Here is a 57,671-nt window from a genome sequence, read left to right on the forward strand (position 1 = left end):
GGCGCAAAACGAGTTTTTACTTTCATATATTCCTTAAACTAAAAATTTTTACTTAACTTATTCATATATTTTATATATATTTTTTTGAATTTTATAAATTAATTTTATAAATGTTAAATTATAGATACTTATTTCATCATAACGATTAAATTTACAACAAACAAATACTCTTTTAAAAAAAAAGATTGACTCTAATTTTCTTACCTTTACAATAAAGCTATAAATATCATTAAAAAGGGTGATTAGCTCAGTTGGTAGAGCTCCTCCTTTACACGGAGGAGGTCGGCGGTTCGAGTCCGTCATCACCCATCAAAAAATATTGGGGTCGTTAGCTCAGTTGGTAGAGCAGTTGACTTTTAATCAATTGGTCGCAGGTTCAAATCCTGCACGACCCATAAAAAAATTTTATTTAATCAATAAATTAAGTTCAGTTTCATTAATAGTTTTTATTTTTAATTCAGTCGCTTTAAAAATTTTACTGCTACCCGATTTTTTTCCATAAATTAATAAATCTGTATTTTTAGATATACTATTAGACAATTTAGCACCTAATTCAATCAATATTTCTGCTAATTCACTACGTGAAAAAGAAACAAATTTACCTGTTAAAACAATTCTTTTATTAAAGAAATTTTTATTTTTTAAATTCATTTCATTACTTTCAAAAAAATATATCTTATCAGAAAAACGAGTTACTAATTCTCGATTTGAAAAAATCGAAAAATAATTAAATATATTAGTAGCAATTTCTTTTCCTATGCCATTTACAGATTCTAAATCTAATATTGTTGCGTTTATTATTCTATCTAATGTTTTAAAATTTATAACTATTTTCCTTGCTATTACTTCGCCTACAGAAGGAATTCCTAAAGCAAAAATTAAACGTTTTAAACTAATTTTTTTTGTTTTTAAAATAGCATTGATAATATTTAAACTTTTTTTTTCTTTAATTTTGTCTAATTGTTGTAATTGAGATTTTGTAAGATAAAAAATATCTATAGGATTTGTAACGATTTTTTTTTTTATTAATTCACTAATAATTTTTGGTCCTAAACCAGTTATATTTAATGCATTCTTTGAAAAAAAATGATGTAATGCTTTTTTTTTCTGAGCATTACATGTTAATCCATTATGACAACGTATTATTTTGTCTTCTTTGTTTTCTATTAAACGTGAATTACAAACTGGACAAAAAATAGGAAAAAGTATTTTTTTTTGATTTTTAAAACAGTTTTCTTTAATCACACTAATAATTTTAGGTATAACATCACCAGAACGACGAATTAAAATAGAATCGTTAATATGTAAATTTAATTTTTCGATTGAATTTTTATTATATAAAGAAGCTTTTCTAATAATTGCTCCTGATATACAAACAGGATCAAAATATGCTACCGGTGTAATTATACCTGTCCTACCAACTTGAAATTTTACATCACGTAGTTTGGTAATTTCTTCTTTAGAAATAAATTTAAATGCAATAGCCCATCTAGGAAATTTATTATTAGAACCTAATTTATTTTGTAATTCGACTGAATCTATTTTTATAACAATACCATCTATATTAAAATTAAAAAAATAGCGTCTTTCTTCAATTTTTTTATAAAAATTAAATATTTCCACATGATTTTTACAAATTAACATTTCGTGATTAATTGGTAAACCCCATTTTGAAAATTGCATTAACCTTTCATAATGGCTTTTAAAACATTCCATTCCTTTAAATAAACCGTATCCGTGACAAACAAAAATTAATTTTCTTTTAGCAGTTATTTTTGAATTAATTTGACGTAAAGATCCTGCTGCTGCATTTCTAGGATTAGAAAAAGATTTTTTTTTACTAATATAAAGTTTTTTATTTAATTCTAAAAAATCAGACTTTAACATAAAAACTTCACCTCTTACTTCTAATCTTTTAGGTATAGAAACTCCTTTTAATTCTAAGGGAACAGATTTTATAGTACGTATATTATCTGTTATATTTTCTCCTATATAACCATCTCCACGAGTTGCTGCACGAACTAGAATGCCTTTTTCATAAATCAAACTAACAGCTATACCATCAATTTTTAACTCGCAACAAAAGTTTATTAACTGATTTTTATCAAAAAATTTTTTAACTCTGTTTTCAAAATCTAAAAAACCATTTAAATCAAATGTATTTTCTAAAGACAACATAGGAGAAAAATGTACTATTTTTTTAAATTTTTCAATTAAGTTAGAACCCACTCTTTGAGTCGGAGAATCTACAGTAATAAATTCTTTATTTTTTAATTCTAAATTATACAATTGACTTAATAAATAATCGTATTCTGCATCAGAAACAATAGGCTGATCTAAACTGTGATAAAAATAGTCATATTTTAAAATTTTTTTGCGTAACTTATCAATTTTTTCTTTAATCAGTTTCATAAGTATATTAGGTTTCTATTAATAGAAATTAATATTTAATTATTACAAATTTTTTAAATTAATAATATTAATATTTTTTTATGTAATTTTTTATCATAATATAAAAAAATGACCTTCATAAATAACTATTTAAATTATTAAAAACACTTTTTTTTAAATACATGTTTAAATTTAAAAAAATTATTTCTTAATATATTAAAAAATAATTTTTATAAAAATTATTATTTAAAATAAAATATAATAATAAAAAATATAAATTTTATCAAAAATTAACTAAAAATCAGCATCAAGGCATTGAAAAAATGAATAAAATATATACAGATAACTCTTTAACTATCGGGAATACACCACTTGTTCGTTTAAATAATATAGGAAATGGAAAAATTTTAGCAAAAATAGAATCTAGAAATCCAAGTTTTAGTGTGAAATGTAGAATTGGTGCTAATATGATATGGAATGCAGAAAAAAAAGGATATCTAAATAAAAATATAGAATTAATTGAAGCAACTAGCGGTAATACAGGAATAGCTTTAGCGTATGTTGCAGCAGCAAGAAATTATTCATTAACTCTTATAATGCCTGATTCTATGTCTATAGAAAGAAGAAAATTACTACAATCTTTAGGTGCAAATTTGATACTAACAAATGGAAAATATGGTATGAAAGGTGCTATATCTAAAGCAAATGAAATTGTATCTTTAAATAAAAAAAGATATCTTTTATTAAAACAATTTGAAAATCCAGCTAATCCAGAAATACATCAAAAAACTACTGGCCCAGAAATTTGGAGAGATACTAATGAAAATATAGATGTGTTAATTTCAGGTGTAGGTACAGGCGGAACAATTACAGGAATTACAAGATATATAAAAATAGAAAAAGGAAAAAAAGATTTAATTAGCATTGCTGTTGAACCTTTAGAATCACCTGTAATTACACAGTTTTTATCAGGAAAAGAAATAAAACCTGGATTACATAAAATACAAGGAATAGGAGCTGGTTTTATTCCTAAAAATTTAGATTTATCATTAGTTGATAGAGTAATTACAGTATCAAGTAAAGAAGCAATACTTAACGCTCAAAAAATAATGAAAAAAGAAGGAATATTGTCAGGAATTTCTTCAGGTGCAGCTATAGCAGCAGCTTTAAAAATACAAAAAGAAAAGAATTTTGAAAATAAAACTATAGTAGTTATATTACCTTCTTCTGGAGAACGTTATTTAAGTACAGAACTATTTTCCACATCATTCTAAAATGGAAACCATTATCAAAAATACAACTTCTTTAATAAAAAGAAATAAATTAATTTTATTATAGAAGTTGTATTTTAATATTTTAAATTAAAAATTTATTTTAAAATATATTAAAATTATTTCATAAACTTAATATTACCTAAGGAAAAAAAATGTTTCAAAAAGAAATTAAAATCAATGCTTTACATGGTTTACATACTCGACCTGCAGCCGAATTTGTAAAAGAAGCAAAAAATTTTCTCTCCGATATTCATATTATTTATAATGGAAAATCTATTAATGCAAAAAGTTTATTTAAAATTCAAACGTTAGGTTTAGTTAAAGACAGCGTTATTACATTGTCTGCAGAAGGTAAAGATGAAAAAAAAGCTATTGAACATTTATCTAAAATAATGACAGAACTAGAATAAATTATAATTGAAAATAATTTATACACTTTGTAAAAATACCGGAGGTTTTATATTGCTTCCGGATTTATTTTATAAAAAATAATATATTCGCCTGACATTCTATGTTTTCCCCCTCTAAAATAAATAAACTTTATAATTAAGGTAATGTTATGATTTCAGGCATTTTAGCATCACCGGGTATAGCTTTTGGCAATGTACTTTTATTAAAAAACGAAGAAATTGTCATTAACCGGAAAATTATTTCTACTGAAAATATCAAAACAGAAATAAATAAATTCTTTGACGGTAGAAAAAAATCAGTAAAACAACTAACAGAAATAAAAATAGCCACAGGCGAAAAATTTGGAAAGAAAAAAGAAGGTATCTTCGAAGGTCATATAATGCTTCTTGAAGATGAAGAACTAGAAAAAGAAATAATTGATTTAATCAAAGAAAAAAAAATATCAGCTGCAGAAGCCACTAAATTTATTATTGAAGGACAAGCCAAAGCATTAGAAGAAATAAAAGATGAATATTTGAAAAACAGAGCGATTGATGTAAGAGATATTGGTGCTCGTTTACTAAAAAATATACTTAATATTAGTATTGTTGATTTAAACAATATAAAAAACCAAGTTATTTTAATCTCAAAAGACCTTACTCCTTCAGAAACAGCACAAATCAATTTAAAATATATTTTAGGGTTTATTACAGATTTAGGTGGTCCAACATCACATACATCGATCATGGCTAGATCACTTGAAATACCAGCTATTGTAGGTACTGTGAATATAACTAAAAAAGTAAAAAATAACGATTTCATTATTTTAGATTCTATTAATAATGAAATTATTATTAATCCATCTAATCAACAAATCAATGAAAAAAAACAAGTAGAAAAAAAATATTTTTTTAAGAAAGAAAATTTAAAAAAGTTAAAAAACTTATATGCCACTACTACCGATGGACATAATATTAAAATCGGATCTAATATTGGAAATATTCAAGACATTGATTCGGCAAAAAAAAATGGTGCTGAATGCATAGGTTTATATAGAACAGAATTTTTATTTATGGGAAGAAGTACACTTCCTACTGAAAACGAACAATTTCAAGCATATAAAGAAATTGTAGAATCAATGGAAAATAAGTCAGTTATTGTCAGAACCATGGATATTGGTGGCGATAAAGATCTTCCATACATGAATTTACCAAAAGAAGAAAACCCTTTTCTAGGATGGAGAGCTATACGTATTTCAATGGATCGTAAAGAAATTTTACATGCACAATTAAGAGCAATTCTTAGAGCTTCTGCATTTGGTAAAATTTGTATTTTATTTCCTATGATTATATCAGTAGAAGAAATTAGAACGTTAAAAATTGAAATTCAAAAACTTCAAATTGAATTAAAAAAAGAACATTTGATATTTGATAAAAATATTAAAATTGGAATTATGATAGAAACTCCTGCATCAGCCATAATAGCAGAACATCTAATAAAAGAAGTTGATTTTTTTAGTATCGGTACTAATGATTTAACACAATATACTTTAGCAGTAGATAGAGGAAATGATTTAATTTCACATCTTTATAATCCTATAAATCCCGCTGTTTTAAAATTAATTAAAAAAGTTATTGATATATCACATTTACATGGAAAGTGGACAGGTATGTGTGGAGAATTGGCAGGAGATGAACGCGTTACTGCACTTTTATTAGGTATGGGTTTAGATGAATTTAGTATGAGTTCAACAAGCATTCCTAAAATTAAAAAAATTATTCGTAAAACATCTTTTTCAAAATCTCAAGAATTGGCTAAAAAGGTATTAAACGCAGCAACTACAAAAGAAATTTTAGATCTATTAAATAAATTTATTATTTAAGGAAAAATAAAAATTTAATTTATAAAAAGACTTAGGAGAAAAAAAATGAGTTTCTTGTCTAATTTTTTTAATAAAAAAAAACCTAAATATTCAAAAAAAATAGATATTTTAGCACCTTTATCAGGTGATATAATAAATATTGAAGATGTACCAGACGTTGTTTTTTCTAAAAAAATTGTCGGTGATGGAATAGCTATTAATCCCTCAGGAAATAAAATGCTTTCACCAATGAACGGTACAATTGGGAAAATACTAAATAGTATGCATGCCTTTTCAATTATTTCAGAAGATGGAGTAGAATTATTCGTACATTTTGGAATTGATACAGTAAAATTAAAAGGAGAAGGTTTTACAAAAATAGCAAAAGATAATCAAAAAGTAAAAATAGGAGATACTATTATCTTATTTGATTTAAATTTATTAAAAGAGAAAGCTCATTCTATTTTAACACCAGTTGTAATATCTAATATAGAAAAATTTAAAAAAATAGAAAAATCATCAGGTACAATTATTGCTGGAAAAACAGTTATTATGTCTTTATATAATTGATTTTTAATATAAAAACGGTGCTATTATTTAGTACCGTTTTAACATAAAGATAAGGAAAAGACATGTTTTGTCTTCATAATATAATTATTTCTACTACTATAGGAATAGTACAAGGAATAGCTGAATTTTTTCCTATTTCATCTACAGGACATATGATTATTTTTGTTCATTGGTTAAATATAGAAAACAAAGATACTAAAATATTAGAAATATTTGTTCAACTTGGATCTACTTTGGCAGTTTTTTTATTTTTTTACAAAAAAATTCTAAAAATATTACGATTGCCAATGAAAAAAGAAAACAAAAAAACAAAAAACACACATATTCTTATTTCTATTTTACCGACAATTTTTTTAGGATTAATGTTTTATAATAAAATTAAATTGCTATTTAATCCTATTAACGTGATGTATGCATTAGTATTAGGTGGATTTTTTCTAATAATTGCTGAAATGTTTAAACCAAAAAAATTAAAAACTAATTCTATCAACGATATAAATTTAGTACAATCATTAATTATTGGATGTTTTCAAACTCTATGTTTATATCCAGGATTTTCAAGATCTGGAGCCAGTATCGCAATAGCAATATTATTAGGTTTAAAACGTTCAGTTGCAATAAATTTTTCTTTTATTATTTCAATTCCATTGATAACAGGAGCATCAGTTTTAGATTTGATAAAAAACATTCATAATATTAATATGTTAAATATTTCATATTTCTTTAGTGGATTCGCTGTATCCTTTCTTGTTTCTTTTATCTTCATAAAAAAACTAATTAAGATACTTAATAAAGTATCGTTAACATTTTTTGGAATTTATCGTTTTTTAATAGCAGGATTGATTTATTTTTTAAAATAAATAATAGAATTTATTTTTTTAAAAAAAAATATTTTTTTTTCATACGCCATAATTCAAGTTTTTTAACTCTTAATTTATTTAGTTCATTTCTAATATTATAGCCTTTAAAACCTTGATTCAAAATTTTTTTAACAGAAACATCTTTGACAATAAAAAAACATTTTTTTAAAAAACCAGTTTTTAATTTAAAATTAAATATTTTGTTTTGATTATGATGGAATAAATTAAAATCAGATAAAAACGATAATTTATAGATTCGATCTGGTTTTCTCCAAGCATCTATTTTTGAGAACATATCAACAATATTTTTAGAAGACTGATAGTGAATTGAATTTAAAAAAACATAAAAACCAGCATTTAAAACTGCTAATTCTCGGATATTTAATGGAACGTCAAAACGATTACATAAACGTTTTACAAATGTAGCAGCATACTCATCATAATTTTTTTTTGTAGAAGAAAATTCTATTTTTTGAGGTAAAAATTGGCATAAATAAGAAAATTGTATGGAAATATCTTTAGTTAAAATACGTATCTTAGATAAACCCATTGATAAAAAACAGCTATTATATAAATTTTGAAAAAGTGGAGAAGAAAATCTTTTTCTTTCATATAGAAAATAAATTTCTGGAAAAACAGAATATAATGCTTTACAAGAATATAAAACTTGAAAATAAACATGAGGATTAGAGGTTTTAAAAGCTTTTTCAGTTTCATTCCAAATTCTATTTTTAGTCAAATATAAAAGTTCATTTTTTTTTACCATCTTAGACATTAAAATCATTGTTTTCTTATCGATATAGAAACCTAAATGAGCCAAACTAGCTGCGAATCTTGCTGTACGTAAAACACGCAATGGATCTTCTATAAAGGAGTCTGAAACATGACGCAATAATCGAAGTTCTAAATCTTTTTTACCTTGAAAAGGATCAATATAATTACCGTATTCATCTTTAGCAATAGCATTAATAGTCAAATCACGTCTAATCAAATCTTCTTCTAGTGTAACATCAGAATTAAATTCAGTATAAAAACCAGTATATCCTTTACCAGATTTTCTTTCTTTTCTTGCTAAAGCATATTCTTCGTGTGTTTCTGGATGTAAAAAAACAGGAAAATCTTTTCCTACTTGTTGAAATTTTTTTTTTAATAATATTTCCTTTGTACCTCCTACTACTACCCAATCTCTATCTTTAATTGGTAAATTTAATAAACTATCACGAACAGCTCCTCCTACTAAATATATTTTCATAAAAATTTTCCCATACTAAAAAATAGAATTCTATTCTATAATAGAAAGAATAAAATATATTAAATAATTATCTAAATTTTATAAAAATAAAATCTTGTAATAATTTTTTATATAATATATAAAAAAATTAATTAACTTTTAGGATTAAAAACCTAAAAAACACTCATTTATTTTTACTGAATTATTTTAATTTAAAAGTAGCAATTAACAATTTTATATAATTTAAAGAGATTACCATGAAAAAAAAATTAATTAATTTTAAAAATGCACTTGTTCTTGTCGTTGGAGACCTTATATTAGATTGCTATTGGTATAGTAAAAATTACTATGTATTATTAGAAGAATCACTACCAATTGCGCCAATTAATAAAATAAAAAAACAACCAGGTGGCGCTGCAAATGTTGCCAAAAATATCGCAGAAATTGGTGGTAACTCTAAAATAATTGGTTTTATTGGTACAGATTATGAAGGTTTAATATTAAAAAAACTACTTAATCATATCAGAATTTATCCTGATTTGATTAGTATAAAAAAAAATAAAACAATCACAAAAATCAGAATTTTATCAGAAGATAAACAGTTAATTAGATTAGATTTTCAAGAAAAATATATTTCAAAAAAATTTAATTTATTATATGAAAAAATTATTAACTCATTAACATATTATAAAGTTTTAGTACTTTCGGATTATGCAAAAGGTACATTAGTTAATGTAAAAAAAATTATTAATTTAGCAAAAAAAATGTCCGTTCCTATACTTATAGATCCAAAAGGATTAGATTTTAAAAAATATTCTGGTGCTACTTTATTAACACCAAATCTTTCTGAATTTGAACAAATAGTGGGAAAATGTTACGAAGAAAAAGAAATATTACAACGAGGAATAAAGTTAGTATCTGAATTAAATTTATCAGCATTATTAGTTACTCGTGCGAAAAATGGTATGACTCTGTTTCAACCTGAAAAACAACCTATACATTTTCCAGCTATATCTAAAATAGCATTAGACGTAACAGGTGCAGGAGATACTGTGATTTCAATAATAGCTTCTTCTTTAGCTACAGGATATTCGTTAGAAGAAGCTTGTTTTTACGCAAATGTTGGGGCTAGTATAGTAGTACAAAAAATAGGTACTGAAACACTAACAATTAATCAATTAAATACAGCTTTAAACATCTAGTATTATACTTTAAAATTAATAAAAATTTTTTTGCGTTTTTTATAAAAACAAAAATTTTTTCAAAAATAATTTTATATCTAAATATTATTAGTAATACTTAGGTATAAAAAAAGATACATAAATATAGTTAAAAACTATATGTTTCCACATTGCTCTTAAATTTTATTCAATATATAATAAAAATATTTAATTTTTAATTATTCCTGATTTTTTAAAATTTTTTATTTAATAAATATAAGAAGGTTTTCAAAATGAACCAAACACTGCTTTCTGAATTTGGAAACCCTATAGAACGTGTTGAAAACGCTATATATTCCTTACAATTAGGTGAAGGTATTATTATATTAGATGATGAAAAACGTGAAAATGAAGGAGATCTGGTTTTTTCATCCGAAAAGATGACAGTCGAGCAAATGGCGCTAACAATTAGATATGGTAGTGGTATTGTATGTTTATGTATAACAGAATCTAAACGTAAAAAGCTAGATTTACCTATGATGGTTAAAAACAATACCAGTACTTACCGTACTGGATTTACAGTCACAATAGAAGCTTCAAAAGGTGTTTCTACTGGTGTATCAGCAAAAGATCGATTAACTACTATAAAAACAGCTACAGCAGATGATGCCAAGCCTAGTGATTTAAACAGACCAGGACATGTATTTCCTCTCAGAGCAAATAGCGGAGGAATATTAGCAAGAGCAGGACATACAGAGGCAGCTGTCGAAATGGTTTCACTTGCTGGTTTTAAACCATATGGAGTAATTTGTGAATTAACCAACAAAGATGGATCTATGTCTCGAACACCTGAAATTATAAAATTTTCGAAATCTAAAAAAATGAAAATATTAACTATTAAAGATTTGATTTGCTACATTAAAAATAAAAAATAAAAATTTATATCAAAAAAACCATTCTTACATATAAGAATAATACTTATTAAATATGAGATAAATTATCTATAGGCCATTTTGGTTTAACAAGTATTTCTAATGAAGAAATTATGCTCGCCTCTTTATAACGCAATGATCCAAGATAAGCAATCATTGCACCATTATCTGTACAGAATTTTAATTGAGAACAAAAAAGTTTTCCATTAAAAACTTTTTTCATCATATCTTTCGATCTTTTTCGTAATGAAGAATTTGCACTGACACCACCTGCTATAACTAGACGTTTCCATCCTTTCTTATATAATGCTTTTTTAGTTTTAATTAACAATACATCGATTACTGCATCTTCAAAAGCTCTTGCAATATTAGCTTTTTGTTGAATATTTAAAATTTTATTGTTGATAACTTTAGAAGTAAAAGTTTTTAAACCTGAAAAACTAAAATTTAAACTTGAATGATGTATCATAGGTCGAGGAAAATAAAAGTAATTTTTTATTCCCTTAGCTGCTAAATTAGATAATTCACGTCCATTTGGATATTTTAATCCCAGCATTTTTGATGTTTTATCAAAAGCTTCACCTGCAGCATCATCTAAAGAATTTCCTAATATTTCATATTTTCCTAATTTATAAGCAGCAATTATTTGTGTATGCTTTCCAGAAACTAATAATGCAATAAATGGAAATTCAATTGACTTATACTCTAACATTGGTGATAATAAATGCGCTTCCATATGATTGACAGGTAAAACAGGAATATTTAAAGCAAAACCCAAAGAACATGCAAATGTAGCACCGACTAATAAAGAACCAACTAAACCAGGTCCCGCAGTATATGCAATAAGATCAATTTCCTTCATAATATTTTTTTTTTTAAAAATTTTATCTAACAAAAAAATTATTTTCCTTGTATGTTCACGCGCTGCTAATTCTGGAATAATACCACCGTAATTAGCATGTATTTTTTTCTGACTATGCAATTCATTAATTAATAAACCTTTAGAAACATCATAAATAGCTATACCAGTATCATCGCAAGATGTTTCAATACCTAAAACTTTCATTTTTTATACACCTATAAAATTAATTTAAAATAAAATAATTAATATTGATAAAATGGATATTATTGAAAATAATTTACTTAATAAGTTTTTTAAAAAAGTGAAAAAATCAAAATAAATAAAAGATAATGCTACTTTACAAAATAATCTTAATTGAGATAGGATCTATTCTATATTTAAAAAAATATTAATTATTAATTTTTTATACCTATCAAGTAAAAACAATAGAGGTAAAATTTGAATGCCAATAATAAAAGTACGTGAAAATGAGCCTTTTGATGTAGCACTTCGTCGTTTTAAAAGATCTTGTGAAAAAGCTGGTATTTTAGCTGAAATTCGAAGAAGAGAATTTTACGAAAAACCCACTACTGAACGAAAACGTGCCAAAGCTTCTGCTGTCAAACGTCTCGCAAAAAAGCTGACAAGAGAAAATGCAAGACGTATTCGTATGTATTAATATATTTCTTAAAAAACTAAAAAACCGTTCTTTTTTAAGAACGGAATTTTATTCTACCATATAAAAAATATATGTCTGGAACAATACCTAAATATTTTATTAATGAACTATTATTTCGTACAAATATTGTTGAACTTATAGAAACACGAATAAAATTAAAAAAAAATGGTAAAAATTATCAAACTCATTGTCCTTTCCATAATGATAAAACCCCATCTTTTACTGTAAATTATGAAAAACAATTTTATTATTGTTTTGGATGTAATGCACATGGAAACGCAATTGATTTTTTAATTAACTACGATAATTTAAATTTTGTAGAAAGTATTGAAGAACTCGCTGCAATTCATAGTATTGAAATTCCATTTAATAAAAAAAGTATAACTGAAAAAAACTATTATCTAAAAAAACAAAAATTATATTCATTAATGAATGAAATATCTAAATTATATCAAAAAAACATTATTTTTACTGATTCAGCAAAAAAATACTTAATTAAAAGAGGAATCAACAAAAATATGATTGATTTTTTTTGTATTGGATTTTCAAGTAATAAATGGAATTTATTTTCTAAAAAATTCAATATAAAAAAAGATTTTGAAAAAGATTTATTATATTACAAAATAATTTCTACTAATAAAAATGGATATGTGTATGATCCCTTTCAAGGGCGTATCATTTTTCCTATACATGATCAACATGGAAGAATTACAAGTTTTGGAGGACGTTCAATAACAAATAATATTTTACCAAAATATCTTAATTCACATGAAACTGATATTTTTCATAAAGGAAAACAAATTTATGGATTATATCAAGTGAAAAAAAAACACTCTAAACCAAAACATCTACTAGTTGTAGAAGGATATATAGATGTTATTATGTTAACACAATATAATATTGAATATGTAGTTTCATCATTAGGTACATCTATAACAAAAGAACATATACAGATGCTTTTTCGTCATACTAATACAGTTATATACTGTTACGATGGTGATGATGCAGGTAGAAATGCCTCTTGGAGAACTTTAAAAATTGCATTACCATATATATCTGATGAAAAAAGTATAAAATTTATAATGTTACCTAAAAATGAAGATCCCGATACAATTATAAAAAAAGAAGGTAAAAAAAAATTTCAATTACGTATTGACAATGCTCTTACAATGTCAAAATTTTTTTTTAAAAATATTTTAAAAAACGTTGATTTATCATCTAATGATGATAAGTTCCACTTAAGTGTACGTGCTTTACCTTTAATAAACTGTATATCTAGTGATACAATAAGAATTTATTTACGACAAATATTAGCTAGAATAATAGGAATTTTAGATGATTATCAATTTGAAAAATTTTTATATGAAAAAGAAAGAAAAAATAAAAATTTACAATTTCAAATTAAACATACTCCTATGCGAATTCTTATAAGTTTACTTATTCAAAATCCTAATTTAGCCAAATTAGTATCTTCAACAAAAAAATTTGAAAATGAAAAAATAAAAGGACTGCCTATTTTTTTAGAAATTTTGAAAACATGTTCTGATAATCCAAATTTTAACACAGGTCAATTATTAGAGTTTTACAGAAACAGTAAAATAATTAATATTTTAAAAATTTTATCTAAATGGGATCATATGATAATTAAAGAAAAAATTCGAAATATGTTTGTAGATTTATTAAAAAACACATACAGTAAAATTCTAGAAAAAAGACAAGAAAAATTAATTGCAAAAGAAAGAGTTAAGGGATTGACGATAGACGAAAAAAAAGAGATTTGGTCTATTAATAAAAAATTATCAAAAAAAAATAATTTTAATTAAAATTACTTTAGTTTAAATTAAAAAAAACAATCATTATTCATTATTGACTAAAAAAAGTCAATTAATATTCATTAAATCAATAAAAATTTGGATATTTTCCTATGGAGCAAAACCCACAGTCACAACTTAAGCTGCTTGTTACACATGGTAAGGAGCAAGGGTATTTAACCTATGCCGAAGTTAATGATCATCTACCAGAAGAAATTATTGATTCTGAACAAATCGATGACATTATTCAGATGATTAATGATATGGGAATTCAAGTCGTCGAAGAAGCACCTGATGCAGATGATTTAATTTTAAATGAAATAAATACAGATACAGACGAAGATGCAGTTGAAGCTGCTACACAAGTTTTATCAAGTGTTGAATCAGAATTAGGAAGAACTACCGATCCTGTTCGTATGTATATGCGGGAAATGGGCACTGTTGAATTGCTAACAAGAGAAGGTGAAATTGATATAGCTAAAAGAATTGAAGAAGGAATTAATCAAGTTCAATCTTCTGTATCAGAATATCCAGAAGCTATTACTTATCTTTTAGAACAATATGATCGAATTAAAACTGGTCAAATACGATTATCTGATATAATAACAGGCTTTGTAGATCCAAATGCAGAAGAAATATTCTCTCATCCTACAGCGACAATACATATTGGTTCTGAAATTTTAGATGATATCACCCATGATAATAATGCAAACGAAGATGAAAACGAAGATGAAAACGAAGATGAAAATAGCATTGATCCAGAGCTAGCTAATGAAAAATTTACAGAATTACGAAAGCAATATACTAATACAAGCAATACAATTAAAAATAAAAATAGAAATCACAAAGATTCATTGTTAGAAATTTATAATCTTTCAGAAATTTTTAAACAATTTAGATTGGTGCCAAAACAATTTGATCATTTAGTTAATAACATGAGGAATATGATGGATAGAGTGAGAATACAAGAAAGAACGATTATGAAACTATGTATTGAAGAATGTAAAATTCCTAAAAAAATATTTTTAAAAATTTTTTCAGGAAAAGAAACTGATGAAAACTGGTTTAAAAAAGAACAAAATTCAAATCAACCGTGGTCTGAAAAGTTAGAAGGAATTAAAGAAAAAGTTTTTTCTAGCATAAAAAAACTAAGTCAAATAGAAAAAGAAACAGGTTTAACAATCGAACAAGTTAAAGACATTAATAAAAGAATGTCTATTGGAGAGGCTAAAGCTAAAAGAGCAAAAAAAGAAATGGTAGAAGCTAACTTAAGATTAGTTATTTCTATTGCAAAAAAATATACTAATAGAGGACTACAATTTTTAGACTTAATTCAAGAAGGTAATATTGGACTTATGAAAGCAGTAGATAAATTTGAATATCGTCGAGGCTATAAGTTTTCAACTTATGCAACTTGGTGGATTAGACAAGCTATTACTCGTTCTATTGCTGATCAAGCACGAACTATTCGAATTCCTGTACATATGATAGAAACTATTAATAAACTTAACCGAATTTCTAGACAAATGCTTCAAGAAATAGGACGAGAACCAACTCCAGAAGAACTTTCTGAAAAAATGTTAATTCCTGAAGATAAAATTAGAAAAGTTTTAAAAATAGCTAAAGAACCAATATCTATGGAAACACCTATTGGCGATGATGATGATTCACATTTAGGTGATTTTATAGAAGATACTACATTAGAATTGCCACTTGATTCAGCTACATCTGAAAGCTTAAGATCAGCAACACATGATGTTTTATCAGGTCTTACAGCTCGTGAAGCAAAGGTACTTCGCATGCGTTTTGGAATTGATATGAACACTGATCATACTTTAGAAGAAGTGGGAAAACAATTTGATGTTACTCGAGAAAGAATAAGACAAATAGAAGCAAAAGCATTAAGAAAACTCCGTCATCCAAGTAGATCAGAAGTATTACGTAGTTTTTTAGATGATTAGTGTAAACGAAATATATCTAATATTATCGAAAATAAAACTTCTGTACTAAAAAATAGTAATATATAAACTATATTCTTAAGAAAGAAACAGGAGTTTTAATTTCAAAAAAAATATATATAAATTAGATACCTTCTCCATATTGAAAAAATTCTAAATGACGTATTAAATTATTATTTTCCTCTTGAAAAAATTTTTTTTCACTAGTTTTAACTTTTTTAATAATTTTAGCGGGAACACCTGCAACAGTAACAAATGGGGGGATATTTTTTAAAACCACAGATCCAGCTCCTACTTTTACTCCTTTACCAACTTCAATATTACCTAATATTTTTGCTCCAGCACCTATAGTAACTTTTTTTCTAATTGTAGGATGTCTATTTTTACCGCTGTTTTTACCTGTTCCACCTAAAGTTACTGAATGAAAAATTGAAACGTCATTCTCTATAATTACACCTTCTCCAATAACAATCCCAGTTGCATGATCAAACATGATTCCAGAACCAATGGAAGCACCAGGATGAATATCTACTGAAAAAACAGTAGATGTTCTACTTTGTAGGTATGTAGATAACTCATATTTTTTCATATTCCAAAGATAATTACTTAATCTATATGCTTCTAAAGCTTGAAAACCTTTTAAATATAAAAGAGGGGTTAAATAATTTTTTACGACTGGATCACGTTGTAATACTGCTTTTATATCTTTAGCTACAGAATTCATTATAAATACATTATTTAAATATATATCATTAAAAATATTATATAATTTTTTTTCGGATATCATCGATGTTGATAATTTATTAGATAATATATAACTTAAAGAACCACTTATTTTTTTATGATTTAATATACTTTCTTGATAAAACTTTGATAAAACTGGTTCTTTTCTTAATACATTTTGAGCTTCATGCTTTATTATATTCCATAGCTCTAAGACTTCTAAAGAACACATAATTTCCTCCTCCTTACAACAGTATTTAAAATAAATTAGTTTAATTTATAAAACCAATAAAAATTAAAAATTGTCTTTTTGATTAAAATTATCTTTTTCAAATTTTAAATTTTTATAAAAAATATCATCAAAATTAATAGGTGCAAGATTCAATTGCGGAAAACTACCATAAGATACTAAACTGGATATACATGTTCTAGCATAAGGAAATAAAATATTTGGACAATAAGATCCTAGACAATGTTTTAATTCTTTTTCATTTAAATAAGAAATAAAAAAAATACCCACTTGATGAACATCGCATAAAAAAACTAAATTTTTCTCGCTTTTTACTATCACTCTTACTTGTAAAGTGGTCTCAAAAATATTTTGTTCTAATTTTTTAGAAACTGTATTTAAATTAAATTTTATTGTAGGATCCCATTTTTTATGAAAAATATTTGGAGTATTTGGAGCTTCAAAAGAGGCATCTTTTATATAAATTCTCTGAATTTCAAAAGATTTCTTTTTCAATTGTTTTTCTGACATATACTATCCATTAAAATTAGTAAAATTTATATTTTAAATGTTAAAAACATTGGATTTTAAATCTTAATTTAACAGTCTATTTTAGAAAATTATTTTTTTTATTAAAAGTAGTAGGTAAGTGTTCTGTATTCCAAGAATCCATCCCATTCTTTAAAAAATAAATTTTATCTAATCCACATTTAATGAATTTTTTAATATATTTATTATAATCATCGAATGAATCTATAATAAGAATAATAGGAATAGATTTAGATAAATCTAACTCTTTTATTTTTTTTGAATAAATATTTTTGAACGGAATATTAATAGCATTTACAATATGACCCGAATTATATAATTCGACAGATCGTGTATCAATTACGATAGCATTATTTTCATTTATTAGTTTTATTGCATGAAAGTTATTAATAATTTTAGATTTTAAATACATATTTTTAGTACTTAAAAAAACTATTGAAATAAGAAAAAAAAACCATATAAAACTAAGTACTAAATTATTAGAAATAAAAAATAATATATCTTTCATACAATAAAAATCCTATATTTCATAGTTTAAAAAAATATTCTTTTATAAAAATTAACTTTAATTTTAGAATTTAAAAAATTTAAATATCTTATAAAATTTAAAAATAAAAAAATTTTTTAATTAAAAATTAGTTTTTTATAAAATATTCAATCTTTCTTTTTCTTCTATAATCTGTTTGCGTATCTCATTGAACGCCACTCCACCTTTAGAAGATCGCTTTTCAAGACATGCTTCTAACGTAATATTTTCATATATATCATCAGTAATAAGAGTACTATATTTTTGAAATATAGATAAATCTAAATCATTTAAGGATTTTTTTTCATTAATAGCTCGTAGTACTAATTGACCAGATATATTATGTGCTTCACGAAAAGTCATACCTTTTTTTACTAAATAATCCGCAATTTCTGTCGCATTAGAATAACCTTTTTCTGCAGCTTGACGACAAGAAGAGCGATTTAATTTTATATTTTTTAGAACTAAACTAGCTATTGATAAAGAATCATGCCAAGTTTTAAGCGAATCAAAAAGACCTTCTTTATCTTCTTGAAGATCTTTATTGTAGGACAAGGGAAGAGATTTTAAAACAACCAAGATAGAAACTAGAGCACCATGAACACGACCACATTTAGAACGTATCAGTTCCAATGCATCTGGATTTTTTTTTTGAGGCATTAAGGACGAGCCAGATGTAATAGAATCAGATAATTCAATGAAATTAGCTTCACTAGAGTTAAAAAAAATCAAATCTTCAGAAAATCGAGATAAATGAGTCATACTAATTGAAGAAGCAGATAACAATTCTATAACATAATCTCTATCAGAGACACTATCAAGTGCATTATCAGTTTCTGAATTAAAACCCATCGATATAGCAAGTTTTTTTCTATTAATATTCCATGCTGTTCCAGATAAAGCTCCAGAACCTAATGGACTAACATCTAATCTCTTTAAAATATCTTTCAAACGACTAGCATCACGTTTTAACATTTGTATATAAGCTAAACACCAATAAGAAAATGTAATTGGTTGAGCGCGTTGTAAATGGGTATAACCTGGCATTATAATATCATAATTTAATTCAGCAACAAAAATAAAATTTTTTTGTAAGTTAATAATACTATCTAATAAAACAAAAATTTTTCTTTTACACCATAATTTTAAATCAGTTGTAATTTGATCGTTTCTACTACGACCAGTATGTAGTTTTTTACCTAGTTCACCTATTTTTTTGATAAGATTAGCTTCTATCCAACTATGAATATCTTCATGATCACTCTCAAGAATTTTTTTTGGATTATTATAAATTTCTTTTTTTAAAAAAATTAACGCAGACTCTATTTTTTTTTGCTCTTCTTGAGTAATAACACCAACTTCAAAGAGAGATTTAGACCAAGCAATAGATGCAAATATATCCTCTTTAGCTAAAACATAATCAAAAGGTAAAGAAGCATTAAATTTTTTAAACATTTCGTTAGATTCATCAAGGAATCTTCCACCCCAAAGCGACATATATTTTCTCTATGAAATAATGATTTAAAAATTAATTAAAAAGTAAAAAATATTTACATATTTTATTTTAACTTGTTTTGAGCACGTATTCTAGAAGAAAGAGAAAAAAGACGAATAAAACCTTCGGCGTCAGAGTGTTTATAAACTTCATCTGCACCAAAAGTTGCATATTCTTCAGAATATAAAGAATTTGAAGATTTTTTTTGTACGGGAATCGCATTTCCTTTGTACAGTTTCAATACCACTTCACCGTTTACTTCAGAAGATAAAGAATCTGCAGCAGCTTGCAATGATTCACGAATTGGAGTAAACCAACGTCCATCATAAACAACTGAGGACATTTCTAAACCAATTTTTTCTCTCCATTTAAAACTCTCTCGATCAAAAACCAACTGTTCAATTGCTCTGAGTGCTATAGTCATAATAGTACCACCTGGAGTTTCGTAACAACCTCTAGACTTAATACCAATAAGTCTATTTTCAACAATATCTATTCTTCCTATAGCATGTTTAGAACCAATTTCATTCAATTTTTGTATACATTTCAAAGGAGTTAAATATTCATTGTTAACAGATATAACAGATCCTTTTTTTACTATTAGTGAAATATATTCTGGTTTTTCTGGAGCATCTTCTAGTTCTACTGTCCAATTCCAACAATCTGGATTTGGTCTATTCCAAAGATCTTCAAGCAAACCTCCTTCTGTAGAAATATGCCAAGAATTTTCATCTTTACTATAAATTTTTTCTAAAGTTGCTGACGTTGAAATATTTTTTTTGCGTAAATATTCTAATAATGATTCTCTTGAATTAAGATTCCATTCACGCCAAGGAGCAATTACTTTCATATGAGGTGCCAATGCAGCATAAGCGATCTCAAAACGAACTTGATCGTTACCCTTACCAGTAGCGCCATGACACAAAAATTTTGCTCCAATTTTCGAAGCAAATTCTACTTGCTTTTTCGCAATAATAGGTCTAGCCATTGCTGTACCTAATAAATAATTCCCTTCATATAAAGCACCTGTTTTTAAGACTGGATATACATAATCTTTTATGAATTCTTCTTTTAAATCAAAAACGTGGCAACTAATAGCACCAGATTGCAGTGCTTTTTTTTCAATACCATTTAAATCTTCTTTTGATTGACCTATATTCGCTACAAAAGCTACAACATCAACGTGATAATTTTCTTTTAACCAAGGAATGATTGCTGAAGTATCTAAACCACCTGAATATGCTAAAACAACTTTTTTAAGATTATTCATAATATTTTTAAAACCTATTATAATTAGACTATACTACAACTCGAGTACCAATATTTATGCCGTCAAATAACAATTTAAGTTCATCTGTATTTTGCCAACTAGCAATATCTATAGGACGTTGTAAAACATGAGCAGCTTCTAAAGCAGCATTAACCTTAACAATCATACCATTAGTAATAATACCCTGAGATATTAATCTTTTAGCTTGAGAAGAATTTATTTCTGGAATTCTTTGACCTTTACCATCTAATATTGAACTTATGTCAGATAATAAAATTAAATTTGCTTCTAAAGTAGTGGCTAAAGCCATAGCAGCTAAATCTGCATTAACATTCATTAATAAACCATCATCTGTAATACCTATAGAACTAATAATCGGCAAAATACCTTGTTCACATAATTTTGTCAAAAAAAGAGGAGAACCTGGTTTAGCTTTTCCTACATGCCCTAAATTCTTATCTAATTTTTCTACTTTTACACTTTTTCCATCTGCTAAACATAAACCGACAGCATTTATTTTATATTTTAACGCCCATGAAAGCAGAATTTTATTAGCAGTTCCCGCTAACGCACCTGTAATAATATTAATATGTTCAGATTCGGTGATTCGTAAGCCGTTTTTTTTCTCAACAGGCAATGATAATTTATTCATTAAATCGTCTATTAATCGTCCTCCTCCATGAATTATTAAAATATGTCGTTTGTTAGATATTTGATAATCAATGAGTGCTTTAAATAAACGCATCATTGCATCATCACTTTCTAAAAGAACTCCACCTAATTTAATAACTAAGGGATTCATCATCAAAAAATACCTCATTTAAATAATTGATTCAATTTCCGAAAATCCAAAACGAATGTTAAAACATTGTACAGCTTGTGCAGCTGCACCTTTCAATAAATTATCTTCAGCAGCTATAATAACAATATATTTATCTTTAATTATAAATCCAATATCACAAAAAGGTAACTTTACCACAGCTTTAATACTGGGAAAGTTTTTTTGATATATTCTAATCAATGGTTTTTCTTTATAAACTGAATTATATAAATTATAAATATCCTGTAATCTAAAATTAGAATTTAACTGACATGTAATAGTAGCAATAATTCCACGTGAAAAAGAACCTAAATTTGGAATAAAAATTACTGGAATGCCTAAATGTTCTATGATTTCAGGAGTATGACGATGAGTAAAAATATTATATGGATGTAAACTAACTTCACAAAAACTATTAGTAATACTGGCTTTTCTACCAGCTCCGCTAACACCACTTATAGCATTAATAATAGGAATAAATTTTTTATCTAAAACGTTTGATTTTATAAGAGGTTTTAATGCTAATTGTATACACGTTGCATAACAACCTGGTACGGCAATTAATTGAGCTTTTTTAATTTCTTTCTGATTCCATTCAGCTAATCCATATACAGATTGTTTTAAAATATCTTGATGTTTATGAGAGAATTTATAATACTTTAGATAAGTATCAGTATTTTTAACTCTATAAGCACCGGATAAATCAAAAACAACACAATTAAGAGATAAAAAAAAAGGCACGAGAGAATGACTAACATGATGATCTGTAGCCAAAAAAACAGCATCAATATCTTTATCAATTAAAGTAGAACGATTAATTGCTTCAAATGGTAAATCTATAATATTTGTAAATTGTTGATGCAGTTCTGAAAACAACTTACCTATACTTGAACTATTTTCTGAAACAAAAATTTTTTTAATTTTAGAAAACATATGACGGTTAATATAATTAACTAATTCTGCACCAGCATATCCACTAGCGCCAACAATTAACACATTCAACATAAATGAATAAACCTTAAAAATAAAAAAGTATTAAAAAAAATGAATTCGTTAAATTTTTAAAAAAATACATTTTATTAATTACTAAATTTTATTGAAATTTTTTATTTAATTTTTTGTTTTATAAATAATTAAAATAAATTATAATTTTAAGAAATTTTAATAAATTACCTAAACAAAAACCACTTAAATGATAAGAAAAATACCTTCTTTTATTGAAATATATGAATCATTAATTAAAATACCTACTATTAGTAGTCAAAAGAAAACACTTGATCAAAGTAATAAAATTTTAATTGATTTATTATCTAATTATTTTTCTGAACTAAAATTTTCAATAAAAACACAAAACATTCCGAATACAAATAAATTTAATATGTTAGCTTCTTTTGGTAATGGAACAGGAGGTCTTTTACTTTCTGGACATACAGATACTGTTGACTTCGATGAACATTCATGGACAAAAGATCCTTTTAAACTAACTAAGCAAAAAAATAAATTATATGGACTAGGAACAGTAGATATGAAAGGTTTTTTTGCTTTTATACTTGATGTTTTATGCTCGATAAATATAAAAAAAATTAAAAAACCAATTTATATTCTTGCAACTGCAAACGAAGAAACTGATATGTCAGGAGCTAGACATTTTGTTAAATCGACCAGTATAAAACCAGATTGTGTTATAATTGGAGAACCCACATCTTTACAGTTAGTAAAAGCACATAAAGGACATATCTCTTATTCTATTAATGTTATCGGCAATACTGGTCATTCTAGCGATCCCTCTAATGGTGTTAACAGTATTGAAATTATGCATGTAATTATAAAAAAATTACTTAAATTGAAAACGTATTTAAGAAAAAAATATTGTCATAAAGAATTTTCTATCGGATATCCTACTATGAATTTTTCTTCTATAAATGGAGGTAATGCAATTAATCGAATTTGCGCATTATGTAATTTAAAATTCGAAATAAGACCTATACCCGGATTGACTTTAACACAAATTGAAATTTTAGTTCAAGAAATGTTACAAGTAACTTTTAAAAAATGGCCGAATCGTATTTTTTTAAAAAATCTTTTTTTTTCTGTACCTCCATATGAATTTCCTAAAGAAAGCATAATCGTCAAAAAAATAGAAAGTTCATGTAAATTAATTCCAATAACAGCTAATTATTGTACTGAAGCACCTTTTCTTAAAAAAATTGCACCAACTTTAATATTAGGACCAGGATCTATTGAACAAGCACATCATGCAGATGAATATTTAGATTGTTCTTTTATCGAACCTACTAAAAAAATTATAAAAAAATTAATAAGAAAATTTTGTTATTAAAAAAATAATTTTTTTAGTTTTGAAAACCAAACATATAACATATAGAATATACTACGTCTGATTGATTTAAAGTGTAAAAATGAAAATTCTTTACTCCTTCATAAGACAAACTTTTTACCATATCTATAACTATGTTTGTACCTATAATTTTCTGAGTTACTAAATCGTTATCTAATCCGTTAAACATTTCAAACATCCATTTAGGAATATTCACATTAGTCATACTAGAAAATTTTTTAAGTTGTGCAAAATTATAAATTGGTAATATACCAGGTATAATTTCAATATTTATATTATTTTTTATGCAATTGTCGCGAAAACGTAAATAGCTTTCAATATTAAAAAAGAACTGAGTGATAGCTCTATTTGCACCAGCATCAACTTTCTTTTTTAAATTTAAAATATCAGATTGAGCATTTTTTGCTTCTGGATGTATTTCTGGATAAGCAGCTACAGAAATATCAAAATTAGCAATTTTCTTTAATAATAAAACTAAATCTAAAGCATATATTTTATGTTGATATGATTTTTTTGGCGCATCTCCCCTTAGAGCAACTATACTTCTAATACCATTTTCCCAATAAAATTTTGCTATTTCTTTTAATTCACTTAATGTAGCGTCGACACAAGTGAGATGAGGAGCTGTTGTAATACCTGTTTGTTCATGTATTGTTTTTACAATATTATAAGTTTTTTCTCGTTCTCCACTATTCGCTCCATAAGTAACAGAAAAAAAAAATGGTTTCAATTGACTTAATTTTAAAACTGAAGATAATAATTTTTTTTCTGAATCTAAACTTTTAGGAGGAAAAAACTCAAAAGAACATTGAATGTTGTCATTTAAATTTTCTAATTTTTTCTTAATTATATCTCGATGGTATTGGTTTAAAAAATTCATTATTAAAAGTTCCATTAAAATTTAATATGTAAAACTAAATGTTTTTGATATATTATACATTAAATTTATATTAACTTTTTTAGATTTTAAAAAATTATATTTTATTTAAAAATTAAAAAAATAACTACGTTAGTATTTAAAATTTTATGTATAAAAAAAAAAATCTTCTCGATCTTTAAAAGATTTAAACACATTTTCAATAGATGTTACAGCAAAAAAAATTGTTTTTGTTAAGACAATTCAATCATTAATTAAGATATGGAAAACATGTAAATTATATAATCTTCCTTATATAATTTTAGGTGAAGGCAGCAATGTTCTTTTTTTAGAAAACTATAAAGGAATAGTTATTATCAACCAAATAAAAGGAATAAAAATTCAAGAAAAACAAAATGTTTGGTTATTACACGTTTTTTCAGGAGAAAAATGGCATGATTTAGTTAAATACACGTTACGAATGGGTCTCTTTGGATTAGAAAATTTAGCTTTAGTTCCTGGTTCAGTAGGATCAGCAGCTATTCAAAATATTGGTGCTTATGGTTTAGAATTAAAAAATATATGTCAATACGTAGATATTATTTCTCTAGAAAATGGTAAAACAATTAGATTTAAAAAAAACTTATGTAATTTTTCTTATCGAAGTAGTATTTTTAAATATAAATATAATCACGGATATGCAATTATTGCAGTCGGTATAAAAATACAGAAAAATTGGAAACCTATTATTTTTCCATCACTTTTGAAAAGTAAAAAATTATTAAAAATAAATGCTTATAAAATATTTAACATAGTATGTCAAACAAGAAAAAAAAAATTACCTGATCCTAAAAAATTAGGAAATGCAGGAAGTTTTTTTAAAAATCCTATTATTACATTTAAAAAAGCAGAAAAAATTTTATCTTCATACATCAATGTACCACATTATATTCAAAATAACGGTTTTGTAAAAATTTCTGCTGCTTGGTTAATTGAAAAATATAATTTTAAAAATATTCAAATTGGCAACGCAGCAATTTATAAAAAACAAAAACTTATATTAATTAATCTAAAAAATGCAAATTCAAAAGAAATTTTAACATTAGCTAAAAAAATACAAACATGTATTTTAAAAAAATTCGAAATATACTTAGAACCTGAGGTAGATTTTATTAATTCTTCAGGTAGAATAAAATTATTATAAAATATTTCAATAATTTTTTTTAATTCATATCTTTAAACAAAATTTTATCTAGATAGTTTAAAACTTCAAAGTATTTACCTAAAAAATTATTTTTTTAAAAAAACTTGCAATAAAAATGAAAAATTATATAATATAAAAAGTAAAACTTATTTAAATGTTTTACTATTTAAATATTTTACTATAATAAAATAATAAAAAAGCCGGCTTAGCTCAGCAGGTAGAGCAACTGACTTGTAATCAGTAGGTCACCAGTTCGATTCCGGTAGCCGGCATAATTAAATATAAAAAAAGGTGGGATTCCCGAGCGGCCAAAGGGAGCAGACTGTAAATCTGCCGTCTAAGACTTCGAAGGTTCGAATCCTTCTCCCACCAAAAAAATGCGGACATCGTATAATGGCTATTACCTCAGCCTTCCAAGCTGATGATGCGGGTTCAATTCCCGCTGCCCGCTTAAAAAAGTATTATAAAGCTTGCTGATATGGCTCAGTAGGTAGAGCACACCCTTGGTAAGGGTGAGGTCCCCAGTTCAATTCTGGGTATCAGCACAGAATTATTTATTTTTTTATATATATAAATTTTATATATAAAATCATCTAGTAATTTTTATTCAAATTTTAAAAAAAAGTAATTATTTTTAAATCATTAAACCAAAAAAAATCTCACCTTTTAAGATTTTCTATATTTCTAAATTCACTTATACTAAAACATCTCTATTACTAGATAGCTGATAGTTTTTTTTTAAATTAAATATGTAATAATAAAATTAAATATATAATAATATGTAAAATATAAAATAATACATACTGAATATGATACAAATAAAATAAATATTTTCAAAACATATTAAAAATCTAAGAAAAGTTAACATATTTTTTCTATTATTATTATTTTATTTTTATAATTTTTAAGAGAAACTATGAAAATTCGCATTCCTAATCAAAAAAAAGCCAAAAATCTAGAAAAAATAAAGTGGTTTTTTATAATTTTAATTCTTATTACATCATTTTTTATCAATAGTTTTTTTGATAAAATAGGATTTTTTACTCGTACATCTATAATTACTTTATTAGTTGGTTTTGCAATTATCATAACTATATATACAAAAAGAGTAAAAGATATTTTTTTATATATTAATGCATCAAAAAACGAAATGAGAAAAATAATTTGGCCTCAATATAAAGAAACTTTATATACCACGTTTATTATTATTTCTGTAACAATAGTAATATCTCTGTTTTTGTGGGGCCTTGATAGTATCATATTTCGTTTAATAGCATTTATTATCAGTTTAAGGTTTTAAAAATGCACGAGAGTTTAAAAAAAAAATGGTATGTATTACAAGCTTTTTCTGGTTTTGAAGGTAGAGTGGCACAATCAATAAAAGAGCATGTTAAATTAAATAAAATGGATGATTTCTTCGGAGAAGTCATGATTCCTTCAGAAGAAGTAATTGAAATCCGAGGTGGACAACGTAGAAAAAGCGAATACAAATTTTTTCCAGGATATGTTTTAATTCACATGATTATGACAGATTCCACTTGGCATTTGATAAGAAATGTTCCTAGAGTATTAGGATTTATAGGAGGAAAATCAGATAAGCCATCACCAATTAGCGATAAAGAAGTAGAAATTATTATTAATAGATTGCGTCAAATTGGAGATAAACCAAGACCAAAAACTTTATTTGAACCAGGAGAAATGGTTCGTGTTAATGATGGTCCATTTGCAGATTTTAATGGTGTTGTAGAAGAAGTAGATTATGAAAAAAGCAGATTAAAAGTATCTGTTTCTATTTTTGGTAGAGCAACTCCTGTAGAGTTAGATTTTAGACAAGTTGAAAAAAATTAATACTTTCTATTTTAAAGAGAAATTCAAAAATGGCAAAAAAAATACAATCTTATATAAAACTTCAAGTTGCTGCAGGAATGGCTAATCCTAGTCCACCAATAGGGCCTGCATTAGGACAAAAAGGAGTAAATATTATGGAATTTTGTAAATTATTTAATACAAAAACAGAAAATATAGAAAAAGGTTTACCAATACCAGTAATTATTACCGTATATTCTGATCGTTCATTTACATTCGTCACAAAAACACCTCCAGCGTCTGTTTTATTAAAAAAAGCAGCTGGAATAAAATCAGGTTCTAGCAAATCAAAAATAGAAAAAATAGGAAAAATAACAAAATTACAAATTGAAGAAATAGCAAAAACTAAAAAAAATGATATGACTGGTGCAAATATTCAAAACATGATGCGATCTATTGAAGGAACAGCTAAATCTATGGGTTTAATTGTTGAGGACTAAAATGAAAAAAATTAATAAACGCATGAAGAAAATTAAAAATAATATAAACTTTGAAAAACTATATTGTATTGATGAATTAATACAATTACTAAAAAAATCATCAAATGTAAATTTTACTGAAAGTATTGATGTTGCTATTAATTTGGGGATTAATCCAAAGAAATCAGATCAAAACATTCGCGGTTCAACAATATTACCACATGGAATAGGACGTTGCGTTAAAGTAGCTGTGTTCACTCAAGGCGACAATATTAAAATAGCAAAAAAGGCAGGCGCAGAATTTATAGGAATGGAAGATTTAGCTGAAAAAATAAAAAAAGAAGGTATTAAATTCCATACAGCCATTGCTTCACCAGATGCTATGAAAATTGTCACTCAATTAGGACATATATTAGGACCTCGAGGTTTAATGCCTAATCCAAAATTAGGTACTGTAACAACAAATATTGAAGAAGCTATTAAAAATGCTAAAACAGGACAAGTTTGTTACCGAAATGATAAAAATGGAATTATTCATGCTACGATTGGAAGAATAAACTTTGAAAAAAACAAAATAAAAGAAAATTTTAATATTTTTTTAGAATCTATAAAAAAAGCAAAACCGCCTCAATCAAAGGGAATATACATAAAAAAAATCGTTTTATCAAACACTATGGGTATAGGATTAATGCTTGATCAATCTAGTTTATCTATTTAATTAAATCTTTTTTACTTTACGATAGAAAAAAATTTATCTATAATAATAGCCCCATTTTTTAAAAATTCCAAAATTAATTTTAATTGAGCATTTTAAAACATCTAAATTTCAATATTATTATTTAATAAATTTTTAAAATCGTATTATACGATAATACTAAAAATTTTATTATTATATAATAATTAACAAAAATTTTAATAAATAAAAATCTTTTCTCTCCATCAAATTATAGGAGAATACGATAAATGGCTTTAAATCTTAGTAAAAAAAAAACAATCGTTTCCAAAATAAATCAAATTTCTAATTTAGCACTATCAGCAATCATCGCTAATTCTCAAGGTATATCTGTTAATAAAATCAATCAACTTCGAAAATCTGGCCGTGAAGTTGGCGTTGAAATGAGTATAGTTCGAAACACTCTTTTATCTTTAGCTATTGAAAATACTGCTTTTGAATGTTTAAAAAAAAAATTAAAAGGTTCTACTTTTATTGCTTATTCTACAAAACATCCAGGAAGCGGTGCAAGATTATTTAAAGAATTTGAAAAAAAAAATAAACAATTTAAAATTACAGGAGCTGTTTTTGAAGGTAAATTATTATCTGAATTAGAAATTAATCAACTCGCAGATATGCCTACTTATGAAGAAGCAATAAGAAAACTTTTACTAGTACTAAAAATATCAATTGCTGGTAAACTTATCTATACATTATCTGCTATAAAAGAGAAAAAAGAAACCTCTTAAAAAAATTATTATTTTTGATGTATTATTAAATATCTAAAATAATTCTATTTGTCATTGGGAATGATTGCTATGTCTATTACTAAAGAACAAATTTTAGAAGCCGTGTCAGAAATGTCTGTTATGAATGTTGTAGAGCTTATTTCCGCGATGGAAAAAAAGTTTGGAGTCTCTGCAAACATGTCTATAAATGCTAATAACAATAATGAAAAAAGTACCATCGAAGAAAAAACAGAATTTGATATTTTTCTAAAAGCTATTGGCCCCAATAAGGTTTCAGTAATAAAAAGTGTCCGTAGTGCAACTGGTTTAGGATTAAAAGAAGCTAAAGATTTAGTAGAATCTGCACCAACAGTATTAAAAGAAAACATGAGTAAAAATGACGCAGAATCTCTTAAAAAAACTTTAGAAGATGCTGGAGCTGAAATCGAAATTAAATAAATATTATATATTTTTTTTAGTTAACCTTCATATTATGGCTGGTGTTTTTAATTCACCAGCCGTTTTGATATGAATAGTGTTTTGATAATTTTAAGTAAAAATTTTCAATTTTAAAAATAATCTATTAAAAATAAAAACTGTCTCTCCTTCAGACAGAAAGACAATTTTAGTCTTAATTTATCTGTCAGCGAGCTTAGGAACCCCATGGTTTACTCTTATACCGAAAAAAAACGTATTCGTAAAGATTTTGGAAAACGTCCGCAAGTTTTGGATATACCATATCTTCTTTCGATTCAACTCGACTCCTTTAAAAAATTTATAAAAATAGACCCAGAAGGTCAGCATGGATTAGAAGCAGCTTTCCGTTCTGTATTTCCCATATGTGGTTACAATGGAAATTCTGAACTTCAATATGTAAATTATCGTTTAGGTGATGCAATATTTGATGTTAAAGAATGTCAAATACGAGGTGCTACTTATTCAGCACCTTTAAGAGTAAGATTACGTCTTGTTATCTATGAACGTGATGTTCTAGAACCGACTGTTAAAGACATTAAAGAACAAGAAGTATATATGGGTGAAATACCATTAATGACTAATAATGGAACTTTTATAATCAATGGTACAGAAAGAGTCGTTGTGTCTCAATTACATCGTAGTCCTGGAGTATTTTTTGATAGCGATAAAGGAAAAACACACTCTTCAGGAAAAGTTTTATATAACGCACGTATTATTCCTTATCGGGGATCTTGGTTAGATTTTGAATTTGATCCAAAAGATAATTTATTCGTAAGAATTGATAGACGAAGAAAACTACCAGTAACTATTATTCTACGAGCGCTTAACTATAATACAGAAGAAATATTAAATTTATTTTTTGAAAAAAATATTTTTAATATAAATAATAATAAAATTCAACTAGAACTCGTTTCTGAAAGACTTCGCGGTGAAACCGCGTCTTTTGATATTAAAAAAAATGGAAAAACATATGTCAAAAAAGGTCGTCGTATTACCGCAAGACATATTCAAGAATTAAAAAAAAATAAAATAAATTCTATTACTGTACCAGTAGAATATATTTTAGGAAGGATAGTATCTAAAAATTATTTAGATCCTAAAACAGGTGAAATAATTATTTTAGCTAATACAGAATTATCTCTAGAAACATTAACAAAATTAAAAAAATCTCATTTTTTCTCTATTGAAACACTTTTCACTAACGATTTAGATCATGGTCCTTATATTTCTGAAACACTACGTATTGATTCTTCTAACGATAGAATGAGTGCATTAATGGAAATTTATCGAGTTATGCGACCTGGAGAACCTCTTACCAAAGAAGCAACAGAAAATTTATTTGAAAATTTGTTTTTTTCGGAAGATAGATACGATCTTTCTCCAGTAGGTCGAATGAAATTTAATCGATCTCTACTGCGTAAAAAAATTGAAGGAAAAGGTACTTTAAATAAAGAAGATATTATAGATGTAATAAAAAAATTAATTGATATTAGAAATGGAAAAGGAGAAGTAGACGATATTGATCACTTAGGTAACAGACGAATTAGATCAGTAGGAGAAATGGCAGAAAATCAATTTAGAATTGGTTTAGTAAGAGTAGAAAGAGCAGTTAAAGAACGATTGTCTGTAGGTGATTTAGATACTCTCATGCCACAAGATATGATTAATGCAAAACCAATATCTGCTGCTGTTAAAGAATTTTTTGGTTCTAGCCAATTATCTCAATTTATGGATCAAAATAATCCATTATCAGAAATTACACATAAAAGAAGAATTTCAGCATTAGGACTTGGTGGTCTAACTAGAGAAAGAGCAGGATTTGAAGTTAGAGACGTGCATCCTACTCATTACGGACGAGTATGTCCTATAGAAACACCAGAAGGACCAAATATTGGATTGATAAATTCTTTATCAGTATATGCTCGAACAAACTCATATGGATTTTTAGAAACACCTTATCGAAAAGTGCAAAATCGTTTAATTACTAATGAAATTCACTATTTATCTGCAATAGAAGAAGGAAATTATATTATTGCACAAGCTAATACTAATATAGATAAAAATAATTATTTTATTGATGATTTAGTCACCTGTAGACATAAAGGTGAATCTAGTTTATTTAATTCTAATCAAGTTGATTACATGGATGTTTCTACTCAACAAATTGTATCTGTCGGAGCTTCTTTAATTCCCTTTCTTGAACATGATGATGCAAATAGAGCGTTGATGGGTGCAAATATGCAACGTCAAGCTGTTCCTACTCTAAAAACTGATAAACCTTTAGTAGGCACTGGAATGGAAAGAGCAGTAGCTGTTGATTCAGGGGTAACAGTAGTAGCAAAAAGAGGAGGTACTATTCAATATGTAGATGCTTCTCGTATAATTATCAAAGTAAATGAAAAAGAAACATATATAGGAGAAGCTGGAATAGATATTTACAACTTAACTAAATATACTCGATCTAATCAAAATACTTGTATCAATCAAAAACCATGTGTGAAATTAAGAGAAAAAATTAATAAAGGTGATGTTTTAGCAGATGGACCGTCAACTGATTTAGGCGAATTAGCATTAGGACAAAATATGAGAGTCGCTTTTATGCCATGGAATGGATACAATTTCGAAGATTCTATATTAGTCTCAGAAAAAGTTGTACAAGAAGATCGATTTACAACAATTCATATCCAAGAATTGTCTTGCATATCTAGAGATACTAAATTAGGACCAGAAGAAATTAGTTCCGATATACCGAATGTAGGGGAAGCAGCATTATCTAAATTAGATGAATCAGGAATAGTTTATATTGGAGCTGAAGTTACTGGAGGAGATATATTAGTAGGAAAGGTAACTCCTAAAGGAGAAACGCAACTAACACCAGAAGAAAAACTATTGCGTGCAATTTTTGGTGAAAAAGCTTCAGATGTAAAAGATTCTTCGTTAAGAGTTCCTAATGGAGTATCTGGAACAGTGATTGATGTACAAGTTTTTACTAGAGATGGTGTAAAAAAAGATAAAAGAGCTCTCGAAATCGAAAATATGCAACTTAAAAAAGCAAAAAAAGATCTAACAGAAGAATTTAAAATATTTGAACTAAGTTTGTTTTCAAGAATTAAAAAAACTCTTATTTCTTTTAATATCGGAGAAGATTATTTAAATAAATTACCTTATGAAAAATGGTTTAAAATAGAAATTAAAGATCAAAACAAAAAAAAAGAAATAGAAAAACTTTTATATCAACATAATAGATTAAAAAAAGAATTTGAAAAAAAAATAGAAATAAAACGCCGTAAAATCACACAAGGAGATGATCTTGCACCAGGAGTATTAAAAATAGTTAAGGTTTATTTGGCTGTAAAGCGTCAAATACAACCTGGCGATAAAATGGCAGGACGACATGGAAATAAAGGGGTAATTTCAAAAATTAATCCTGTTGAAGATATGCCGTATGACGAAAACGGCATACCAGTAGATATTGTTTTAAACCCTTTAGGAGTTCCATCTCGTATGAATATTGGACAAATATTAGAAACACATTTAGGTATGGCAGCAAAGGGTATTGGTGATAAAATTAACAATATGCTTAAACAACAAGAAAAAGTTACTAATTTAAGAAAATTTATTCAAAAAGCTTTTGACTTAGGAGAAAATCTACGACAAAAAGTTAATTTAGATGATTTTTCAAATGAAGAAATATTAGATTTAGCAAAAAATTTAAAAAAAGGAATGCCTATTTCAACTCCAGTATTTGATGGAGCACAAGAAAATGAAATTAAACAAATGTTAAATTTTTCTAATTTACCTACTTCTGGTCAAATCGCACTTTTTGATGGAAGAACTGGAGAACAATTTGAAAGGCCTGTTACTGTTGGTTACATGTACATGCTGAAACTAAATCACTTAGTAGATGATAAAATGCATGCGCGTTCTACTGGTTCTTATAGTTTGGTTACTCAACAACCATTAGGAGGAAAAGCTCAATTCGGTGGACAACGTTTTGGTGAAATGGAAGTTTGGGCATTAGAAGCATATGGAGCTTCTTATACGTTACAAGAAATGCTAACTGTAAAATCTGATGACGTTAACGGAAGAACTAAAATGTATAAAAATATTGTAGATGGTAATCATCAAATGGAACCAGGAATGCCAGAATCATTTAATGTGTTACTAAAAGAAATTCGTTCATTAGGCATTAACATTGAATTAGAAAATGAATAAAATTTAAAACAATCTAAAATAAAAATTATAGATTTACCACCTTCAAAAATTTCACTCCAACGAGAGCTCATGCGTGAAAGATTTACTAAAATTTTTAAAAGCCCAAACTAAAACTGAAGATTTTGATGCTATTAAAATTTCACTAGCATCACCTGATATGATTAGATCCTGGTCATTTGGTGAAGTTAAAAAACCAGAAACTATTAATTATCGTACATTTAAACCTGAACGAGATGGACTATTTTGTGCACGTATTTTTGGTCCAGTGAAAGATTATGAATGTTTATGCGGAAAATATAAAAGATTAAAACATCGAGGTGTCATTTGTGAAAAATGTGGTGTTGAAGTTACACAAAGTAAAGTTAGACGTGAACGAATGGGTCATATAGAACTTTCTTCTCCTACAGCTCATATTTGGTTTTTAAAATCATTACCATCACGTATAGGCTTATTATTAGATATGCCTTTAAGAGATATTGAAAGAGTACTTTACTTTGAATCTTATGTTGTTATTGAAACAGGTATGACAAATCTCGAAAAACGTCAAATTTTAACTGAAGAACAATATCTAGATGCATTAGAAGAATTTGGAGACGAATTTCATGCAACCATGGGGGCAGAAGCAATTCAATTTTTACTAAAAGATATAAACTTAGTAAAAGAATGTGAAAACTTAAGAACAGAACTAAACGATACTAACTCTGAAACAAAACGCAAAAAATTAACTAAAAGAATTAAATTATTAGAATCTTTTGTACAATCTCACAATAAACCAGAATGGATGATTCTGACTGTTTTACCAGTATTACCACCAGATCTAAGACCATTAGTACCATTAGATGGAGGACGATTTGCAACATCTGATTTAAACGATTTATATCGTCGAGTTATTAACAGAAACAATAGACTAAAAAGATTATTAGATTTAGCAGCACCTGATATCATTGTTCGAAATGAAAAAAGAATGTTGCAAGAAGCAATAGATGCTTTACTAGACAATGGGAGAAGAGGAAGAGCTATTACCGGTTCTAATAAAAGACCTCTAAAATCATTAGCAGATATGATTAAAGGAAAACAAGGTAGATTTCGACAAAATCTTCTCGGAAAACGTGTTGATTATTCAGGAAGATCAGTTATTACTGTAGGACCCTATCTTCATTTACATCAATGTGGTTTGCCTAAAAAAATGGCGTTAGAACTTTTTAAACCATTTATATATGGAAAATTAGAAGTACGTGGACTAGCAACCACCATTAAAGCTGCAAAAAAAATGGTTGAGAGAGAAGAAGCGATAGTATGGGATATACTAGACGAAGTTATTCGAGAACATCCTGTTCTTTTAAATCGTGCCCCTACATTACATAGATTAGGAATACAAGCATTCGAACCAGTTTTAATAGAAGGAAAAGCTATTCAACTACATCCATTAGTTTGCGCTGCTTATAACGCTGATTTTGATGGAGATCAAATGGCTGTTCACGTTCCATTAACTCTAGAAGCTCAATTAGAAGCTAGAGCTTTAATGATGTCTACAAATAATATACTTTCTCCAGCCAATGGAGAACCAATTATCGTACCATCTCAAGATGTAGTCTTAGGACTTTATTATATGACTCGTGAAAAAATAAACGGGAAGGGAGAAGGAATGTTTTTAAACGGTTCTAATGAAGCTGAAAAAGTATATCGTTTAGGAATTGCAGAATTACATTCTCTAGTTAAAGTACGTATAATAGAACATAAAAAAAATAAAGATCAAAGTTTTACTCCCATAAAAAAAATAATTAATACTACCATAGGACGAGCTATTTTATGGATGATTGTTCCAAAAGGACTTCCATTTAGTATTGTTAATCAGACTTTAGGAAAAAAAGATATTTCTAAAATGTTGAATACTTGTTATCGTATTTTAGGTTTAAAACCTACTGTTGCTTTCGCTGATCAAATTATGTATACAGGTTTTGCCTATGCAGCAAGATCTGGAGCTTCAGTTGGTATTGATGACATGGTTATACCTGAAAAAAAATCAAATATTATTCATGAAGCAGAAATTGAAGTGGCTGAAATACAAGAACAATTTCAATCTGGATTGGTTACAGCAGGTGAAAGATATAATAAAGTTATTGATATTTGGGCAGCAGCTAATGAAAGAGTAGCTAAAGCAATGATGGAAAATTTATCTACAGAATCTGTATTGAATAAAAAGGGAGAGAAACAAAAACAGATCTCTTTTAACAGTATATTTATGATGGCCGATTCAGGAGCTAGAGGATCTGCAGCACAAATTCGTCAATTAGCAGGAATGCGAGGATTAATGGCAAAACCAGATGGGTCAATTATTGAAACACCTATAACAGCTAATTTTAGAGAAGGTTTGAATGTATTACAATACTTTATTTCAACCCATGGAGCACGAAAAGGTTTAGCTGATACAGCATTAAAAACAGCTAATTCTGGTTATTTAACACGTCGTTTGGTAGATGTTGCACAAGATTTAGTTGTTACACAAAATGATTGTGGGACTCATAAAGGAATTTTAATGACTCCTTTGATAGAAGGAGGAGATGTAAAAGAACCATTACGTGAACGTGTTTTAGGACGCGTTACAGCAGAAAAAATACTAGTTCCTAATACAGAAAATATATTAATCGAAAGAAATACTTTATTAAATGAGCAATGGTGTAATCTTTTAGAAAGAAATTCCATAGATACTGTAAAAGTAAGATCAGTAGTAAATTGTGAAACTGATTTTGGTGTTTGCGCATACTGTTATGGTCGTGATTTAGCACGAGGTAATTTAGTTAATAAGGGAGAAGCAATAGGAGTTATTGCTGCACAATCTATAGGAGAACCAGGTACACAATTAACTATGCGAACTTTCCATATTGGTGGTGCTGCATCAAGAGCTGCCACTGAATCTAGTATTCAAATAAGAAATAAAGGTATCATTAATCTTAACAATGCAAAATCTGTTACTAATTCTTCAGGTAAAATAGTTATAACTTCAAGAAATGTAGAACTTAATATAATTGATAGTTTTAGAAGAACGAAGGAAAGTTACAAAGTTCCTTATGGGGCAATTATGGCCAAGGGACACGGTGAAGAAGTGAATTCTGGAGAAACAGTAGCAAAATGGGATCCGCATACTATACCTGTTATTACCGAAGTTAATGGTTTTGTTCGATTTGTAGATATGATAGATGGTCAAAGTATTACAAGACAAGCTGATGAACTAACAGGATTATCTTCTATAGTCGTACTAGATACAGCGGAAAGAATGGCAATTGGAAAAGACTTAAGACCTTCATTGAAAATTGTTGATTATCATGGAAATGATGTACTTATTTCAGGAACAGAAATGCCAGCACAGTATTTTTTACCTGGTAAAGCCATCGTTCAGCTTAATGACGGAGTACAAATTAGTTCTGGCGATACTTTAGCAAGAGTACCACAAGAATCAGGAGGTACTAAAGATATAACTGGTGGATTACCAAGAGTAGCTGATTTATTTGAAGCTAGACGACCAAAAGAATTAGCAATTTTAGCTGAAATAAGTGGAATTATATCTTTTGGAAAAGAAACAAAGGGTAAAAGAAGATTAATTATTACCCCTGTAGACGGAAACGACGCGTATGAAGAAATGATTCCAAAATGGAGACAACTAAATGTTTTTGAAGGAGAAAGAGTAGAACGAGGTGATGTTATATCAGATGGACCAGAATCACCACATGATATTCTTCGTTTAAGAGGAGTACAAGCTGTAACCAAATATATTGTAAATGAAGTACAAGAAGTATATCGTTTACAAGGTGTCAAAATTAATGATAAACACATTGAAGTGATAATTAGACAAATGCTTCGAAAAGCTACTATAATTAAATCAGGAAATTCAGAATTTTTAGATGGAGAACAAGTAGAATTTTCTCGAATAAAAATTTCAAATCGCATTTTAAATAAACAAAATAAAACACCAGCAACTTTTTCAAGAGATTTGTTGGGAATTACTAAAGCATCTCTTGCCACTGAATCTTTCATATCTGCTGCTTCTTTTCAAGAAACAACTAGAGTTTTAACAGAATCTGCAGTTGCAGGAAAAAAAGATGAATTACGAGGATTAAAAGAAAACGTTATTGTTGGACGTTTAATACCTGCAGGTACTGGATATGCATATCATAAAGAACGTTTAAATCGTCGTCATACAATAAATACCAATCAAATAATACCTAATAATAATTCTTCTTCTCAAGTTAGTGCAGAGGAAGCATCTGCAAGTTTATCAGAACTGTTAAATTCCACTCTTATACAAAATGATCATACATAAATAATTTTAAAATAATTATACTATGGCTGCTCTTAAAAGCAGCCAAAATATAAAAAAATAGCGTTTATTATTCTAAAAAAAAATTTAAAAATTATAAATTTGGTTTAATAAATAATTAAAAAAAAATAAATTAGTTACTTATATTAAAAATAAATAATTTAATAAGTTTTATTAAATATATTTTGATAAATAGACGATTTTAAAAACATATGTATATGCTTTATTTATACTATCTTTTTACCTATTTTAGGATATATTATATATTTTAATTTTAAAAGTTAAATCTTTTTTTTTCAATCAATTTTTTACAATTTTAATATTAATTAACTATTTTTAAAAAAAATCGAATTACACATATTTATTATCTCATCTGTAAAATATACAAAAATTTGTATTAAAAAACAATTTATTTTGAGTGTAAAAATAAATTGTTTTTATTTAAATTAATTAATACTTTTTAAGTAAAAAAGGGAAAATAATGAATAAAACTCAGTTAATTAACATTATTTCTAAGCAATCTAATTTATCTAAAATACAGGTTAAATCTACTTTAGAAACAATACTATCAGCTATTATTGAATCCTTAAAAAAAGGTGAATCAGTACAAATAGTAGGTTTTGGTACTTTCAAAGTAAATTTAAGAACATCTCGAACAGGAAGAAACCCTCAAACAGGAAAAGAAATGATTATTCCTGCAACAAAAGTTCCCAGTTTTACATCTGGAAAAACATTAAAAAACGCAATTAAGTGATGTATAGAATTACAATATAAAAAAGGGGCATTATGCCCCTAATAGTAAAATATCTTAAAAAAATAAAAATTTTTACATATAAAAAAAAATTTAAATTTATACTAATTCACAGTTATTATTTTTATAAAAAAGAAAACAAATTATGTCATTAAATAATACTATAAAAAATGCTTTAATTAGTTTATCAAACAAAACAAATCTCTTAGAAATATCAAAAATTCTTTCAGAAAAAAAAATACATTTACTTTCTACAGGGGGGACAGCTGACGTTTTAAAAAAAAATAACATACCTGTTACAGAAATATCAAATTACACAAATTTTCCTGAAATAATGGATGGACGAGTTAAAACATTACATCCTAAAATAATTGGTGGTATTTTAGGTAGAAGAAAAAAAGACCAAAAAATTATGAAATTACATAGTCTAATACCTATAGATATGGTAATTGTTAATTTTTATCCATTTGAAAAAATAAAAAATCGAAAAGAATGTAATATAGAAGAAGTAATTGATAATATTGATATTGGTGGTCCGACACTTGTCCGTGCTGCTGCTAAAAATTACAAAGATGTTGTAGTTATAGTAGATTTATCAGATTTCAAATCAGTTATTAAATTAATTAATAACAAAACTATAAGTTTAGAAAAAAGATTTGATTTAGCAACTAAAGCTTTTGAGTATACTTCATTATATGAAGAAATAATTTTCAAATATTTTTTAAAAAATAATCCTTATAAAGAAAAAAACCAAAATGATATTTTTCCAAATGAAATTAAATTAAATTTTATAAAAAAGCAAGACTTAAGATATGGAGAAAATCAACATCAAAAATCTTCATTTTATATAGAAAAAGAAATATTAACATCTGGAACAATTAGTTCATCACGTCAGGTACAAGGTAAAAATTTATCTTATAATAATATATGCGATGCTGATATAGCATTAGAATGCGTAAAAGAATTTTCTGAACCAACATGTGTTATTGTCAAACACGGAAATCCTTGCGGAGTCTCAGAAAGTAACTCTCTTATAAAAGCATATTTATCTGCTTATAATTCAGATCCTATTTCAGCTTTTGGAGGGATAATTGCTTTTAATTCTACATTAGATTTTAAAACAGCTCAAGAAATTGTTACAAAACAGTTTGTTGAAGTTATTATTGTTCCTGAAGTAGATGAAGAAGCGCTAAAAATAGTACAAAAAAAACAAAACATACGTTTAATTCTTTGTGGAAAAATTGAAAAAAGCAAAAAAGGTTTAGATTTTAAGAGAATAACTAATGGATTGCTTGTACAAGAATACGACTCTAATAAAGTAAATACAAAAAATTTTGATTTTGTTACAAATCGATTACCTACTCAAAAAGAACTAGAAGATGCTATTTTTTCTTGGAAAGTTGCTAAATTTGTTAAATCGAATGCTGTCGTATATAGTTCCAATAAAACTACCATTGGAATAGGTGCAGGACAAACAAGTAGAATTGATGCAACTAAATTAGCAAATTTAAAAGTAAAAGATCGAAATCATCATAATACTATTGGAGCAATTATGGCTTCTGATGCTTTTTTCCCTTTTCGAGATGGGATAGATAATGCTGCTTTAGTTGGTATTAGTTGTATTATTCAACCAGGTGGTTCTATTCGAGATAAAGAAGTAATTCAATCTGCTAATGAACATAATATAAGCATGATTTTTACTAATAAACGTCATTTTAAACATTAATTAAAATTTATAAAATTTTTTATTTTTTAAACTATTAATATAAGAAATATTTTAAATAGAAATTTTATATAGAAATCTAAAAAATAAATTGCTTAAATCATCATTTAGATTTTTATTTTTAATAAAAATAATCTAAAAGATGATTTAATGAAATTTTAAATGTGAAAAAAGTTTATTTTATTTATTTAAGTTGTTTTTTTGAATTTGATCTCTCATTTCTTTCGCTGCATCAACCATGTTTTTTAATGCTGATATTGTTTCATTCCAGTTTCGAGTTTTTAAACCACAATCTGGATTAACCCAAATACGTTCTACTGGAATATAGGCTATAGCTTTGCTTAATAAAAAATTAATTGATTCAATATTAGGTATATTTGAGGAATGAATATCATAAACTCCAGGACCAACTTCATTTGGATAGTTAAACGTTTTAAATGCTTCCAATAATTCCATATCTGAACGAGCAGTTTCAATCGTAATAACGTCAGCATCTAATAAAGCAATGGCATCCATAATATCATTAAATTCACAATAACACATATGTGTATGAATTTGAGTAGTATCTTTCACCCCTGAAGAACTTAAACGAAATGCATCCACTGCCCAAGACAAATATTCTTTCCATAAACTTTTACGCAAGGGTAAACCTTCTCGTAATGCAGGCTCGTCAATTTGAATAATTTCTATTTTTTCTTTTTCTAAATCTAATACTTCATCTTGCAATGCTAACGCAATTTGTTTAGCAATTTTTTCTAATGAAATGTCTTCTCTAGGAAAAGACCAAAATAAAATAGTTACCGGTCCTGTCAACATTCCTTTTACTGGCTTATCGGTTAAAGATTGAGCATATTTAGACCATTTTACAGTTATTGACTTTGAACGACTGATATCACCGACAATAATAGGAGGTTTAACACAACGTGAACCATAACTTTGAACCCATCCGTTATCTGTAAAGACAAATCCATCCAAATTTTCACCAAAATACTCAACCATATCATTTCTTTCAGATTCTCCGTGTACTAAAACATCTATATCTAATTGTTCTTGTACTTTTATCACTTCTTTAATATGTTTTCTAATTCCTATTTCATAATCAGTATTATTTATTAATCCTGATTTATAATCACGTCGTAATTTTCTTATTTCGAGTGTTTGTGGAAAAGATCCAATAGTAGTTGTTGGTAAAATAGGTAAATTAAATTTCTTTTTCTGTTCTTGAGATCGAATTTCATAAGAATGAGAGCGTTCAAAACTAGTGTTAAAAACTTTAGACAACCGTTTTTGAACTTCAATATTTTGTACTCTTTTAGAAAAATCACGTTCATAAATAGGTGAACACCATTTTTTAATAGCATTAATGTCATTTTTATTTAATGATTTAGATAATAAAGATAGTTCAGTACACTTTTGTACAGCAAAAGAAAACCATTTTTTAGATTCTTTATCCAAATTTTTTTCTTCTTTTAAATCAATAGGAGAATGTAATAAAGAACAAGATGAACCAATTAATAATTTTTTACGAAATTTTAAAATAGTAGAAATAGTTTTAAACCATTTTAAAAGATCAGCACGCCATACATTTCTACCATTAATTATTCCTAAAGATAAAATCCATTCTTTAGGTAGTTTAGAATTAAAATTAAATAAATCATATTTTCCAAAAACTAAATCAATATGAATACCATAAATAGGTAAATTTCGAATGTATTCTATATTATGCTCAATACTATCAAAATATGTTGTTAATAGTATTTTAGTTTTTCCATATAAATATTCATAAACATAAGAATAAGCTTTTTTCCATTTTTCTGGAAGATCTAAAACTAAGGCAGGTTCATCAATTTGAACAAAATTAATATTACGTTTCGATAACTCATTTAAAACCTGTTTATATATTGGTAATATATTTTTAAGAAGATCTAAACGATCAAAATGTTCTCCTTTTATTTTTCCTAACCAAAGATATGTAATCGGCCCTAAAATTACAGGTTTTACTTTATATCCTAATGATAAAGCTTCATCTGTTTCTTCTAATATTTGCTTCCACGAAAATTTTAATGTTCTATTTTTATTAAATTCTGGTACTATATAATGATAATTTGTATTGAACCATTTAGTCATTTCTGAAGCAGAAACATCTGGAGAAAAACCGCGTGCAATTCGAAACAAACAATCTAAATCAACTGTACCATTATTAACATTAAGATGTCTTTCAGGAATATTTCCTAACATCATACTAGTACTTAATACATGATCATACCAAGCAAAATCTCCAACTGGTATGTAATCTACCCCAGCTTCTTTTTGTTTTTTCCAATTTTCTCTTCTCAATTGAGATCCTATGGATAATAAGTCTTCAGATTGAATATTACCAGACCAATAATCTTCCTGAGCTTTTTTTAATTCGCGATTTAAACCTATTCTTGGAAATCCAAGAGTATGATTAAAAATAGTCATCTTTTTTTCCCTTACTATTTATAATTAAATTATTAATTAATAAAGTTTTATATATTGATTTATTTAAAACAGATATCTTATAATTCTAGTATTAAGTAAAATTCGCAAGCGCAAATAGTTAATTCTCGATATGAAGGATTCTCATGATCGAAATAAAACATCTTCGAACACTACAAGCTTTAAAAAATAGCGGTTCATTAAGTGCAGCTGCAATTCAATTGCATCAAACGCAATCAGCAATCTCTCATCAATTTAATGAGTTAGAAAAAAAATTAGGTTTTAAATTATTTATTAGGAAAAGTCACCCCATAAAATTTACAATACAAGGTACAATTTTACTTCAATTATCAAAAGAAATATTACCAAAAATTCATAAAGCAATACAAAATTGCAAAAAAAATCATCATATGACTATTAGACTTGCCATTGAATGTCATAGTTGTATTCAATGGTTAACACCTGCATTAAAAATCTTTCAAAAAAGATGGCCAAGAGTAGAAATAGATTTTTATTCAGATATGATTTTTAGTCCTCAACCATCTCTGCAACAAGGAAAACTAGATATTGTATTAACTTCAGAAGTATTGCCAAGAAGTCATTTATTTTATGTTCCTATGTTTGATTTTGAAGTACGTTTAGTATTATCACCTCACCATCCTTTAGCTCAAAAAAAACAAAATATTCTTCCAGAAGATTTAACATCTGAAATACTTATGATATATCCTGTTCAACGTGATAGATTAGATATATGGAAATTTTTTTTACAACCAGCTGGAATTGTACCAATATTTAAGAATGTAAATAATACTTTACTTTTAATTCAAATGGTTTCAGCACAAATGGGTATCACTGCATTACCGCATTGGGTAGTAGATACTTTTGAAAAACAAGGTTTAATAGTAACAAAAAAGTTAGGAAATGGAATATGGAAACGCTTATACGCTGCTATACGTGATGGTGATCAAAAGGAATTAATCATACAAAATTTTATTCATTCTATACGTTTACATGCGTGTACTCATTTAAAATTTATTCGTGATGCATTAAAACCTCATTTTTTTAAAAAAATTAAAAATATTTAATAAATTCATCTTCTTATAAAATTTTTATCTAAGAAAACTGCAACACCATCATTTTTATTACTTCCAATCACTTCAGCATATGGTAGTTTTTTTTTCAAACGCGAATCTGCATTTTGCATAATACATGCTTTTCCAGAAATACTAAGCATATCTTGATCATTCATTCCATCTCCAAAAGTAATGAACTCTTTTAAAGAAACTCCTGAAATTTTAGATATTAATTTTAATCCATATCCTTTAGAAACTTTTCCAGATACAACTTCTAAACAACCTGGTACAGAAAAATGCACATTAACTTGATCACCGAAAGAAGAAGTAATTTCTTTTTCAAGGTTTTGTAATTTTTTTAAATTATAACTTGTAAAAAAAACTTTACTTACTTTATTAAAATTAAATATATCTGGATGAAAGTATTTATATTTTAACAACGATAAGTTAGGACAAAAATTGTTATCTATTTTATTATTATTTATATACCATTGATCATTACGATATACTTGAGTAATAATATCTGAATCTAAATATTTTATTTTGCATAATTTTAAAGCAATCTCTTTATTTAAATTATTTTCAAAAATTAACACATCATTTAAATCGTAAACTCGAGCTCCGTTAGAAGTAATCATAAAAATTTTTATATTCAAAGCATCTCTAATTTCCATGATATCAATGTAATGACGACCTGAAGCGAAAACAAAATAAAAACCTTTTTCTATTAACAATTTTATGATTTTTTCAGTATATTTTGTTATTTTATTTTCTGGTGAAAGTAAAGTACCATCTAAATCTACCGTAATAATTCGATACATAAAAGAACCTTTATAAAAAAAAATATATATTCAACATGTGAAAAATATATCATAACAAATATAAAAAATAATTTAGAATTTCATAAAAATCAATGATTTAAAAAAAAATTATAATTTCATAAAAAATGAAAAAAGGATATATAAATGTTAAAAAAAGAAATAAATGTAGTAATACTAGCAGCTGGAAAAGGAACAAGAATGAAATCTAGCTATCCTAAAGTATTACATAAATTAGGTGGAAAAACAATTCTAGAACACGTTATAAAAATAGCAAAATCTATAAAACCTAAAAAAATTATATTAGTTTATAATAATAAAGAAAAAACAATAGAATCTACAATTAATGATACGTCGATAGACTGGATTGTTCAAAAAGAACCAAAAGGAACAGGGGATGCTATACTAACAGCGTCTAAGAATTTTTCAGACAATGATGATATAGTGGTTCTTTACGGAGATATGCCATGTATTTCAATTGAATCAATAAAAAAACTATTTAATTCTAAAAAAAAATCTAAAATTAGTTTATTAACTGCTCGTACTAAAAACCCTGATGGATATGGACGAGTTTTAAAAAAAAATGGGAAAGTTATTAAAATAATAGAAGAACAAGATGCAAATTTTCATGAAAAAAAAATCAAAGAGGTATATTCTGGAATATTTATAGCAAATGGAAAAGATTTAAAAAGATGGCTAAATAAAGTTAATAACAAAAATATAAAAAAAGAATTTTACGCGACTGATATTATCTATTTTGCTAATTTAGAAAAAAATACTATTAAAACAGTACAAGTTTTAAACTATCAAGAAATATTAGGTGTAAATAATAAGCTACAATTGTCTATTTTAGAAAAAATTTTTCAAAAAAAACAAATCAATAATTTACTAATTTCAGGTGTAACATTAAAAGATCCAGATCATTTTATTTTAAGAGGAATATTAAAACATGGAAAAAATGTAGAAATAGATACTGGTGTTATATTAGAAGGAAATATTATTTTAGGAAACAATGTCAAAATTGGAGCTGGATCTGTGATTAAAAATAGTTTTATTGATAATCAAACTGAAATTAAAGAATATACAATTATAGAAAACGTCAAAATAGGAAAAAAATGCATTATAGGTCCTTTCGCACATTTACGACCTAAAACTATATTAGATAATCAAATTCATATAGGTAATTTTGTTGAAATTAAAGAAAGTATCATCAAAAAAGAATCTAAAATTAAACATCTAAGTTATTTTGGAAATTCTGAAATTGGTTCTCAAGTTAATGTTGGAGCAGGTAGTATTACATGCAATTATGATGGTGTAAATAAATTCAAAACTACTATTGGTGACAATGTCTTAATAGGTGCTAATACAAAATTAATTGCACCCATTAAAATTGCAAAAAACGCAACTATTGCAGCAGGAACTACTCTGACTAAAGATGTTGATACACCATGCTTAGTTTATAATAATAAAGAACAAAAACAAAAAAAAAACTGGATACGTCCTCAAAAAAATATAAAAAAAATTGATCAATAGTATTAAATAATTGATATTTTTTATTAAAAATTTATTTTTTAAAAATTAAAAAGGTATATTTCTATGTGTGGCATTGTTGCTGCAGTAACACAACGTAATATAATTGATTTTCTTCTCGAAGGTATTCAAAAACTAGAATACCGAGGATACGATTCTTCGGGATTAGCTATAATAAATCAAAACGACAATATTATTCGGATCCGATGCGTAGGAAGGGTAAATAAACTTTCAAAAAAAGTAAAGAAAAAAAAACTATTTGGTAAAATTGGTCTTGCTCATACCAGATGGGCTACTCATGGAAAAGTTTCTGAAAAAAATACACATCCACATATATCCTCACATATTGCTGTAGTTCATAATGGTGTTATCGAAAACAATTTAAAGTTACGAAATTTTTTAGAAAAAAAAGGTTATATATTTTATTCTGATACAGATACAGAGGTAATTGCACACTTATTGCATTGGGAGCAAACTAAAACAGGACAATCACTTCCAGAAGTTGTACAACGTAGTAAAATAAAACTAAATGGAAATTATAGTATGGTTGTTATGGATGCATATAATTCATCAAGATTAATAGCAGTACGTTCTGGAAGTCCATTAGTTATTGGATTGGGCATAGAAGAAAACTTTATAGCTTCAGATCAAATTGCACTATTAAACATTACGAAACGTTTTATATATTTGGAAGAAGGAGACGTTGCTGTTGTTGAAAGAAAAAAAATAAATATTTTTGAAAAAAATGGTTTTATAATCAAAAGAAGAGAAATTACATCCAATGTAAAATATAAACCAGTAAACAAAGGTAAGTATAAACATTATATGGAAAAAGAGATATATGAACAACCTATTTCAATTCGCAATGCATTAAATAATCGTTTAAAAAAAGATACAATTAATTTTTCAGAATTAGGAAATAGAGAAAAAAGTTTTTTTTTAAATGCAGAACATATTCAAATAGTAGCATGTGGTACATCTTATCATGCCGCCATGGTTTCTAGATATTGGTTTGAATCACTAGCTAATATTCCATGTGATGTTGAAATGGCGTCTGAATTTTCTTCACGAAAATTAGCAGTCAGAAAAAAAAGTGTTTTTATTACCTTGTCACAATCTGGTGAAACAGCAGATACACTAGCAGCACTAAGAATCTCAAAAAAATTAGGTTATTTAGGAAGTTTAACTATATGCAATATGCAGGGTTCATCTTTAGTGCAAGAATCTGATTGTTATTTATTAACTAAAGCAGGAATAGAAATAGGAGTAGCTTCGACAAAATCTTTTACTACGCAGTTAACTGTTTTATTAATGTTAGTAGCAGAAATTACAAAATTTAAAAAACAAAAAGATGATATTGAAAAAAAAATTGCAAAAACATTAAATGTTTTACCATTTAGAATAGAAGAAATTTTAAAAAAAAATACTTTAATTAAAGCTATAGCAAATCAATTAAGTAATAAAAAAAATATATTATATCTTGGACGAGGAGATCAATATCCCATTGCCATGGAAGGAGCATTAAAATTAAAAGAAATTTCTTATATCCATGCCGAAGCTTATCCCTCTGGAGAACTTAAGCATGGTCCTCTTGCATTAATCGATAAAAATATACCAGTTATTATTACAGCTCCAAAAAATTCATTACTTGAAAAAACAAAAAAAAATATTAAAGAAATATGCGCAAGAGGTGGTGTGATTTATGTTTTTTCAGATCAAGAAATTGATTTAGAAAAAAATATGACTATTATAAAAATTCCTTATGTAGAAGAAATAATAGCACCTATTTTATATATAATTCCATTGCAATTACTTGCTTATTATATTGCCTTAAGTAAGGGAAAAAACATTGATCAACCAAGAAATCTTGCAAAATCAGTTACAGTAGAATAAAAAATTTTTTAATTTTTATTTTTAACAAAATAAAGTTAACTTTTTTTGTTAAAAAAGAGTATGAGCTATTAATTTTAAGACACTCAATCTCATACTCTATGTAGATAACCATCTAAAATTAAAAATTCTTCACATTATTAGATATATATTTAATTTTCTATATCTATTTTTAATTTTTTCATAGCATTTTTTTCTAATTGTCGAACGCGTTCGGCAGAAATTCCATAATTTTTTGCGATTGTTTGCAGAGTGTTTTTTTTCTTCTTATCTAACCAACGTGCATGAATAATATTTCGACTGCGCTCATCTAATCTTAATAAGGCATTACTTAATTTACTTGTAGTATGCTTATCCCAATTATCTTGTTCTAATCCATTGGCAAAATTAGATGTTTTATCTTGCAAATATAACATATTTCCATTAATTTTCCCGTCCTTTAAATCTTCTTCCGGAAATGGATTAAAAGTTATATCTTGCGCTGACATTCTAGATTCCATTTCTCTAACATCTTCACTGCTTACACCTAATTCTTGAGCAACTATTTCAATTTCTTCTTCGTTAAACCAACCTAATCTTTTTTTATTTTTTCTTAAATTAAAAAATAATTTTCTTTGAGACTTAGTTGTTGCTACTTTTACAATTCTCCAATTACGTAATACATATTCATGTATTTCTGATTTAATCCAATGTACAGCAAAAGAAACAAGACGTACTCCTATTTCTGGATTGAATCTACTTACGGCTTTCATTAAACCTATATTACCTTCTTGTATTAAATCAGCTTGAAGTAAACCGTATCCTGAATAATTACGTGAAATATGAATAACAAAACGAAGATGAGAAAGAATCAAAGTTTTTGCAGCATCTAAATCACCGTTATAGCGTAAACGTTTAGTTAATGATTTTTCTTCTTCAATAGATAACATTGGCCATAGATTAGCTATTCTAATATAAGCATCTAAATTACCTAGTGCTGTTACAGATAAAATCTGTAGTTTATTAGTCATTTTAATTCCCGCATTGATAAAATATATTTAATTAATCATGAATATGTGGGATTACTTCATCATACTTTAATTAAAAATTAAAATCAAAATTTTATGAAAATACTAATTATAAAAAATAAAATTCTAAATTAAGTATAAAAAATTTTAAGTTTATCATTTAATAAAAATAGATTGAATGAAATCATTACTGTTAAAAACAACTAAATCCGTTGTTTTTTCACCAACTCCAATATAACGAATAGGAATTAAAAATTGATTAGCTAAAGAAAAAACAACTCCTCCTTTTGCTGTTCCATCAAGTTTCGCAATAACTAATCCTGTTAAGTTTATTGCTTTATGAAACATTTCTGTTTGCTTAATCGTATTTTGGCCATTACAAGCATCAATAACCAGCATAATTTCATGTGGAGCAGATAAGTTTAATTTTTTAATAACTCTAATTATCTTTTTTAATTCTTCTAACAAATATAATTTGTTATGTAATCTTCCAGCAGTATCAATGATTAAAACATCTATTTTTTTTGATATAGCAGATTTTAGTGCATCAAAAGCTACTGCAGCTGGATCTGATCCAGAAGATTGAGCTATAACAGGAATATTATTTAATTTTCCTAATGTTTGTAGTTGTTCTATACCAGCAGCACGAAATGTATCTGCTGCTGCCAGCATTACGGATTTTCCTTCTAATTTATATTTTGTTGCCAATTTAGAAACTGTTGTAGTTTTTCCTGTTCCATTTATCCCTACTACTAAAATAACAAATGGAATATGATTAGATATTTCTAAAGGTCTTTCTACTTTTTTCAAAATAGAATACATATTTTCTTTTAAAAGAAAATAAATTTTTTCAGGATTTTTTAACTCTTTATGCGTTGCATCATCAATTAATTTATTGATAATCTGATCTGTAGTATGAACACCAATATCGGAAAGAAGCATAGTTTCTTCTAATTCTTCAAAAAGAGCATCATCTATTTTTTTTGACAAAAAAATGCGATTGATTCCATCACCAAAAAAATTTTTAGTTTTATTCAAACTTTTCTTTAATTTAAATAGAAAATTTATTTTTTTATTGGCGATATTTTTTACATTATCGATACTGTCTTTTTCTTTATTTAAAGATATATTTTCTTTATTTTTTTTCTTTATCTTAGAATTTATCCAAGAAAAAAAACTATTTTTTTTATCACTATTCATTTTATTACTCCTAATTTAAACAAATAATAATTATTTTATTTATAACTTAAAAAACTAAAAATTAAATATTTATTTAAATTATATTTAATAATAAAATAAATTATATTAATAATATAAAAAAATATAAAAAAATGCACAATGCTTTTTTAAAAAAAAACGGAAGAATTCATATTATTGCTGGAAAATTAAAGGGAAAAAAAATATTTATTAAAAACAGTTTAAATATAAGACCAACGACTAATAGAATACGAGAAACGCTGTTTAATTGGTTATCTGTATACATTAAAAATGCTCGTTGTTTAGATTGTTTTGCAGGTAGTGGTTCATTAGGAATAGAAGCTGTATCTAGAGACGCAAAATTTGTAACTCTATTGGAAATAGAAAAAAAAACAGTACTTTCACTAAAAGATAATATAAAAAGATTAAATATATCGAACTTAGAAATTATACATACCAATACTCTCGATTGGCTTAAAAAAAACAAACGACCGTATGATATAATATTTATAGATCCACCATATAATCAAAAGTTAGTTGACCGAACTCTTTTTTTATTAGAAAAAGAAAAATGGATGAAAAAAAAATCGTTAATTTATATAGAAAAAGAAAAAAATAACTCTTTCGTTATATCTAAAAATTGGACTTTATATAAAAAAAAAACTACAAATAGTATAGCATGCTATCTTTATTTTTTTAACATGTAAAAAAATGACTTTCATAAAAATAAACAGGACCAAATATTCATGAAAATTTTAGTTTCAAAAAATATAACTCTTGACTTATTTTGTAAAAATCCCATTCAAATTGTAGAAACAGAAAACAATGGCACTATAGCCATATCGAAAAATAAAAAAACTTTATTTTATGTAATAACACCAAAAGTTTTAAAAAATTTATTTGATATTGAAAAATACAGTTTAAAAAATGAAACAACAAAAAAAGAGAAAAAAGTTATAGAAAAATTTCCAATGTATTCTAATTGGATTCCTGACAAAGATTTTATTCAAAAAGCTGCATTATGGGGGATATCATTAAGCGAAGAAGTTTCAAAATACGAACTTGCTTCCTTCATTTCTTATTGGGAAGCAGAAGGTTTATTTTTTCATCATATACAATGGCAACAAAAATTAGCTCGAAGTTTAGAACGAAGTCGATCTATGAATTTAATTAAACAAAAAAGAGATATTACTGATATACCAGTACCTGATCAAAAAACACCTGATGGATTTAGAGGAAAATAATGACATTTTATACTGAATTTTTTAAACGTCTTCAACGTCTTATGCCTAATAATATTAAACCAAAGTTTGAAAGTGACCAAGATTTATTAGCTTGGAATCAAGAACAGGGTAGATTATCTTCTGAATCTATACTACGTGAAAATAAAGCTATGAAAATGCAACGTGTTTTAGGAAGATCAGGAATACGTGAATTATATATGAATTGCTCTTTTGAAAACTATAGAATTGAGCATGATGGACAAAGAAAAGTACTTAAAGCAGCAAAACGTTATGCTGAAGAATTTAATGAAAACATTGCAAGTTTTATTTTTTCAGGAAGGCCAGGGACTGGAAAAAATCACTTGGCATCTGCTATAGGTAATTATTTAATTTTACATGGAAAAAGTATCTTAATTGTCACAGTAGCAGATTTAATGTCCAATATGAAAGGAACATTTAGTGGTACTAGTAATATTACTGAAGAAAATTTATTACATAATCTTAGTAGCGTTGATTTATTAATGATTGATGAAATTGGTATGCAGACTGAATCACGTTATGAGAAAGTAATCATCAATCAAATTGTTGATAGACGATCATCTTCTAAACGTTCTACTGGAATGTTATCTAATTTAGATCATAAAGGTATGAAAAGTTTATTAGGCGAAAGAGTTATTGACAGAATGCGTCTAGGTAATAGTTTATGGTTAACTTTTGAATGGGATAGCTATAGACAATATGTAAAAGGTAATGAATATTAATAATAATTAGAAATAAATAATTTTTATTTAATTCTAGATACATATTCACCAGATCGAGTGTCTACTTTAATAAGTGAGCCATTTTGTATAAATAAAGGAACTTTAAGAATAGCACCTGTACTTAATTTAGCTAGTTTAGTAGCAGTATTTACTGTATCACTCTTTAAAGTTATTTCCGTATCTATAACTTTAAGTTCTACAAAAATATTAGGTGTAATAGAAATTGGTTGATTATTCCAAAAAGTAACAACACATGTATCTTGTTCTAATAACCATTTTTTATTAACACCAACAATTTTTTTATCTACTGATAATTCTTCAAAATTATTATTATTAATAAAATACCAAAAATGACCATCGTTATATAAATAAGACAACGTACATTCTAAAACATCGGCAATTTCTAAAGAATCTGTAGATTTAAATGTCTTTTCTATTAATTGCTTTGTTAATAATTTTCTTAATTTTACACGAACAAAAGCTTGACCTTTTCCTGGTTTAACAAATTCACTAGATTCTATCAAACAGGGTTCTTTTTCAAAAATAATTTTACGACCTGAACGAAAATTATTACTATGATATACTCTCATAAAAACCTCTATTTTAAATAAATTAATGAAACTTCAAACAACAAAAAAAATAAATAAAAAAAAAGATTCTTGGTTATATGAAATTTCAAATTCTATTATTGAACCAAAAAAATTATTAAAATTTCTTCATTTAGAACAACATCCAAAATATTACGATGCTGAATCAAGAAAACTTTTCCCATTTCGTGTTCCTTATTCTTTCGCATCAAGAATGCGAAAAAAAGATCCTGAAGATCCATTATTATTACAAGTCATTACAAATAATCAAGAATTTTTAAATAATTTAGAATTTAATGAAGATCCTATAAAAGAAAGAAAAAATATTGTTTTACCAGGATTATTACATAAATATAAAGATCGAGTACTATGGATGTTAAAAACAAATTGTGCCATCAATTGTAGATATTGTTTTAGAAAACATTTTCCATATGAAACAAATAAGGGAAATAAAAAAAACTGGATGAAAATACTTCATTATATTAGTCAAAACATACAATTAAACGAAGTAATTCTTTCAGGAGGCGATCCATTAATGGCAAAAGATCATGAATTACTATGGATTATTACGTGCTTATCTAGAATAAAACATATAAAAAGGTTAAGAATTCATACTAGATTACCTGTTGTAATACCAAATCGAATAACTTCTGATCTTTGTCAAATTTTTTTTAATTCAACTTTAAAAATTATTATTGTGACTCACATTAATCATCCTCAAGAAATTAATAAACAATTAAGTGATAGTCTATTAAAATTAAAAGAATCTAATGTTATTTTACTTAATCAAAGTGTTTTACTAAAAAATATTAACGACGATGCTATCGTTTTAGCGGAACTAAGCAATCTTTTATGTGAAAATAATATTATTCCATATTATTTACATATTTTAGATAAAGTCAAGGGAACATCACATTTTTTAGTTTCAAATAAAAAAGCCAAATCTATTATATCAGATTTAATGAAAATGGTATCAGGTTTTTTAGTACCAAGATTAGTTTTTGACAATGGATCAAAAGATAATAAATTAATTATTATTTAAAATAAATAGTTAATCTTATTTTTTTTAGTAATAATTAAAAAAATAAAATCTTTCCTCAGAAAGATAGATCTGAGGAAAGATATCTTTAAATTAATTTAAAAAGTATTAACTAAAAATCTTTACATCATTCCGCCCATTCCGCCCATTCCACCAGCAGGAGATGAACTAACGTCAGAAGATTTATCTTCTTTTGGTAAATCAGTCACCATACATTCTGTTGTAATCATTAAACCAGCAACAGAAGCAGCATATTGTAAAGCAGATCTAGTAACTTTAGTTGGATCTAATATACCAAAATCAATCATGTCACCGTATTCATCGGTAGCAGCATTGTAACCATAGTTACCTTTTCCATCTTTTACATTATTAGTAACTACGGAAGGTTCTTCACCAGAATTTGAAACAATTTGACGTAGTGGAGCTTCCATTGCACGAAGAGCTACTCTAATACCAACATTTTGATCTTCATTATGACCACGTAAATTAGATATTTTTCCAGCTACACGAACTAAAGCAACACCCCCACCAGCAACAACACCTTCTTCTACAGCAGCACGAGTAGCATGTAAGGCATCTTCTACTCGAGCTTTTTTCTCTTTCATCTCTACTTCTGTAGCCGCACCTACTTTAAGTACCGCAACACCGCCAGATAATTTAGCTAAACGTTCATTTAACTTTTCTTTATCGTAATCAGAAGTGGCTTCTTGAATTTCTTGACGAATTTGACTAATACGACTTTGAATAGCTTCTTTTTCTCCAACACCACCGATTATAGTTGTAGTATCTTTATTAATTACAACTCTTTTCGCTTGTCCTAAATCTTCTAAAGTAGATTTTTCTAGATCCATAGCTAATTCTTCAGATATTACAGAACCGCCAGTTAAAATAGAAATATCTTGTAACATTGCTTTACGTCTATCACCAAATCCAGGAGCTTTTACAGCAGCAACTTTAACAATGCCTCTCATCGAGTTTACTACTAGAGTAGCTAACGCTTCTCCTTCTAAATCTTCTGAAATTATTAATAATGGTTTTCCAGATTTTGCAACAGACTCTAATATTGGTAACATTTCGCGGACATTAGAAATTTTTTTATCAGCCATTAAAATATATGGATTTTCTAATTCAACAATACCTGTTTCCGGCTTATTAATAAAATAAGGAGATAGATAACCTCTATCAAACTGCATACCTTTGACGACTTCAAGTTCGTTTTGAAGACCTGTTCCTTCTTCTACTGTAATAACTCCATCGTTACCAACTTTTTCCATTGCTTCTGCAATCAAAGCACCAACTTTTTCATCTGCGTTTGCAGAAATAGTACCAACTTGCGTAATAGCTTTAGAATCTGAGCACGGTACAGACAAATTTTTTAATTCTTCAACAGCACTAATAACAGCTTTATCAATTCCACGTTTTAAATCCATAGGATTCATTCCAGCTGCTACAGCTTTTAAACCTTCGTTCACTATAGATTGTGCTAATAACGTAGCTGTTGTTGTACCATCACCTGCTGCATCATTTGCTTTTGATGCAACTTCTTTTACCATTTGAGCTCCCATGTTTTCAAACTTATCTTCTAGTTCAATTTCACGAGCTACTGATACTCCGTCTTTAGTAATACTAGGTGCTCCAAAAGACTTGTCTAAAACTACGTTTCTACCTTTTGGACCTAAAGTCACCTTAACTGCATCTGCTAATACATTTACTCCGCGAAGCATTTTGATTCGTGCTTCATTACCAAATTTTACATCTTTAGCGGCCATTTTTGACATTTCCTTAAATATATTGTTTTTATGGATATAGCATATAGTTTAGTTTACTAACTTTAGTTTACTATTCAACAATTGCTAAAATGTCACTTTCAGTTAAAATTAATATTTCTTCATTATCAATTTTTTCTGTTTTTGCACCATAACCTTCATTAAAAATTACAACGTCACCAACTTTAACATCTAATGGTTTAATTTGACCATTATCTAGTACACGGCCATTACCAACTGCTGTAATCGTTCCACGAGTAGATTTTCCTGCAGCAGAACCTGTAAGAACAATACCACCTGCAGACTTTAATTCTGCTTCGTTACGTTTTACAAGTACACGATCATGCAACGGACGAATTTTCATATAAAAATACTCCTGTGAGTAATTCTTTTTAATTATATTAAAAAATTATTTTTTTTAAAACCTCTATATATTTAAATATAGGGATGCTTATTAAAACTTTCAAGGGCAAAAATTATTTTTTTATTTTTAATTTTTAATTCATACTTAAAAATAGATCATAAATTAATTAAATTAAAATTCAAAATCAACTTATATAAAAAAAGATTGACAAAGTTTTATCTTTGATGATTTAATATCAAAATTGCCCGGATAGCTCAGTCGGTAGAGCAGGGGACTGAAAATCCCCGTGTCGGTGGTTCAATTCCGCCTCCGGGCAAAAATTTTATTTTCCTATACAAAAAGTAGAAAAAATACGTTTTAATAAATCGCTAGAAGTAAATTCACCTGTTATTTCTCCCAAAAATTTATTAATAATATTGAGTGATTCAGCTAGTAATTCAATATTTTTATACTTGAACCAATCTTTTCGAGCTTTTAAAAATTCGCAATAGGATAAATCAATTTGATGAACATGACGTCTTCGAGCAATAAAAAGACTTTCTTTACTTTTGTTTATTTCTCTATTTGAAAGATGTTGTTTTAAAATATCAATTCCTTGACCTGTAAGCGCAGAAATACTGATAAATAACAAATTTTCAACTTTTTTAATTCCAAATAAATCTTCCACTAAATCATTTTTGTTTAAAATAAAAGTTACTTCTTTAATGTTATAGGAAGAAATTTTTTTCATAAACTGAATAGATAATTTTTTTTGATCTTCTAAA

Annotated in this window: 47 protein-coding genes, 7 tRNA genes and 1 pseudogene (1 of these 55 running past the window's edge); 36 read left to right on the forward strand and 19 right to left on the reverse strand. The window is 26.6% G+C overall.

Annotation, left to right across the window (positions count from 1 at the left end):
* Positions 1-236: 236 nt before the first annotated feature.
* Together QZ401_RS00005 and QZ401_RS00010 are read left to right on the forward strand one after the other, a co-directional pair.
* Positions 237-309, forward strand: a tRNA-Val gene (locus QZ401_RS00005).
* A gap of 13 nt (positions 310-322) precedes the next feature.
* Positions 323-395, forward strand: a tRNA-Lys gene (locus QZ401_RS00010).
* Positions 396-405: 10 nt separating this feature from the next.
* Here QZ401_RS00010 and ligA read toward each other — a convergent pair.
* Positions 406-2,412: an NAD-dependent DNA ligase LigA gene (ligA, locus tag QZ401_RS00015; protein WP_295163888.1), complete on the reverse strand. Its 2,007-nt coding sequence runs from the start codon at positions 2,410-2,412 to the stop codon at positions 406-408.
* Positions 2,413-2,714: 302 nt separating this feature from the next.
* Between ligA and cysK the strand changes: the two genes are divergently transcribed.
* From cysK to QZ401_RS00040, 5 genes are all read left to right on the forward strand, one after another.
* The gene (cysK, locus tag QZ401_RS00020) at positions 2,715-3,665 is read left to right on the forward strand and encodes a cysteine synthase A (protein WP_295163889.1); all 951 of its coding nucleotides are present in this window, start codon (positions 2,715-2,717) and stop codon (positions 3,663-3,665) included.
* 152 nt (positions 3,666-3,817) lie between these two features.
* Positions 3,818-4,075, forward strand: coding sequence for an HPr family phosphocarrier protein (locus QZ401_RS00025; RefSeq protein WP_158336867.1), 258 nt, complete (start codon positions 3,818-3,820; stop codon positions 4,073-4,075).
* A gap of 149 nt (positions 4,076-4,224) precedes the next feature.
* Positions 4,225-5,937, forward strand: a complete 1,713-nt coding sequence (gene ptsI, locus QZ401_RS00030) for a phosphoenolpyruvate-protein phosphotransferase PtsI (RefSeq protein ID WP_295163891.1) — start codon at positions 4,225-4,227, stop codon at positions 5,935-5,937.
* 45 nt (positions 5,938-5,982) lie between these two features.
* Positions 5,983-6,486: a PTS glucose transporter subunit IIA gene (gene crr / locus QZ401_RS00035; protein WP_295163893.1), complete on the forward strand. Its 504-nt coding sequence runs from the start codon at positions 5,983-5,985 to the stop codon at positions 6,484-6,486.
* 62 nt (positions 6,487-6,548) lie between these two features.
* Positions 6,549-7,346: an undecaprenyl-diphosphate phosphatase gene (locus QZ401_RS00040; protein ID WP_295163894.1), complete on the forward strand. Its 798-nt coding sequence runs from the start codon at positions 6,549-6,551 to the stop codon at positions 7,344-7,346.
* Positions 7,347-7,356: 10 nt separating this feature from the next.
* Here QZ401_RS00040 and QZ401_RS00045 read toward each other — a convergent pair whose 3' ends face one another.
* Positions 7,357-8,598 (reverse strand): tRNA CCA-pyrophosphorylase, encoded by a 1,242-nt coding sequence (locus QZ401_RS00045; protein WP_295163896.1) that lies wholly within the window; start codon positions 8,596-8,598, stop codon positions 7,357-7,359.
* Positions 8,599-8,834: 236 nt separating this feature from the next.
* Here QZ401_RS00045 and rfaE1 point away from each other — a divergent pair, with 236 nt between their 5' ends.
* Both rfaE1 and ribB read left to right on the forward strand, forming a co-directional pair.
* On the forward strand, positions 8,835-9,779 hold the full coding sequence (gene rfaE1 / locus QZ401_RS00050; protein ID WP_295163897.1) for a D-glycero-beta-D-manno-heptose-7-phosphate kinase: 945 nt from the start codon (positions 8,835-8,837) through the stop codon (positions 9,777-9,779).
* Positions 9,780-10,030: 251 nt separating this feature from the next.
* Positions 10,031-10,672, forward strand: a complete 642-nt coding sequence (gene ribB, locus QZ401_RS00055; protein WP_295163898.1) for a 3,4-dihydroxy-2-butanone-4-phosphate synthase — start codon at positions 10,031-10,033, stop codon at positions 10,670-10,672.
* Positions 10,673-10,718: 46 nt separating this feature from the next.
* Here ribB and tsaD read toward each other — a convergent pair whose 3' ends face one another.
* Positions 10,719-11,735, reverse strand: coding sequence for a tRNA (adenosine(37)-N6)-threonylcarbamoyltransferase complex transferase subunit TsaD (gene tsaD / locus QZ401_RS00060; RefSeq protein ID WP_295163901.1), 1,017 nt, complete (start codon positions 11,733-11,735; stop codon positions 10,719-10,721).
* A gap of 238 nt (positions 11,736-11,973) precedes the next feature.
* Here tsaD and rpsU point away from each other — a divergent pair, with 238 nt between their 5' ends.
* The 3 genes from rpsU to rpoD all read left to right on the forward strand — a co-directional run bounded on the left by rpsU (position 11,974) and on the right by rpoD (position 15,961).
* The gene (rpsU, locus tag QZ401_RS00065) at positions 11,974-12,189 is read left to right on the forward strand and encodes a 30S ribosomal protein S21 (protein ID WP_009874014.1); all 216 of its coding nucleotides are present in this window, start codon (positions 11,974-11,976) and stop codon (positions 12,187-12,189) included.
* Between the two features lie 71 nt (positions 12,190-12,260).
* Positions 12,261-14,012 carry a DNA primase gene (gene dnaG, locus QZ401_RS00070; protein WP_295163904.1) on the forward strand — a complete coding sequence of 584 codons (1,752 nt, stop codon included), beginning with the start codon at positions 12,261-12,263 and terminating at the stop codon, positions 14,010-14,012.
* Positions 14,013-14,113: 101 nt separating this feature from the next.
* Positions 14,114-15,961, forward strand: coding sequence for an RNA polymerase sigma factor RpoD (rpoD, locus tag QZ401_RS00075; RefSeq protein WP_295163905.1), 1,848 nt, complete (start codon positions 14,114-14,116; stop codon positions 15,959-15,961).
* 121 nt (positions 15,962-16,082) lie between these two features.
* Here the strand turns inward: rpoD and cysE are convergent, their stop codons facing one another.
* The 7 genes from cysE to argC all read right to left on the reverse strand — a co-directional run bounded on the left by cysE (position 16,083) and on the right by argC (position 22,575).
* Positions 16,083-16,913 carry a serine O-acetyltransferase gene (cysE, locus tag QZ401_RS00080; RefSeq protein ID WP_295163907.1) on the reverse strand — a complete coding sequence of 277 codons (831 nt, stop codon included), beginning with the start codon at positions 16,911-16,913 and terminating at the stop codon, positions 16,083-16,085.
* Between the two features lie 63 nt (positions 16,914-16,976).
* A complete protein-coding gene (secB, locus tag QZ401_RS00085; RefSeq protein WP_295163909.1) occupies positions 16,977-17,441 on the reverse strand; it encodes a protein-export chaperone SecB in 465 nt (154 codons plus the stop codon).
* Between the two features lie 76 nt (positions 17,442-17,517).
* Positions 17,518-17,967 (reverse strand): rhodanese-like domain-containing protein, encoded by a 450-nt coding sequence (locus tag QZ401_RS00090; protein WP_295163911.1) that lies wholly within the window; start codon positions 17,965-17,967, stop codon positions 17,518-17,520.
* A 135-nt stretch (positions 17,968-18,102) separates the two neighbouring features.
* Complete coding sequence (gene argH, locus QZ401_RS00095) at positions 18,103-19,482, reverse strand: argininosuccinate lyase (RefSeq protein WP_295163913.1); 1,380 nt, start codon at positions 19,480-19,482, stop codon at positions 18,103-18,105.
* Positions 19,483-19,544: 62 nt separating this feature from the next.
* The gene (locus tag QZ401_RS00100) at positions 19,545-20,750 is read right to left on the reverse strand and encodes an argininosuccinate synthase (protein ID WP_295163916.1); all 1,206 of its coding nucleotides are present in this window, start codon (positions 20,748-20,750) and stop codon (positions 19,545-19,547) included.
* A 28-nt stretch (positions 20,751-20,778) separates the two neighbouring features.
* Entirely contained in the window at positions 20,779-21,552 is a 774-nt protein-coding gene (gene argB / locus QZ401_RS00105) for an acetylglutamate kinase (RefSeq protein WP_295163918.1), read from the reverse strand.
* 18 nt (positions 21,553-21,570) lie between these two features.
* Entirely contained in the window at positions 21,571-22,575 is a 1,005-nt protein-coding gene (gene argC, locus QZ401_RS00110; RefSeq protein ID WP_295163925.1) for an N-acetyl-gamma-glutamyl-phosphate reductase, read from the reverse strand.
* 187 nt (positions 22,576-22,762) lie between these two features.
* Between argC and argE the strand changes: the two genes are divergently transcribed.
* Positions 22,763-23,908, forward strand: a complete 1,146-nt coding sequence (gene argE / locus QZ401_RS00115; RefSeq protein WP_295163927.1) for an acetylornithine deacetylase — start codon at positions 22,763-22,765, stop codon at positions 23,906-23,908.
* A gap of 13 nt (positions 23,909-23,921) precedes the next feature.
* On the opposite strand, the gene metF is transcribed toward argE, so the two are convergent.
* Positions 23,922-24,806, reverse strand: coding sequence for a methylenetetrahydrofolate reductase (gene metF, locus QZ401_RS00120; RefSeq protein ID WP_295163928.1), 885 nt, complete (start codon positions 24,804-24,806; stop codon positions 23,922-23,924).
* Positions 24,807-24,954: 148 nt separating this feature from the next.
* On the opposite strand from metF, the pseudogene murB reads away from it, so the two are divergent.
* From murB to purH, 15 genes and pseudogenes are all read left to right on the forward strand, one after another.
* Positions 24,955-25,986: pseudogene (gene murB, locus QZ401_RS00125) on the forward strand (UDP-N-acetylmuramate dehydrogenase); the annotation flags it as partial.
* A 199-nt stretch (positions 25,987-26,185) separates the two neighbouring features.
* Positions 26,186-26,258: transfer RNA gene (locus tag QZ401_RS00130), tRNA-Thr, on the forward strand.
* An 18-nt stretch (positions 26,259-26,276) separates the two neighbouring features.
* A tRNA-Tyr gene (locus tag QZ401_RS00135) sits at positions 26,277-26,358 on the forward strand.
* 7 nt (positions 26,359-26,365) lie between these two features.
* A tRNA-Gly gene (locus QZ401_RS00140) sits at positions 26,366-26,437 on the forward strand.
* A gap of 21 nt (positions 26,438-26,458) precedes the next feature.
* Positions 26,459-26,531: transfer RNA gene (locus tag QZ401_RS00145), tRNA-Thr, on the forward strand.
* Between the two features lie 371 nt (positions 26,532-26,902).
* Entirely contained in the window at positions 26,903-27,286 is a 384-nt protein-coding gene (gene secE, locus QZ401_RS00150) for a preprotein translocase subunit SecE (RefSeq protein ID WP_295163931.1), read from the forward strand.
* Between the two features lie 2 nt (positions 27,287-27,288).
* Positions 27,289-27,834 (forward strand): transcription termination/antitermination protein NusG, encoded by a 546-nt coding sequence (gene nusG, locus QZ401_RS00155; protein WP_295163933.1) that lies wholly within the window; start codon positions 27,289-27,291, stop codon positions 27,832-27,834.
* A 29-nt stretch (positions 27,835-27,863) separates the two neighbouring features.
* Complete coding sequence (gene rplK, locus QZ401_RS00160) at positions 27,864-28,292, forward strand: 50S ribosomal protein L11 (protein WP_295163936.1); 429 nt, start codon at positions 27,864-27,866, stop codon at positions 28,290-28,292.
* A 1-nt stretch (position 28,293) separates the two neighbouring features.
* Positions 28,294-28,989, forward strand: coding sequence for a 50S ribosomal protein L1 (gene rplA / locus QZ401_RS00165; RefSeq protein ID WP_295163938.1), 696 nt, complete (start codon positions 28,294-28,296; stop codon positions 28,987-28,989).
* Between the two features lie 245 nt (positions 28,990-29,234).
* Complete coding sequence (gene rplJ / locus QZ401_RS00170; RefSeq protein WP_158336843.1) at positions 29,235-29,732, forward strand: 50S ribosomal protein L10; 498 nt, start codon at positions 29,235-29,237, stop codon at positions 29,730-29,732.
* A 69-nt stretch (positions 29,733-29,801) separates the two neighbouring features.
* Positions 29,802-30,170, forward strand: a complete 369-nt coding sequence (rplL, locus tag QZ401_RS00175; protein WP_295163943.1) for a 50S ribosomal protein L7/L12 — start codon at positions 29,802-29,804, stop codon at positions 30,168-30,170.
* Between the two features lie 204 nt (positions 30,171-30,374).
* On the forward strand, positions 30,375-34,403 hold the full coding sequence (gene rpoB, locus QZ401_RS00180; protein ID WP_295163945.1) for a DNA-directed RNA polymerase subunit beta: 4,029 nt from the start codon (positions 30,375-30,377) through the stop codon (positions 34,401-34,403).
* Between the two features lie 73 nt (positions 34,404-34,476).
* Positions 34,477-38,721 carry a DNA-directed RNA polymerase subunit beta' gene (gene rpoC, locus QZ401_RS00185; RefSeq protein WP_295163947.1) on the forward strand — a complete coding sequence of 1,415 codons (4,245 nt, stop codon included), beginning with the start codon at positions 34,477-34,479 and terminating at the stop codon, positions 38,719-38,721.
* A gap of 478 nt (positions 38,722-39,199) precedes the next feature.
* Positions 39,200-39,472: an HU family DNA-binding protein gene (locus QZ401_RS00190; protein WP_295163948.1), complete on the forward strand. Its 273-nt coding sequence runs from the start codon at positions 39,200-39,202 to the stop codon at positions 39,470-39,472.
* Positions 39,473-39,614: 142 nt separating this feature from the next.
* Positions 39,615-41,195 carry a bifunctional phosphoribosylaminoimidazolecarboxamide formyltransferase/IMP cyclohydrolase gene (gene purH, locus QZ401_RS00195; RefSeq protein WP_295163949.1) on the forward strand — a complete coding sequence of 527 codons (1,581 nt, stop codon included), beginning with the start codon at positions 39,615-39,617 and terminating at the stop codon, positions 41,193-41,195.
* 177 nt (positions 41,196-41,372) lie between these two features.
* Here purH and metE read toward each other — a convergent pair whose 3' ends face one another.
* Positions 41,373-43,655 (reverse strand): 5-methyltetrahydropteroyltriglutamate--homocysteine S-methyltransferase, encoded by a 2,283-nt coding sequence (metE, locus tag QZ401_RS00200; RefSeq protein ID WP_295163951.1) that lies wholly within the window; start codon positions 43,653-43,655, stop codon positions 41,373-41,375.
* A gap of 143 nt (positions 43,656-43,798) precedes the next feature.
* Between metE and metR the strand changes: the two genes are divergently transcribed.
* Positions 43,799-44,737: an HTH-type transcriptional regulator MetR gene (gene metR, locus QZ401_RS00205; protein ID WP_295163953.1), complete on the forward strand. Its 939-nt coding sequence runs from the start codon at positions 43,799-43,801 to the stop codon at positions 44,735-44,737.
* Between the two features lie 5 nt (positions 44,738-44,742).
* Here the strand turns inward: metR and QZ401_RS00210 are convergent, their stop codons facing one another.
* Complete coding sequence (locus tag QZ401_RS00210; RefSeq protein WP_295163955.1) at positions 44,743-45,546, reverse strand: Cof-type HAD-IIB family hydrolase; 804 nt, start codon at positions 45,544-45,546, stop codon at positions 44,743-44,745.
* 144 nt (positions 45,547-45,690) lie between these two features.
* Here QZ401_RS00210 and glmU point away from each other — a divergent pair, with 144 nt between their 5' ends.
* Together glmU and glmS are read left to right on the forward strand one after the other, a co-directional pair.
* The gene (glmU, locus tag QZ401_RS00215; protein WP_295163957.1) at positions 45,691-47,076 is read left to right on the forward strand and encodes a bifunctional UDP-N-acetylglucosamine diphosphorylase/glucosamine-1-phosphate N-acetyltransferase GlmU; all 1,386 of its coding nucleotides are present in this window, start codon (positions 45,691-45,693) and stop codon (positions 47,074-47,076) included.
* Between the two features lie 63 nt (positions 47,077-47,139).
* Positions 47,140-48,966 (forward strand): glutamine--fructose-6-phosphate transaminase (isomerizing), encoded by a 1,827-nt coding sequence (glmS, locus tag QZ401_RS00220; protein ID WP_295163958.1) that lies wholly within the window; start codon positions 47,140-47,142, stop codon positions 48,964-48,966.
* A gap of 149 nt (positions 48,967-49,115) precedes the next feature.
* Here glmS and rpoH read toward each other — a convergent pair whose 3' ends face one another.
* Complete coding sequence (rpoH, locus tag QZ401_RS00225; RefSeq protein WP_295163960.1) at positions 49,116-49,973, reverse strand: RNA polymerase sigma factor RpoH; 858 nt, start codon at positions 49,971-49,973, stop codon at positions 49,116-49,118.
* 153 nt (positions 49,974-50,126) lie between these two features.
* Positions 50,127-51,170, reverse strand: a complete 1,044-nt coding sequence (gene ftsY / locus QZ401_RS00230; protein WP_295163962.1) for a signal recognition particle-docking protein FtsY — start codon at positions 51,168-51,170, stop codon at positions 50,127-50,129.
* Between the two features lie 131 nt (positions 51,171-51,301).
* On the opposite strand from ftsY, the gene rsmD reads away from it, so the two are divergent.
* The 3 genes from rsmD to dnaC are packed head-to-tail and all read left to right on the forward strand — an operon-like array spanning position 51,302 to position 53,151.
* A complete protein-coding gene (rsmD, locus tag QZ401_RS00235) occupies positions 51,302-51,874 on the forward strand; it encodes a 16S rRNA (guanine(966)-N(2))-methyltransferase RsmD (RefSeq protein WP_295163963.1) in 573 nt (190 codons plus the stop codon).
* A 39-nt stretch (positions 51,875-51,913) separates the two neighbouring features.
* Positions 51,914-52,411, forward strand: a complete 498-nt coding sequence (gene dnaT, locus QZ401_RS00240; RefSeq protein ID WP_295163964.1) for a primosomal protein DnaT — start codon at positions 51,914-51,916, stop codon at positions 52,409-52,411.
* Positions 52,411-53,151 (forward strand): DNA replication protein DnaC, encoded by a 741-nt coding sequence (gene dnaC / locus QZ401_RS00245; protein WP_158336820.1) that lies wholly within the window; start codon positions 52,411-52,413, stop codon positions 53,149-53,151. Before dnaT ends, dnaC begins: the two co-directional genes overlap by 1 nt.
* A 23-nt stretch (positions 53,152-53,174) precedes the next feature.
* On the opposite strand, the gene efp is transcribed toward dnaC, so the two are convergent.
* Positions 53,175-53,741 carry an elongation factor P gene (gene efp, locus QZ401_RS00250; protein ID WP_295163966.1) on the reverse strand — a complete coding sequence of 189 codons (567 nt, stop codon included), beginning with the start codon at positions 53,739-53,741 and terminating at the stop codon, positions 53,175-53,177.
* Between the two features lie 25 nt (positions 53,742-53,766).
* Here efp and epmB point away from each other — a divergent pair, with 25 nt between their 5' ends.
* Positions 53,767-54,780 (forward strand): EF-P beta-lysylation protein EpmB, encoded by a 1,014-nt coding sequence (epmB, locus tag QZ401_RS00255; protein WP_295163967.1) that lies wholly within the window; start codon positions 53,767-53,769, stop codon positions 54,778-54,780.
* A 119-nt stretch (positions 54,781-54,899) separates the two neighbouring features.
* Here the strand turns inward: epmB and groL are convergent, their stop codons facing one another.
* Both groL and QZ401_RS00265 read right to left on the reverse strand, forming a co-directional pair.
* On the reverse strand, positions 54,900-56,546 hold the full coding sequence (gene groL, locus QZ401_RS00260) for a chaperonin GroEL (RefSeq protein ID WP_295163969.1): 1,647 nt from the start codon (positions 56,544-56,546) through the stop codon (positions 54,900-54,902).
* Between the two features lie 70 nt (positions 56,547-56,616).
* Positions 56,617-56,907 (reverse strand): co-chaperone GroES, encoded by a 291-nt coding sequence (locus tag QZ401_RS00265; protein ID WP_295163971.1) that lies wholly within the window; start codon positions 56,905-56,907, stop codon positions 56,617-56,619.
* A 243-nt stretch (positions 56,908-57,150) separates the two neighbouring features.
* Here QZ401_RS00265 and QZ401_RS00270 point away from each other — a divergent pair.
* Positions 57,151-57,223, forward strand: a tRNA-Phe gene (locus QZ401_RS00270).
* A 6-nt stretch (positions 57,224-57,229) separates the two neighbouring features.
* On the opposite strand, the gene mnmE is transcribed toward QZ401_RS00270, so the two are convergent.
* Positions 57,230-57,671 carry the end of a tRNA uridine-5-carboxymethylaminomethyl(34) synthesis GTPase MnmE gene (mnmE, locus tag QZ401_RS00275; RefSeq protein ID WP_295163973.1) on the reverse strand. 929 nt of this gene lie beyond the right edge of the window, so only the last 442 of its 1,371 coding nucleotides appear in the window; its start codon lies beyond the right edge, outside the window — the gene reads right to left on this strand; the stop codon is at positions 57,230-57,232.

This window comes from uncultured Buchnera sp. (assembly GCF_913776765.1).
Taxonomy (GTDB): domain Bacteria; phylum Pseudomonadota; class Gammaproteobacteria; order Enterobacterales; family Enterobacteriaceae; genus Buchnera; species Buchnera aphidicola_AO.

Coding starts and splice junctions, on each gene's coding strand:
- ligA (WP_295163888.1), bottom strand. CDS start 2,412: ATGAAACTGATTAAAGAAAAAATTGATAAGTTACGCAAAAAAATTTTA.
- cysK (WP_295163889.1), top strand. CDS start 2,715: ATGAATAAAATATATACAGATAACTCTTTAACTATCGGGAATACACCA.
- QZ401_RS00025 (WP_158336867.1), top strand. CDS start 3,818: ATGTTTCAAAAAGAAATTAAAATCAATGCTTTACATGGTTTACATACT.
- ptsI (WP_295163891.1), top strand. CDS start 4,225: ATGATTTCAGGCATTTTAGCATCACCGGGTATAGCTTTTGGCAATGTA.
- crr (WP_295163893.1), top strand. CDS start 5,983: ATGAGTTTCTTGTCTAATTTTTTTAATAAAAAAAAACCTAAATATTCA.
- QZ401_RS00040 (WP_295163894.1), top strand. CDS start 6,549: ATGTTTTGTCTTCATAATATAATTATTTCTACTACTATAGGAATAGTA.
- QZ401_RS00045 (WP_295163896.1), bottom strand. CDS start 8,598: ATGAAAATATATTTAGTAGGAGGAGCTGTTCGTGATAGTTTATTAAAT.
- rfaE1 (WP_295163897.1), top strand. CDS start 8,835: ATGAAAAAAAAATTAATTAATTTTAAAAATGCACTTGTTCTTGTCGTT.
- ribB (WP_295163898.1), top strand. CDS start 10,031: ATGAACCAAACACTGCTTTCTGAATTTGGAAACCCTATAGAACGTGTT.
- tsaD (WP_295163901.1), bottom strand. CDS start 11,735: ATGAAAGTTTTAGGTATTGAAACATCTTGCGATGATACTGGTATAGCT.
- rpsU (WP_009874014.1), top strand. CDS start 11,974: ATGCCAATAATAAAAGTACGTGAAAATGAGCCTTTTGATGTAGCACTT.
- dnaG (WP_295163904.1), top strand. CDS start 12,261: ATGTCTGGAACAATACCTAAATATTTTATTAATGAACTATTATTTCGT.
- rpoD (WP_295163905.1), top strand. CDS start 14,114: ATGGAGCAAAACCCACAGTCACAACTTAAGCTGCTTGTTACACATGGT.
- cysE (WP_295163907.1), bottom strand. CDS start 16,913: ATGTGTTCTTTAGAAGTCTTAGAGCTATGGAATATAATAAAGCATGAA.
- secB (WP_295163909.1), bottom strand. CDS start 17,441: ATGTCAGAAAAACAATTGAAAAAGAAATCTTTTGAAATTCAGAGAATT.
- QZ401_RS00090 (WP_295163911.1), bottom strand. CDS start 17,967: ATGAAAGATATATTATTTTTTATTTCTAATAATTTAGTACTTAGTTTT.
- argH (WP_295163913.1), bottom strand. CDS start 19,482: ATGTCGCTTTGGGGTGGAAGATTCCTTGATGAATCTAACGAAATGTTT.
- QZ401_RS00100 (WP_295163916.1), bottom strand. CDS start 20,750: ATGAATAATCTTAAAAAAGTTGTTTTAGCATATTCAGGTGGTTTAGAT.
- argB (WP_295163918.1), bottom strand. CDS start 21,552: ATGAATCCCTTAGTTATTAAATTAGGTGGAGTTCTTTTAGAAAGTGAT.
- argC (WP_295163925.1), bottom strand. CDS start 22,575: ATGTTGAATGTGTTAATTGTTGGCGCTAGTGGATATGCTGGTGCAGAA.
- argE (WP_295163927.1), top strand. CDS start 22,763: ATGATAAGAAAAATACCTTCTTTTATTGAAATATATGAATCATTAATT.
- metF (WP_295163928.1), bottom strand. CDS start 24,806: ATGAATTTTTTAAACCAATACCATCGAGATATAATTAAGAAAAAATTA.
- secE (WP_295163931.1), top strand. CDS start 26,903: ATGAAAATTCGCATTCCTAATCAAAAAAAAGCCAAAAATCTAGAAAAA.
- nusG (WP_295163933.1), top strand. CDS start 27,289: ATGCACGAGAGTTTAAAAAAAAAATGGTATGTATTACAAGCTTTTTCT.
- rplK (WP_295163936.1), top strand. CDS start 27,864: ATGGCAAAAAAAATACAATCTTATATAAAACTTCAAGTTGCTGCAGGA.
- rplA (WP_295163938.1), top strand. CDS start 28,294: ATGAAAAAAATTAATAAACGCATGAAGAAAATTAAAAATAATATAAAC.
- rplJ (WP_158336843.1), top strand. CDS start 29,235: ATGGCTTTAAATCTTAGTAAAAAAAAAACAATCGTTTCCAAAATAAAT.
- rplL (WP_295163943.1), top strand. CDS start 29,802: ATGTCTATTACTAAAGAACAAATTTTAGAAGCCGTGTCAGAAATGTCT.
- rpoB (WP_295163945.1), top strand. CDS start 30,375: ATGGTTTACTCTTATACCGAAAAAAAACGTATTCGTAAAGATTTTGGA.
- QZ401_RS00190 (WP_295163948.1), top strand. CDS start 39,200: ATGAATAAAACTCAGTTAATTAACATTATTTCTAAGCAATCTAATTTA.
- purH (WP_295163949.1), top strand. CDS start 39,615: ATGTCATTAAATAATACTATAAAAAATGCTTTAATTAGTTTATCAAAC.
- metE (WP_295163951.1), bottom strand. CDS start 43,655: ATGACTATTTTTAATCATACTCTTGGATTTCCAAGAATAGGTTTAAAT.
- metR (WP_295163953.1), top strand. CDS start 43,799: ATGATCGAAATAAAACATCTTCGAACACTACAAGCTTTAAAAAATAGC.
- QZ401_RS00210 (WP_295163955.1), bottom strand. CDS start 45,546: ATGTATCGAATTATTACGGTAGATTTAGATGGTACTTTACTTTCACCA.
- glmU (WP_295163957.1), top strand. CDS start 45,691: ATGTTAAAAAAAGAAATAAATGTAGTAATACTAGCAGCTGGAAAAGGA.
- glmS (WP_295163958.1), top strand. CDS start 47,140: ATGTGTGGCATTGTTGCTGCAGTAACACAACGTAATATAATTGATTTT.
- rpoH (WP_295163960.1), bottom strand. CDS start 49,973: ATGACTAATAAACTACAGATTTTATCTGTAACAGCACTAGGTAATTTA.
- ftsY (WP_295163962.1), bottom strand. CDS start 51,170: ATGAATAGTGATAAAAAAAATAGTTTTTTTTCTTGGATAAATTCTAAG.
- rsmD (WP_295163963.1), top strand. CDS start 51,302: ATGCACAATGCTTTTTTAAAAAAAAACGGAAGAATTCATATTATTGCT.
- dnaT (WP_295163964.1), top strand. CDS start 51,914: ATGAAAATTTTAGTTTCAAAAAATATAACTCTTGACTTATTTTGTAAA.
- dnaC (WP_158336820.1), top strand. CDS start 52,411: ATGACATTTTATACTGAATTTTTTAAACGTCTTCAACGTCTTATGCCT.
- efp (WP_295163966.1), bottom strand. CDS start 53,741: ATGAGAGTATATCATAGTAATAATTTTCGTTCAGGTCGTAAAATTATT.
- epmB (WP_295163967.1), top strand. CDS start 53,767: ATGAAACTTCAAACAACAAAAAAAATAAATAAAAAAAAAGATTCTTGG.
- groL (WP_295163969.1), bottom strand. CDS start 56,546: ATGGCCGCTAAAGATGTAAAATTTGGTAATGAAGCACGAATCAAAATG.
- QZ401_RS00265 (WP_295163971.1), bottom strand. CDS start 56,907: ATGAAAATTCGTCCGTTGCATGATCGTGTACTTGTAAAACGTAACGAA.